The 51,625-nt window shown below is 71.7% G+C and carries 37 protein-coding genes, 1 tRNA gene, 1 rRNA gene and 2 pseudogenes; 31 read left to right on the top strand and 10 right to left on the bottom strand.

The genetic code is table 11. The annotated features are described in order from the left end of the window. A 5S ribosomal RNA gene (gene rrf / locus AB0B86_RS28270) occupies positions 1–85 on the top strand; the annotation flags it as partial. Between the two features lie 90 nt (positions 86–175). Here the strand turns inward: rrf and AB0B86_RS28265 are convergent. Continuing rightward, positions 176–1,963, bottom strand: coding sequence for a hypothetical protein (locus tag AB0B86_RS28265; protein ID WP_357420144.1), 1,788 nt, complete (start codon positions 1,961–1,963; stop codon positions 176–178). Between AB0B86_RS28265 and AB0B86_RS28260 the strand changes: the two genes are divergently transcribed. Together AB0B86_RS28260 and AB0B86_RS28255 are read left to right on the top strand one after the other, a co-directional pair. After that, positions 1,952–2,968: a hypothetical protein gene (locus AB0B86_RS28260; protein WP_357409997.1), complete on the top strand. Its 1,017-nt coding sequence runs from the start codon at positions 1,952–1,954 to the stop codon at positions 2,966–2,968. The two genes, AB0B86_RS28265 and AB0B86_RS28260, sit on opposite strands and share 12 nt — an antisense overlap. Next, positions 2,965–3,996: an HAD-IIA family hydrolase gene (locus AB0B86_RS28255; RefSeq protein ID WP_357409982.1), complete on the top strand. Its 1,032-nt coding sequence runs from the start codon at positions 2,965–2,967 to the stop codon at positions 3,994–3,996. Before AB0B86_RS28260 ends, AB0B86_RS28255 begins: the two co-directional genes overlap by 4 nt. 24 nt (positions 3,997–4,020) lie before the next feature. Here the strand turns inward: AB0B86_RS28255 and AB0B86_RS28250 are convergent, their stop codons facing one another. Next, on the bottom strand, positions 4,021–4,359 hold the full coding sequence (locus AB0B86_RS28250; RefSeq protein WP_088947517.1) for an SCP2 sterol-binding domain-containing protein: 339 nt from the start codon (positions 4,357–4,359) through the stop codon (positions 4,021–4,023). Positions 4,360–4,470: 111 nt separating this feature from the next. Here AB0B86_RS28250 and AB0B86_RS28245 point away from each other — a divergent pair, with 111 nt between their 5' ends. The 5 genes from AB0B86_RS28245 (at position 4,471) to AB0B86_RS28225 (ending at position 11,239) form a co-directional block, all read left to right on the top strand. Then, positions 4,471–5,100 (top strand): hypothetical protein, encoded by a 630-nt coding sequence (locus AB0B86_RS28245; RefSeq protein ID WP_357409980.1) that lies wholly within the window; start codon positions 4,471–4,473, stop codon positions 5,098–5,100. Positions 5,101–5,183: 83 nt separating this feature from the next. Next, a complete protein-coding gene (locus AB0B86_RS28240) occupies positions 5,184–5,486 on the top strand; it encodes a hypothetical protein (RefSeq protein WP_357420148.1) in 303 nt (100 codons plus the stop codon). A gap of 38 nt (positions 5,487–5,524) precedes the next feature. Continuing rightward, positions 5,525–6,382: a TlyA family RNA methyltransferase gene (locus AB0B86_RS28235; RefSeq protein ID WP_357409976.1), complete on the top strand. Its 858-nt coding sequence runs from the start codon at positions 5,525–5,527 to the stop codon at positions 6,380–6,382. Positions 6,383–6,473: 91 nt separating this feature from the next. After that, positions 6,474–7,358, top strand: a complete 885-nt coding sequence (locus AB0B86_RS28230; protein ID WP_357409974.1) for an NAD kinase — start codon at positions 6,474–6,476, stop codon at positions 7,356–7,358. Between the two features lie 158 nt (positions 7,359–7,516). Continuing rightward, complete coding sequence (locus AB0B86_RS28225) at positions 7,517–11,239, top strand: S8 family serine peptidase (protein WP_357420143.1); 3,723 nt, start codon at positions 7,517–7,519, stop codon at positions 11,237–11,239. 75 nt (positions 11,240–11,314) lie between these two features. On the opposite strand, the gene AB0B86_RS28220 is transcribed toward AB0B86_RS28225, so the two are convergent. Further along, positions 11,315–12,334 (bottom strand): helix-turn-helix domain-containing protein, encoded by a 1,020-nt coding sequence (locus AB0B86_RS28220; protein WP_357409970.1) that lies wholly within the window; start codon positions 12,332–12,334, stop codon positions 11,315–11,317. A gap of 89 nt (positions 12,335–12,423) precedes the next feature. On the opposite strand from AB0B86_RS28220, the gene recN reads away from it, so the two are divergent. From recN to AB0B86_RS28130, 18 genes are all read left to right on the top strand, one after another. Further along, on the top strand, positions 12,424–14,181 hold the full coding sequence (gene recN, locus AB0B86_RS28215) for a DNA repair protein RecN (protein ID WP_357420147.1): 1,758 nt from the start codon (positions 12,424–12,426) through the stop codon (positions 14,179–14,181). A gap of 119 nt (positions 14,182–14,300) precedes the next feature. After that, positions 14,301–15,479 carry a putative cytokinetic ring protein SteA gene (steA, locus tag AB0B86_RS28210; RefSeq protein ID WP_357409968.1) on the top strand — a complete coding sequence of 393 codons (1,179 nt, stop codon included), beginning with the start codon at positions 14,301–14,303 and terminating at the stop codon, positions 15,477–15,479. Positions 15,480–15,506: 27 nt separating this feature from the next. Next, on the top strand, positions 15,507–16,451 hold the full coding sequence (locus AB0B86_RS28205) for a copper transporter (protein ID WP_357409966.1): 945 nt from the start codon (positions 15,507–15,509) through the stop codon (positions 16,449–16,451). 67 nt (positions 16,452–16,518) lie between these two features. Beyond that, entirely contained in the window at positions 16,519–17,385 is an 867-nt protein-coding gene (locus AB0B86_RS28200) for a hypothetical protein (protein ID WP_357409964.1), read from the top strand. A gap of 1 nt (position 17,386) precedes the next feature. Continuing rightward, a complete protein-coding gene (locus AB0B86_RS28195) occupies positions 17,387–19,072 on the top strand; it encodes a lipid II flippase MurJ (RefSeq protein WP_357409962.1) in 1,686 nt (561 codons plus the stop codon). Continuing rightward, entirely contained in the window at positions 19,069–20,238 is a 1,170-nt protein-coding gene (locus AB0B86_RS28190) for a glycosyltransferase family 4 protein (protein ID WP_357420142.1), read from the top strand. Before AB0B86_RS28195 ends, AB0B86_RS28190 begins: the two co-directional genes overlap by 4 nt. Next, positions 20,238–22,649, top strand: coding sequence for a hypothetical protein (locus AB0B86_RS28185; protein WP_357409993.1), 2,412 nt, complete (start codon positions 20,238–20,240; stop codon positions 22,647–22,649). The genes AB0B86_RS28190 and AB0B86_RS28185 overlap by 1 nt, the downstream gene beginning before the upstream one ends. 163 nt (positions 22,650–22,812) lie before the next feature. Further along, positions 22,813–24,564, top strand: a complete 1,752-nt coding sequence (locus AB0B86_RS28180) for a CTP synthase (protein ID WP_357409958.1) — start codon at positions 22,813–22,815, stop codon at positions 24,562–24,564. Between the two features lie 55 nt (positions 24,565–24,619). Beyond that, a complete protein-coding gene (locus tag AB0B86_RS28175; protein WP_357409956.1) occupies positions 24,620–25,225 on the top strand; it encodes an NUDIX hydrolase in 606 nt (201 codons plus the stop codon). A 336-nt stretch (positions 25,226–25,561) separates the two neighbouring features. Continuing rightward, positions 25,562–26,677, top strand: coding sequence for an alanine dehydrogenase (ald, locus tag AB0B86_RS28170; protein WP_357420141.1), 1,116 nt, complete (start codon positions 25,562–25,564; stop codon positions 26,675–26,677). A 38-nt stretch (positions 26,678–26,715) separates the two neighbouring features. Then, positions 26,716–27,681 carry a site-specific tyrosine recombinase XerD gene (locus tag AB0B86_RS28165; RefSeq protein WP_357409952.1) on the top strand — a complete coding sequence of 322 codons (966 nt, stop codon included), beginning with the start codon at positions 26,716–26,718 and terminating at the stop codon, positions 27,679–27,681. 180 nt (positions 27,682–27,861) lie between these two features. Further along, positions 27,862–28,785, top strand: coding sequence for a ParA family protein (locus AB0B86_RS28160; protein ID WP_088990243.1), 924 nt, complete (start codon positions 27,862–27,864; stop codon positions 28,783–28,785). Between the two features lie 41 nt (positions 28,786–28,826). After that, positions 28,827–29,873 carry a segregation/condensation protein A gene (locus tag AB0B86_RS28155; RefSeq protein WP_357409950.1) on the top strand — a complete coding sequence of 349 codons (1,047 nt, stop codon included), beginning with the start codon at positions 28,827–28,829 and terminating at the stop codon, positions 29,871–29,873. Beyond that, a complete protein-coding gene (scpB, locus tag AB0B86_RS28150) occupies positions 29,866–30,936 on the top strand; it encodes an SMC-Scp complex subunit ScpB (protein WP_357420140.1) in 1,071 nt (356 codons plus the stop codon). Before AB0B86_RS28155 ends, scpB begins: the two co-directional genes overlap by 8 nt. Continuing rightward, positions 30,923–31,693: a pseudouridine synthase gene (locus AB0B86_RS28145; protein WP_357409946.1), complete on the top strand. Its 771-nt coding sequence runs from the start codon at positions 30,923–30,925 to the stop codon at positions 31,691–31,693. Before scpB ends, AB0B86_RS28145 begins: the two co-directional genes overlap by 14 nt. Positions 31,694–31,890: 197 nt before the next feature. Next, positions 31,891–32,571 carry a (d)CMP kinase gene (cmk, locus tag AB0B86_RS28140; protein ID WP_357409944.1) on the top strand — a complete coding sequence of 227 codons (681 nt, stop codon included), beginning with the start codon at positions 31,891–31,893 and terminating at the stop codon, positions 32,569–32,571. Between the two features lie 76 nt (positions 32,572–32,647). Next, positions 32,648–34,024: a ribosome biogenesis GTPase Der gene (gene der / locus AB0B86_RS28135; RefSeq protein ID WP_357409991.1), complete on the top strand. Its 1,377-nt coding sequence runs from the start codon at positions 32,648–32,650 to the stop codon at positions 34,022–34,024. Between the two features lie 207 nt (positions 34,025–34,231). Further along, a tRNA-Pro gene (locus AB0B86_RS28130) sits at positions 34,232–34,305 on the top strand. Positions 34,306–34,429: 124 nt separating this feature from the next. Here AB0B86_RS28130 and AB0B86_RS28125 read toward each other — a convergent pair. Beyond that, positions 34,430–34,645: pseudogene (locus tag AB0B86_RS28125) on the bottom strand (hypothetical protein); the annotation flags it as partial. Between the two features lie 458 nt (positions 34,646–35,103). On the opposite strand from AB0B86_RS28125, the gene AB0B86_RS28120 reads away from it, so the two are divergent. After that, on the top strand, positions 35,104–35,283 hold the full coding sequence (locus AB0B86_RS28120; protein ID WP_357409942.1) for a hypothetical protein: 180 nt from the start codon (positions 35,104–35,106) through the stop codon (positions 35,281–35,283). A 389-nt stretch (positions 35,284–35,672) separates the two neighbouring features. Further along, the gene (locus AB0B86_RS28115) at positions 35,673–39,368 is read left to right on the top strand and encodes a hypothetical protein (protein WP_357420139.1); all 3,696 of its coding nucleotides are present in this window, start codon (positions 35,673–35,675) and stop codon (positions 39,366–39,368) included. Positions 39,369–39,807: 439 nt separating this feature from the next. Here AB0B86_RS28115 and AB0B86_RS28110 read toward each other — a convergent pair whose 3' ends face one another. From AB0B86_RS28110 to AB0B86_RS28100, 3 genes are all read right to left on the bottom strand, one after another. Further along, a complete protein-coding gene (locus AB0B86_RS28110) occupies positions 39,808–41,163 on the bottom strand; it encodes a lipase family protein (RefSeq protein ID WP_357409938.1) in 1,356 nt (451 codons plus the stop codon). Between the two features lie 994 nt (positions 41,164–42,157). Beyond that, entirely contained in the window at positions 42,158–43,090 is a 933-nt protein-coding gene (locus tag AB0B86_RS28105; RefSeq protein ID WP_357420138.1) for an alpha/beta fold hydrolase, read from the bottom strand. Then, complete coding sequence (locus tag AB0B86_RS28100) at positions 43,087–44,442, bottom strand: NAD(P)-binding domain-containing protein (RefSeq protein ID WP_357420137.1); 1,356 nt, start codon at positions 44,440–44,442, stop codon at positions 43,087–43,089. The genes AB0B86_RS28105 and AB0B86_RS28100 overlap by 4 nt, the downstream gene beginning before the upstream one ends. 120 nt (positions 44,443–44,562) lie before the next feature. Between AB0B86_RS28100 and AB0B86_RS28095 the strand changes: the two genes are divergently transcribed. After that, positions 44,563–45,312 (top strand): alpha/beta fold hydrolase, encoded by a 750-nt coding sequence (locus tag AB0B86_RS28095; RefSeq protein ID WP_357409932.1) that lies wholly within the window; start codon positions 44,563–44,565, stop codon positions 45,310–45,312. On the opposite strand, the gene AB0B86_RS28090 is transcribed toward AB0B86_RS28095, so the two are convergent. Both AB0B86_RS28090 and AB0B86_RS28085 read right to left on the bottom strand, forming a co-directional pair. Next, on the bottom strand, positions 45,278–45,970 hold the full coding sequence (locus AB0B86_RS28090) for a TetR/AcrR family transcriptional regulator (RefSeq protein WP_357409930.1): 693 nt from the start codon (positions 45,968–45,970) through the stop codon (positions 45,278–45,280). The genes AB0B86_RS28095 and AB0B86_RS28090 overlap by 35 nt on opposite strands. A 204-nt stretch (positions 45,971–46,174) precedes the next feature. Further along, positions 46,175–47,341 carry a helix-turn-helix domain-containing protein gene (locus AB0B86_RS28085; protein ID WP_357420136.1) on the bottom strand — a complete coding sequence of 389 codons (1,167 nt, stop codon included), beginning with the start codon at positions 47,339–47,341 and terminating at the stop codon, positions 46,175–46,177. Between the two features lie 249 nt (positions 47,342–47,590). On the opposite strand from AB0B86_RS28085, the gene AB0B86_RS28080 reads away from it, so the two are divergent. Further along, a complete protein-coding gene (locus tag AB0B86_RS28080; protein WP_357420135.1) occupies positions 47,591–48,061 on the top strand; it encodes a hypothetical protein in 471 nt (156 codons plus the stop codon). Between the two features lie 31 nt (positions 48,062–48,092). Then, a pseudogene (locus tag AB0B86_RS28075) lies at positions 48,093–48,358 on the top strand (transposase); the annotation flags it as partial. Positions 48,359–49,043: 685 nt separating this feature from the next. Here the strand turns inward: AB0B86_RS28075 and AB0B86_RS28070 are convergent. Beyond that, on the bottom strand, positions 49,044–51,563 hold the full coding sequence (locus tag AB0B86_RS28070) for a S8 family serine peptidase (protein WP_357420134.1): 2,520 nt from the start codon (positions 51,561–51,563) through the stop codon (positions 49,044–49,046). Positions 51,564–51,625: the final 62 nt, after the last annotated feature.

Here is a 51,625-nt window from a genome sequence, read left to right as displayed (position 1 = left end):
TTACATTCCGAACCCGGAAGCTAAGCCCTCCAGCGCCGATGGTACTGCACTCGTGAGGGTGTGGGAGAGTAGGACGCCGCCGGACAATCTTCCAGTCGAGGGCCGCCCCATCCGGGTCGGCCCTCGACTGCGTAGCGCCATTGGTGGCGCAATCAGGAAGGATGTACCTGTGAGTTCAGGACCGCAGGGCGGAGACCGTCCCCGTCGATACGAAGACCGTACTGACGGCGCGGGCGGACGCGACCGCGGCTCGCGCCGCGATGACCGAGACCGGCCCCCGTACCGGGGAGACCGCGACAGCAGCGGCGGCACCCGCGGCGGTTACGCCGGCGGCCGCGACTCGGGGTCCCGTGGTGGTGACCGGGACAGCTCGCGTTCCAGCGCCCCGCGTGAGGGCGGTTACCGGGGTGGCGACCGGGACGGTTCGCGTTCGAGCGCCCCGCGTGAGGGTGGCTTCCGCGGTGGCGACCGCCGTGAGGGTGGCTTCCGGGGTGGCGACCGGGACGGTTCGCGTTCGAGCGCCCCGCGTGAGGGTGGCTTCCGTGGTGGCGACCGGGACGGTTCGCGTTCGAGCGCCCCGCGTGAGGGTGGCTTCCGTGGTGGCGACCGCGAGGGTGGTTTCCGCGCTGGCGACCGTCGTGAGGGCGGCTACCAGGGCGGCGATCGCAACCGTTCCGGATCTTCCCGCGAGGGTGGTTTCCGGGGCGGCGACCGCGATGGTTCGCGTTCGAGCGCCCCGCGTGAGGGTGGCTTCCGTGGCGGTGACCGCCGTGAGGGTGGTTTCCGCGGCGGTGACCGCGAGGGCGGCTTCCGCGGTGGCGACCGTGATGGTTCGCGTTCGAGCGCCCCGCGTGAGGGCGGCTTCCGCGGTGGCGACCGCGAGGGTAGTTTCCGCGGTGGTGACCGTCGTGAGGGTGGTTTCCGCAGTGGTGACCGGGACGGTGCCCGTTCCAGCGGCCCGCGTGAGGGTGGTTTCCGCGGTGGCGACCGTGAAGGTGGCTTCCGTGGTGGTGACCGCGAGGGTGGCTTCCGTGGCGGTGACCGTCGCGAGGGTGGCTTCCGCGGTGGTGACCGCGAGGGTGGCTTCCGTGGCGGTGACCGGGACGGCTCCCGGCCGAGTGGGCCGCGTGACGGCGCACCCCGCGAGGGCGGCTTCCGTGGCGGTGACCGTCGCGAGGGTGGCTTCCGCGGTGGTGACCGTCGTGAGGGTGGTTTCCGCGGTGGTGACCGGGACGGTGCCCGTTCCAGCGGCCCGCGTGAGGGTGGCTTCCGTGGCGGTGACCGCGAGGGTGGCTTCCGTGGCGGTGACCGTCGTGAGGGTGGTTTCCGTGGCGGTGACCGCGAGGGTGGCTTCCGCGGCGGTGACCGTCGTGAGGGTGGTTTCCGCGGTGGTGACCGGGACGGTGCCCGTTCCAGCGGCCCGCGCGAGGGTGGCTTCCGCGGCGGTGACCGTCGCGAAGGCGGCGCGTCTCGTGAGGGCGGCTTCCGCGGTGGTGACCGTCGTGAGGGTGGTTTCCGTGGCGGTGACCGCGAGGGTGGCTTCCGCGGTGGTGACCGGGACGGTGCCCGTTCCAGCGGCCCGCGTGAGGGTGGCTTCCGCGGCGGTGACCGTCGCGAGGGTGGCTTCCGCGGTGGTGACCGTCGCGAAGGTGGCTTCCGTGGCGGTGACCGAGACGGCTCCCGGCCGAGTGGGCCCCGTGAGGGCGGCGGCTACCGTGGTGGCGACCGCGAGGGCGGCTACCGGGGCGGTGACCGGGCGGGCGCTTCCCGGGCCGACGATCGGCCGCGTCGCGAGGGCGAGTTCCGTCGCGACGACCGTGCCGGCGGCTCCGACTCGTACGCCGGTCCGCGCAACTCTGGCCCGGCCCTGCCGGACGACATTGTCGCGACCGATCTCGACAAGGACGTTCGCGCTGAGCTGCTCTCGTTGAACAAGCCGGTCGCCGAGACGGTGGCCCGGCATCTGGTGGCGACGGGTCAGCTGATTGACGAGGACCCGGCCGAGGCGCTGGCGCACGCGCTGGCCGCCCGGCGGCTCGCGTCACGCATCTCCGCTGTCCGTGAGGCCGTGGGCCTGGCTGCGTACCACGCGGGGGAGTGGCAGTCGGCGATCGCCGAGCTGCGCACGTACCACCGGATGAGTGGTCTGCAGAGCCACCTGGCTGTGCTCGCCGACTGTGAGCGGGCGCTCGGCCGGCCGGAGCGGGCCATTGACCTGTTCCGCGGCGCGGACCGGGAGAAGTTGGACCAGGCGGTCGCGATCGAGCTGCTCATCGTCGCTGCGGGCGCCCGGGGTGACCTCGGGCAGAAGGACGCCGCGGTGGCGATGCTCCAGGTGCCGGACCTCACCAGCGAGGCCACCGTGCCGTGGACGGCTCGGCTGCGGTACGCGTACGCCGACGCGCTGCTCGCCGTGGGCCGGCGCGAGGAAGCCCGCGAGTGGTTCTCCCGTGCCGCTGACGTGGACACCGAGGGCGAGACGGACGCCGCCGAGCGGCTGCTGGAACTCGACGGCGTGGTCATCGAGGGCGACGACGAGGACGAAGCCGCCGAGGAGATCGCCGCGGGCCCGGGCACTCCGGGGGCGGTTCCGGCCGAACCGGACGCCGACCTGACCGGCGCGAACGAGGACGACCGCGACGACGAAGACGACCGCGACGACGAAGACGACCGCGATGACGAGGACGACCGCGACATCGAGGACGACGACGAAGACGACGAAGACGACGAAGACGAGGACGACGAGAACGAGGACGACGAGGACTTCGACGACGACGAGCCCGACGGTGTCGTCGGCCGGGCCGGCGGCGACGACTTCGTCGGCGAGGACGAGGACCGTCACCCGGACGAGGCCGGCAACGCCGGTGCGGGCGTCGCTGTCGATGACAGTCTGCCGTCCGGCGCCCCGGTCGACGCCGACGCAGCCGCCCCGGTCCGGGGCGACGAGTCGGAGCCGACGCAGCGGTGAACGCGGGCGCGGGGGAGCGGCTGGTCGACGGGTACACCCTTGTCGTTTTTGATCTGGACGGGGTGATCTACCTGATCGACCGGCCGATCCCCGGTGCCGTCGAGGCCGTAGCCCGGCTGCACGAGGAGGGGCGGGCGGTGGCGTACGCCACGAACAACGCGTCCCGCCGGTCCAGCGAGGTCGCCGACCTGCTTACCGGAATGGGTGTGCCGGCCAAGCCGGAGGAGGTGCTCACCTCCGCGGCGGCCTCGGCCGAACTCCTGCGGGATCGGCTGCCCGCCGGCGCGCCGGTGCTCGTGGTCGGGGCGGAGGCGCTCCGTGCCGAGCTGCGCGCGGTTGGCCTGACCCCGGTCAGCAAGGCCGACGAGAACCCGGCCGCGGTGGTGCAGGGGTACGGCCCCCAGGTCGGTTGGGCCGAACTGGCCGAAGCGTCGATCGCGGTGCGCTCCGGCGCGCTCTGGATCGCCACCAACACCGACCGGACGCTGCCCAGTGGCCGAGGTCCGCTACCCGGCAACGGGTCGCTTGTGGCGGTACTGCGGACGGCGCTGGAGCGGGACCCGGACGTGGTGGTCGGCAAACCGGAGTCGGCGCTGTTCGAGACCGCCGATCGGCGTGCCGGAGGTGGCCGGAGCCTGGTGGTGGGTGACCGGTTGGACACCGACATCGAGGGTGCCCGCCGGGCCGGGCTGGACAGCCTGCTCGTACTGACCGGCGTCAGCGGCGTACCGGATCTGCTGGCCGCCGCTCCGCAGCGGCGTCCCACGTACGTGGCGAGGGACCTGGCGGGGCTCTTCGACCCGGCGGACGCCGTGCGGGTCCCGGGTGCGGCGGACGCTGGCGGCTGGTCCGTGACCGATCGCGACGGCACGCTGGAACTGACCGGCTCCGGGCGACCACTGGACGCGCTGGCGGCGCTCTGCGCGGTGGCCTGGGCGGCACCGGAGCCGGCGTTGCCGAAGATCCGCCCGATCGGCCCGGACGCGGCGCATGCGGTGGAGAGCTTCGGCCTGGCCGCCGCTGCCTGACCCCGGGTCGGGCGACCGGGTTCGTCAGAGCAGTTTGCGCAGCTTCAGCAGGTCGAACGGGTTGGCCTTGATCGACACCCGGCGGGAGGTCACCGCGCTGGTGACGTCCAGGTCACCGCGGACCAGGGCGAGCAGGTCGTCGCTTGACGTGCTCAGCGCGATCTTGGCCTTGGGGTCGTCGCCGTCGGTCAACTCGACAAGCCGACCGCCGGTGATCCGGCCGTGGAACGCGGTGTCCAGATCGGTGATCCGGCAGGCCAGTGTCCGGTCCAGGTCGATCCGTTCGCGCACCGTCTCGGCATTGCGATCCAGCCGGGCGGCCAGCTCCTGCAAAGCCTGCCGGCACTCGTCCACGCTGGCCACATCGCCCCCTCGTTGATCGCCACGCCGTCCTCGGCACCGTACCGCACGGCACAGTCCGGGGTCCCCGGTAGCGTGACACCTGCACACCCCGCCCCGTGGAAGGACTCAGGCATGCAGGACGCGTGGCGCGCCTACCTCGAACTGGCCATGGGCCTCGCGGAAGCGCCCCGGAAAAAGGCCCAGGACGTTGCACGTCGGCTCGTCGGCTCCGGCGGCGCGACCGCCGCTCAGCTCCAGGCCCTCGGCGAGGAACTGGTCACCACAGGTGCCGCCAACCGCGAGGCGTTGACCAAGCTGGTCCGTTTCGAGGTCGACCGGGCCCTTGGCGCGGTCGGGCTGGCCACCGCCGACGAGGTGGCCGAGCTGACCCGACGGGTGCACGACCTGGAACGGCAACTCCGCGAGGCGCGCACCGCGGAGCCGGGCACCGCGGAGCCGGGCACCGTGCCACCCACCGTGCCGACCGCCGCCGCGTCGACCGCCGCCGCCGAACCGGCGCAGGTCGACCCCACGCTTGCCGCGCCTCCCGGCGCAGGGCTGGTGCCCACCGACTCCCCGGCGGGTGCCCCGGTGGCCAAGAAGGCCGTCGCGAAGAAGGCCGTGGCGAAGAAGGCAATCGCGAAGAAGGCCGTCGCCGGGAAGCCGCAAGCGGGCATCAACGCCGCCGACGAGGCCCCCACGCCCGCGGACATGCCGGCCAAGAAGGCGGTCCGCAAGCAGCCTCCGGACGACGCCGAATGAGCCAGCCCGGTGCACCGGCCGGCGGCCCGTTCCCGGCCCGTCCCGGCCCGCCGCCCGGTGGCGCGGCCCGTCCCGGCCCGCCGGTGGGTGGTGCTGCGCGGCCCGGCCCGGCGGTGGGTGGCGCGGCCCGTCCCGGCCCGCCGGTGGGTGGTGCTGCGCGGCCCGGCCCGCCGGTGGGTGGTGCTGCGCGGCCCGGCCCGGCGGTGGGTGCTCCGCCCGGCCCACCGCCCGACGGCGGCGACGACGCGGCGCGGCATCCGGCCGTGGACGCCGCGGTGCGGGCCATTGCCAACGCGGCGACGCTGGCCCCGGCCGATCAGATCGCACAGTACGAGGCGGCCTACGAGACGCTGCGCGAAACCCTCGCCACCATCGACCAGACCTGAGTGCGACGACCAGGCCTGAGCAGACCGGAGAACCACCAATGGCACGTCGTAACCGGCTGGACGCCGAACTCGTCCGCCGCGGTCTGGCCCGCTCCCGGGAGCAGGCCGGCGCGCTTGTCGAGGCCGGCCGCGTCCAGCTGCGGGGGGTCGTCGCGCGCAAGGCCGCCGCGATGGTCGACCCCGCCGACCCGCTGCTGGTGACCGGCGAGGACCCGACCGAGGAGTACGTCTCCCGCGGCGGGCACAAGCTCGCGGGCGCGCTTGCCGCGTTCGGTGCCGGCGGGCTGCGCGTCGCCGGCCGGCGCTGCCTGGACGCCGGCGCGTCGACAGGTGGCTTCACCGACGTGCTGCTGCGCGCCGACGCCGCCGAGGTGGTGGCCGTGGACGTCGGCTACGGGCAGCTCGCCTGGTCGCTGCGCACGGATGAGCGGGTCCGCGTCCTGGAGCGCACAAATGTTCGTACCCTCGATCCGGACACGATCGGCGGGCCGGTCGACCTCACGGTCGCGGACCTGTCGTTCATCTCGCTGCGGCTGGTGTTGCCGGCGCTGGCCGGCTGCACCCGGGACGACGGTGACCTGGCGCTGATGGTCAAGCCGCAGTTCGAGGTCGGCAAGGACCGGGTCGGCGCTGGTGGTGTGGTCCGCGACCCGGAGTTGCGCGCCGAAGCGGTGCTTGACGTGGCGGCGGCTGCCGCGCGGCTCGGCCTCGGGCTGGCCGACGTGGCGGCCAGCCCGCTGCCCGGGCCGAGCGGCAACGTGGAGTTCTTCGTATGGTTGCGCCGGGGCGCGCCACCGGCCGACCCGCAGCGGGTACGGACGGTGGTGGCGGCCGGGCCGGACGGCCCGACGGCCGGCGACGTGCCGGACGTGGCGGCGGAGGAGGTCGCAGGGTGAACGCGTGCAGCGAGAGCACCGCGATGGCCCACTGTGGTGGCGGGCCGACTGTGGCGCGCCGCCGCCTCGGTGCGGACGGGCGGGTGGCCCGATGAGCCGGACCGCGCTGCTGGTGACCCACACCGGCCGACGGCGTAGCACCGAGCACGCCCGGTCGGTCGCCGCCGACCTGATCGCCGCGGGTTTCGAGGTACGGGTGGTCGCCGACGAAGCCGACGACCTCGACCTGCCCGGCGTGGTGCCGGTCGCCGGCCCGCAGGCCGCCGAGGGCGCCGAGATCGTCTTCGCGCTCGGTGGGGACGGTACCTTCCTGCGCGCCGCCGAACTGGCCCGGCCGGCGAAGGCGCCGCTGCTCGGCATCAACCTCGGCAAGGTCGGTTTCCTGGCCGAGGCGGAGATCGACGACCTGGACAGCGCGGTCCGGGATGTCGTCGGTCGCAACTACACGGTCCATGAGCGGCTCACCCTGGACGTGACAGCCGAGTTCGACGGTGGGCCGACGATCGAGTCCTGGGCGCTCAACGAGATCAGCATCGAGAAGGGCGAGCGGGCGCAGATGCTCGAACTGCTCGTCGACGTGGACGGGCGGCCGCTGTCCCGCTACGGCTGCGACGGTGTCGTCTGCGCCACCCCCACCGGCTCCACCGCGTACGCGTTCTCCGGGGGCGGCCCGGTGGTCTGGCCGGAGGTGGAGGCGCTGCTCCTGGTGCCGATCAGCGCGCACGCGCTGTTCAGCCGCCCGTTGGTCACCGCCCCGACGTCCACCTTCGTGATCACCGTTGACCCGTTCACCACCCTCGCCGTGCTGTCCTGCGACGGGCGGCGGGTCTACGACCTGCCCCCCGGTGCCCGGGTGACGGTGCGTCGAGGTGCCCTGCCGGTGCGCATCGTGCGGTTGCGGGCCCGCCCGTTCACCGATCGGCTGGTCGCCAAGTTCGGCCTTCCCGTGCACGGGTGGCGCGGCAGCCGCCGGTGACGACGGCGTACACCGTCGGTGGACGACGGTTGTCCACCTGACGACATGTCGCCGCTGCGGCGGCTGGCGACTAGTGACCTGGTGACAGGCTCCGACGCAGACTCCGATCGGCCCTCATCCACGGATGGCGGGCCTGGAGGAGTAGAGGAGCACATCGCATGCACTGGTCCCCCCGCTGGCTCGCCGTCGGCGCGGTCGGCGCGTTGGTGGTCGGCCTCGCCGCACCGGCGTCCGCCGACCCGTCCGCCCGGCCCACCAACCCGAAACCGGGCACGCCCACCTCGGGCGCCGCGCCCGTTCGGATCACCCTGATCACCGGCGACCAGGTCGACCTGCTGCGGGCGGCACCCGGCCGGGTCACCGCCAGCGTCCGCCCCGGTCCCGGCCGCAACCGGGTCACCTTCCAGACGGTGCAGGTCGACGGCGGGTTGCGCGTACTGCCCAGCGACGTCATGCCGTACCTGTCCGCGGGGGTGCTCGATCCCCACCTGTTCGACGTGCAGGAGTTGGCCGCCGACGGCTATGGCGACGCCGCGCAGGGCGACCTGCCGCTCATCGTGCGGTACCAGGAGCCGGCCGCCGGCCGGGTCCGGCCGCTCGCCGGCAGCACCGACGCCCGCCCCCTGGCGAGCATCAACGGCGCGGCGCTGCGGATCGGCAAGGGTGACCTCGGCGGCCTGTGGAGCACGCTCGCCGGCTCGCCGAACACCCGACGCACGACCGCCGAGCCCCGACTGGGCAGCGGCATCGCCCGGATCTGGTTGGACGGGAAGGTCCACCCGGCGCTTGAGCACAGCGTGCCGCAGATCGGCGCCCCGGCGGCCTGGGCGGCCGGCCGGGACGGCACCGGCGTGAAGGTGGCGGTGCTCGACACCGGCGTCGACGCGACCCACCCCGACCTGGCCGGTCGGATCGCCGAGGCGCGGGACTTCTCCGGCCTGGGCAGCCCCCGCGACGGGCACGGCCACGGCACCCACGTGGCGTCGACGATCGCCGGCAGCGGCGCGGCGTCCGGTGGTCTACGCAAGGGCGTCGCTCCCGGCGCGCAGTTGCTGATCGGCAAGGTGCTCGACGACAGCGGCTCCGGCTCCGACTCGTCGATCATCGCGGGGATGGAGTGGGCCGCCCACTCCGGTGCGAAGGTGGTGAGCATGAGCCTCGGCGGATCCCCGACCGACGGCACCGACCCGATGAGCCAGGCCGTCAACGAGTTGACCGCCGAGACCGGGGCGCTGTTCGTGGTCGCGGCTGGCAACGAAGGCGCGGCGCGTACCGTCGGCGCTCCGGGCGCGGCCGCCGCGGCGCTTACCGTCGGCGCGGTGGACCGCGACGACAACCTGGCGTCGTTCTCCAGTCGGGGCCCGCGGCTCGGTGACAACGGCCTGAAGCCGGAGATCACCGCGCCGGGCGTCGGCATCGTCGCGGCGCGGGCCGCCGGCACCAGCATGGGTACGCCGGTGGGCGACTCCTACACGACCGCGAACGGCACCTCGATGGCCACCCCGCACGTGTCCGGAGCGGCGGCGATCCTGGCGCAGGAGCACCCCGACTGGACCGCCGGCATGCTCAAGGACGCGCTGGTGAGCACCACGAAGGCGAACCCGGCGCTTACCGTCTTCGAGCAGGGCGGCGGCCGGGTAGATGTGGCCCGGGCGTTCGGCCAGCGGGTGTACGCGTCGGGCACCGCCGACTTCGGTCGGCTCAGCACCGGCGGTGCGGTCGCCGAGCGGGCCGTGACGTACACGAACGGCAGCACGACGCCGCAGACCCTGCGGTTGGCAGTGGAGTTGCGCAACCTGGACACCGGCGCGGCCGAGGCCGACGGGGTCGCCCTGGGCGGCACCGAGGTGACAGTGCCGGCCGGCGGCAGCGTCGCCGTGCCGCTGCGCGCCGACCCGGCGAAGCTGGACCGTGGTCTGCACGGCGGGTGGCTGGTGGCCACCGGCGCGGACGGCGTCGCGGTGCGCACCGCTGTCGCGCTCACCCTCAGCGGCCCGCTGCACACCGTGACCGTGCGGGCGCTCGACCTGCAGGGCCAGCCGGGATTCGCGTCGGTGCTCACCCTCTTCGGCGAGCAGCCCGAATCGGACTGGCTCGGCTGGGTCGGCGGTGAGGTGCAACTGCAGGTAGAGGAGGGCCCGTACCTGCTCGAGGCGCTCATCGAGCACGGTGCCCCGCTGGACGAGCAGATCACCCTGGTCACCGACCCGGAGTTGCTTGTCGACCGGGACCTCACCGTGGTGCTCGACCCGCGCAAGGGCACCCCGGTGCGGATCGAGACGCCGAAGCCCGCCGAGCAGCAGGCGACGATCAGCTTCTACGAGCACCGGGTCTTCGGCAACGGCCGGCAGGTCGACCACGGGGTGATGACCTTCAGCACCATCCAACAGGTGAACGTCACCCCGACCCGCCCGGTGCGCGCCGGCGAGTTCGAGTTCTCGTCGCGCTGGCAGCTTGTCGCGCCGATGGTGGACGCGAAGGTCAGTGGAGTGTCCGGTCCGCTCGACATCAACCTGATGGGCTACTCACCGGCGCCGTCGGACCGGCAGCGGCTGCCGCTGGTCTGGGCCGGCACCGGCACCCCCGCCGAGCTGGCCCGGGTCCGTGGCGCCGCGGCGCTGCTCACCACCAGCCCGGACGCCTCGGAAGAGGAGCAGATCGCCGCGGCGGCAGCCGCCGGCGCGAAGGTGGCGCTCATCGTCCGCCCGGCCGACCAGAGCGCGTGGACGTCCTGGACCCCGCTGGGCGACCGGCTGCCCATCCCGGCGCTGGCCGTGGCGTACGACGACGGGCAGCAGGTGATCGCGGCGGCCCGGAAGGGCCGCACGACGCTGGACCTGACGTTGACGGTGCAGAGTCCCTACCTGTACGACGTGTGGCAGGTCTCGAAGGGACGGGTCCCGGAGCGGATCATCCACAAGGTCACCGCGCAGAACACCGCCGAGGTGACCGCCAGCTACGCGGGTGTCGGCGGCGAGTGGGCAAGCGAGCAGCGCTTCGGTTGGCGGCCGTGGCAGGAGACCTCCTGGAACGACAACCAGCGGCTGGTACGTGCCGGCAGCACCCGGCAGGAGTTCGTCAGCGCCGACGGTTCCTGGTGGCAGCACCAGGTCATGCACAAGATCACGTTCATGGGCGACGGGCGGTTGACCGGTGGTCTGGCCGAGCAGCCCCGGCGGTACTCCGCTGCCGACCGGGTGAGCGAGACCTGGCACGCCCCGGTGATCCGGCCGGCCGTGCCGGCCGGCGGCGCGGTGCCGGTGCCCACGCGTACCGGGGACACGCTGGACCTGCGGGTGCCGGAGTTCGTCGATGCCGAGGGGCACTACGGCCCGGCCGGGGGCAGTGAGGAGTCGGACACCGTCGAGGTCCGGGTCAGCCGGGACGGGAAGCCGCTCGCCGACCTGTCCGGCGGGTGGGCCCCGGTGCCCACCACCGCGGCGCGGGCCCGCTACCGGCTGGAGCTGAGCACGAAACGGTCCTCGGCCGAGTGGGCCTACGCCACCCGGACCGACACGGCCTGGGAGTTCACCTCGGCCCGACCGGCGGGCGACGCCGCCACCCCGTTGTCGCTGTTGCAGGTCGACTACCGGGTGCCGGCCGACCTGCTCGGCACGGTGCCGGGCAACCGGCCACACAAGGTGGGCGTGACGCTGCGCCAGCCGGCCGGGGTGCCCGCGCCGACCGGCACCAGCGTCCGGGTGCAGGTCTCCTTCGACGGGGGCGTCACCTGGCGGAACGCGCCGACCTCGGGGTCGGGCACCCGGTACACGGCGACCGTGCCGGCGGGGCGTGGCACGGTGTCGCTGCGGGTGCACGCCACGGACCGGGCCGGGAACAGCGTCGAGCAGACGGTGCTCCAGGCGTACGGGCTGCGCTGACCTGATCCGGGCGGGGCGGCTCAGCCGTCCCGCCCGGTGGGGGCCCGCCGTCCGTCGACGGCGGCCCCCGCCGGGTCAGAGCCAGCCGCGTCGGGCGACCTGGAACGCCAACCCGGGGCGGGTGTCCACCCCGGCGGCGGACATCAGGTCGGCGATCCGCCGTTGCACGGTCCGCCGGCTCACCCCGAGCTGGGAGGCGATGGACTTGTCCGGTACGCCGGCCACGAACAGCGACAGCAGCCGCGCCTCGTCGGCGTCCGGCTGATAACCGTCGCACTGGTGGTCGGTGGGATCCGGGCGCCGCGCGTCGGGTGTCGCGGCGGCGAGCGGATCGTCGAGCCGCAACCGGGTGGCCACCCGCCAGTGGCTCTCGAAGAGGGCGAGCAGCGCGTCGAGCAGTTGACTGCGGCCGATCACTGCGGCGCTCGGTTCGCCGCCGTCGCGGTCGGGCACCAGCGGGCAGATGGCGATGCGGGCGTCCACGATGGCCAGTCGGACCGGCAGCCGGTCCAGGACCCGGGCCTGCTCCCCGGCGGCGACACCCTTGGCCAGGTCGGCCAACGCGCCCGGTTCCAGCAGCAGGTCACGCTCGTAGATGGCCCGGTAGCTCACCCCTCGGGCGAGCGCGTCGAACTCCTCCACGTTCTCCGGGCCGGCCATGGCGAGGGGGTTGGCGCGGCAGAACCAGAGCACCTCGGTACGTGCCGCGTTCTGCAGATCGCGCAGCCGGTCCCGGAGCACCCGGGCGCCGGCGATCACCTCGACGAGGTGGTCGACGTGGTGCCTGCGCAACCCGGACCGGTACTCCTCGGCCAGCTGGGTGACCCGTCGGCGGGCCGCCTCCAGGTCCTCCTGGCGGCGCAGGAGCGTCCCGCCGAGGGCGACGTCCGGGGCGGTCGGGCGCAGCGGCGCGTCCGGGTCGTCGTCGGTGGGCTGCACCAGGCCCTTGGCGCGCAGCGCGCCGACCTGGGCGACGACCTGGTCGCGGGGTCGGTTCAACCGGCGAACCAACTCGTCGATGCGGGCCGTGGTGAGCTGCAGCAGGCAGCGGTAGAGCTCCTCCTCAGCCGTGGTCAGGCCGATCACATCCAACACGGGGCAGAACTGTACGGCGGCCGGGTGGCGGCCTCACCCGGGCCCGTCGGCTGGTCAACTGTCGGGCCTCGCGTCTACTGTCGGTGGCTGTGCTGGAAGAGCTGCGCATCACCGGACTGGGCGTCATCGAGGACACCACGCTGCCGTTGACCGGCGGCATGAACGTCATCACCGGCGAGACCGGTGCGGGCAAGACCATGGTGGTGACCGGCCTCGGCCTGCTCTTCGGAGGTCGGGCCGACGCCGGGCGGGTCCGCGCCCAACCCGGGCGGGCGGTGGTCGAGGGACGGTTGCGCCTGGACGGGCGGGTCGCCGACGCCGTGCACGCGCGGATCACCGAGGCCGGTGGCGAGCCCGACGAGGACGGCTCGGTGCTGCTGAGTCGCACTGTCACGGTGGAGGGGCGCTCCCGCGCCCACGTCGGTGGCCGGAGCATGCCGGTGTCGATGCTCGGTGAGGTCGGCGAGCAGGCGGTGGCCGTGCACGGCCAGTCCGACCAGCTGCGGCTGCTGCGCCCGGCCGAGCAGCGCGCCGCGCTGGACCGCTTCGCCGGGCCCGCGCACGAGAAGCTGCTCGACGCGCTGCGCGAGGCGTACACCGGGTGGCGTCGGGTGGTCGACGACCTGGCCGACCGGCGGCGCAACGCCCGCGAGCGCAACCAGGAGGCCGACCTGCTGCGGCTGGGCCTCGACGAGATCACCCGGGTCGACCCACAGCCGGGTGAGGACGACGAGCTGAAGACCGAGGCGCAGCGGCTGGAGCACGCCGAGGGGCTGCGCACTGCCGCGCAGATCGCCCAGCAGTGCGTCGCCGGTGGTGTGGAGGCCACCGACGAGGCCCCGGACGCGGCGGCGCTGCTCGGCACCGCCCGGCGGACCCTGGAGGCGCAGTCCGGCACCGACCCGGCGCTGGGTGAGCTGGCGGCCCGCCTGGAGGAGGCGGCCACGCTCGTCACCGACGTGTCGGCGGAGCTGTCGGCGTACCTGGCGACGCTCGACGCGGACCCGGCCCGGTTGCAGCACGTCTACGAGCGGCGGGCGGCGCTGCGCGCCCTGACCCGCAAGTACGCCGACGATGTCGACGGGGTGATCGCCTGGGCCGATCGGGCCCGCACCCGACTGTCCGACCTGGACACCTCCGACGATCTGCTCGACGAGTTGGAGCGGGACGGCCAGCGGCTCGCCGTCGAGGTGGCCGATCTGGCCGGGCGGGTGTCCACCTCCCGGCAGGAGGCGGCGATCCGCTTCGCCGACCAGGTCACCGTCGAGCTGGCCGGGTTGGCCATGCCGCACGCGCGGATCGAGGTGGCGGTGCTGCCCCGCCCGGCTGGTCGCGCCGAGCCGACGCTGTCGGTGAACGGTGTCGAGGTGGGGGTCACCGCGGACGGCGGTGACGAGGTGGAGCTGCGGTTGCTGGCCCACCCGGGCGCTCCGTCGTTGCCGTTGCAGCGGGGCGCGTCCGGCGGTGAGTTGTCCCGGGTGATGCTCGCCATCGAGGTCGTCTTCGCCGGCTCTGGCGGCCCGCCCACGCTGGTCTTCGACGAGGTGGACGCGGGCGTCGGCGGCCAGGCGGCGGTCGAGATCGGCCGCCGGTTGGCCCGGCTGGCCCGCAGCCACCAGGTGTTGGTGGTCACGCACCTGCCGCAGGTGGCCGCGTTCGCCGACCGGCACCTGGTGGTGGCGAAGGACACCGGCGGCGCGGTGACGACAAGCGGGGTGCGGGTGGTGGAGGACACCGAGCGCGCCCGGGAGTTGGCCCGGATGCTTGCCGGTTTGCCCGATTCAGATTTGGGTATCGCCCACGCCGAGGAGCTTTTGGCAGTGGCCGCCAAGGAAAGGCGGTTGTGACGCCGCGTATTGTGAGCGCAAGCACACCGGCTTGTGCCGGTGTGTGCTTCCCTGGGTAGGCGGCCCTGCTCAGGCATGTCGCGACAGAAAAGCCTGCCTCACATGCCAGGATGGTCACGATGCGTCTACCCACGTTGCGCCGGAACCGGAACTCCGAACCGGGCAGAGTCCTCGGCACCGCGCGCCTTGATCGCCGGACAAAACGCCTGGTCGGTCGGCTGCGCCCCGGCGACATCGCGGTCATCGACCACGTCGACCTGGATCGGGTGGCGGCCGATTCGCTGGTCGCGGTCGGCGTCGCCGCGGTGCTCAACGCCAAGCCCTCGGTCTCCGGCCGTTACCCGAACCTCGGCCCGGAGGTGCTTGTCGCCGCCGGCATTCCGCTCCTCGACGACCTCGGGGAGGGCGTCTTCGAGCAGATCCGCGAGGGCGACCAGGTGCGCATCGAGGGCAACACGGTCTTCGCCGGTGACGAGCCGGTGGCCCACGGCAGCCTGCAGGACGCCGAGTCGGTCGCCAAGGCGATGGCCGATGCCCGGGAGGGACTGTCGGTGCAGTTGGAGGCGTTCGCCGCCAACACCATGGACTACCTCCGTCAGGAGCGCGACCTGCTGCTCGACGGGGTGGGTGTGCCCGACATCGAGACCCAGATCCAGGGGCGGCACTGCCTGATCGTGGTGCGCGGCTACGACTACAAGGCCGACCTGGACGTGCTGCGGCCGTACATCCGGGAGTTCAAGCCGGTGCTCATCGGCGTCGACGGCGGGGCCGACGCGCTCGTCGAGGCCGGGTACACCCCGGACATGATCATCGGGGACATGGATTCGGTCACCGACGACGTGCTGCGCTGCGGTGCCGAGGTGATCGTGCACGCGTACCCGGACGGGCGGGCCCCCGGTCTGCCCCGGGTCAACGGCCTCGGCGTGCCGGCGATCACCTTCCCGGCCGCGGCGACAAGCGAAGACCTGGCCATGTTGCTCGCCGACGAGAAGGGCGCCTCGCTGCTGGTCGCGGTCGGCACCCACGCCACACTTGTCGAGTTCCTCGACAAGGGGCGCGGCGGGATGGCCTCGACCTTCCTGACCCGGCTGAAGGTCGGCGGCAAGCTTGTCGACGCCAAGGGGGTGAGCCGGCTCTACCGGCAGAGCATCTCCGGGTCCTCGCTGCTGTTGCTGGTGCTGTCGGCGATCGCGGCGATGGCGTCCGCGGTGGCTGTCTCGACAGTCGGGAAGGCGTACCTCGGCGTGGTCGCCGAGTGGTGGGACAATTTCGTGTTCCAGCTGTACCGGCTCTTCTAGTTCCCGACCGATCAAGAGGCTGCAAGCGTGATCAACTTCCGCTACCACGTGGTGTCCCTCACCGCGGTGTTCCTGGCTCTGGCGATCGGCCTGGTGGTCGGCACAGCCGCCCTCAACGGTCCGGTCGCCGACTCGCTCAAGGAGCAGGTCACCGGGCTGCGCAAGGACAACCAGCAGTTGCGTCAGCAGGTCAACAGCATGGAGAAGCAGCTCGGTCTGGAAGAGGAGTTCGCCGAGGAGATCTCCCAGGTCTTCCTGCCCGGCACCCTCACCGGGCGCCGGGTCGTGGTGCTCGGCCTGCCCAACGGGCGCAACCACACCGAGGGCGTGCTCAAGAAGCTCCAGCAGGCCGGCGCCACCATCACCGGTCAGGTCGACCTGCAGGACAAGTTCATCAACCCGGACAACAACTCCAACCTGTTGGAGCTGGCCGTCACCGCGGCCCGCCCGACCGCGCAGACCACTGGCCTGCCGGGCAACGGGCACGGCGTGGAAACCTCAAGTGCGCTGCTGGCAAGCGTCCTGCTGGACCGGTCCCAGGGCGTCGCGCCGGTGAGCGACGCCGACCGGCGGGCGGTGCTCGCCGCCTACAACAACGCTGGCTACCTGACCACCGACAGCAACAAGGTGACCGCCTCGGCGGAGGCCGTCGTCGTGGTCAGCGGCCAGCCGTACGTCGACAAGGACTCCGACAAGCGGGACGAGTCGGTCGTCAAGATCGCCGAGCAGTTCGACCGGACCGGGGCGATAGTGGTGGCCGGCAACGGCTCCGCCGGTGGCAACCTGGTTTCCGTGGTCCGCGGTGACCCGGTGCTCTCCCAGACCATCTCCACCGTCGACAACGCCAACACCGTGCAGGGCCAACTGGTCACCGCCCTCGCCCTGGTGCAGCAGCTCACCGAGAAGAAGGCCGGCCAGTACGGCGTCGGCGACAACGCCGCCTCCGGCCTGTTGCCTAGACTGCCCCAGTGAGCGAACGACGTACCCCCGTGTCCGTAACCGACGCCGGCGCGAGCCGGCGGTCCCGCAGGGCGGCGGCGTGAGCACGCTGGGCCGGCTGCTGATCGCCGGCGCCGGTGCCGCGGCGGCCCGGTACGCGCTGCGCGAGGTGCGCATCTCCCCGGCCGGGCCGGCGCTCGAGCGCACCAACTTCCGGGGCCGCACGGTGACCCTGGCCGCCGGCCCGGCGCTCGCCGCCGGGGCGACAGCCGTCGGCGCGTTCGGTGCCACAAGCGGCGCCTCCGGTGCGGCCACCCTGGTCGCCGGGCTCGGCGCTGGTGGCGTCGGCCTGTACGACGACGTGGTCGGCGCGCGGCCGGAGCAGAAGGCGGCAAAGGGCTTCGCCGGTCACCTCGCCGCACTGCGGGCGGGCCGGATCACCGCCGGGCTGGTCAAGGTCGTCGGAGTGGGCGCCGCCGGGCTGGGTGCCGCCGCGCTGCTCGCCGCCGACCCCCGGGTCGCCGCGCACCCCCGCCGGCAGCGGCACGGCGCGTTCGGCCGCGGCGTCGACGTGCTGCTCGGCGCCGGCGTGATCGCCGGCACCGCCAATCTGCTCAATCTGCTCGACCTGCGGCCGGGCCGCGCCCTCAAGTCCGGGCTGCTGCTCGCGGCGCCGCTCACCGGCGGCCCGCACGGCGGGATCGCGGCCGGCGCGGCCGGTGCCGCCGCCGGCCTGCTCCGCGACGACCTGGCCGAGGACGTGATGCTCGGCGACAGCGGCGCGAACGCGCTCGGGGCGCTGCTCGGCGTCGCGCTCGCCGCCCGCAGCGGCCCGCTCGGGCGGGCCGGTCTGCTCGCGCTGCTCGCCGGCCTCACCGCCACCAGCGAGAAGGTCAGCTTCACGGCGGTGATCCAGCGGACCCCGGGGCTGCGGGAGCTCGACGCACTGGGCCGGCGCGCCGACTGACGTGACCAGACCGGCACCTCTCGCCGGCGCCGGCCGGTTGGCCGGGGCAGCCGCGCTCATCGCCGTCCTCACCGTGGCCAGCCGGCTCGCCGGCTTCGGCCGCACCGCAGTGTTCACCTGGGTGGTCGAGCAGAGCGACCTCGGCGGCATGTACGTCATCGCCAACACGGTGCCGAACATCGTCTTCGAGATCGTCGCCGGCGGGGCGTTGGCCAGCCTGGTCGTGCCGCTGCTGGCCGGGGCGGTCGCCGCGGACGACCGGCGGGCGGTGGCGGCGACCACCGGCGCCCTGCTCACCTGGACGGTGAGCCTGCTGGTCCCGCTCGCGGTGCTCGTCGTCCTGTTCGCCGACCCGATCATCTCGGTGATCAGCGCGGGACGGTCGGCGGCGGAACTCGCCGCCGGCGCGCGGATGCTGCGGGTGTTCGCCCCACAGTTGCCGCTCTACGGGATCGGCATCGTGCTCACCGGCGTCCTGCAGGCACACCGACGCTTCGCGTGGCCCGTCATCGCACCGCTGCTGTCCAGCCTCACGGTGGTCGCCGTCTACGTGGCCTTCGGCGCTGCCCAGGGGCGGGGCGTGTCCGTCGCCCAGGTCGGCCGCGCCGGCGAACTGCTCCTTTCCGGCGGCACCACCCTGGGCGTGGTCGTGCTGTCGCTCTCCCTGCTGATCCCGCTGCGGCGGCTGCGGGTGCGGCCCCGGTTCGGGTACACCTTCACCGCCGACGCGCGGGCCCGGATCGGCGGGCTCGCCACGGCCGGCGCCGTGACGGTGGCGGCGCAGCAGGTCGCGCTCCTGGTGGTCCTCAACCGGGTCTCCGGCGGCCCCACCGGCTCCCCCCAGGTGTTCAACCTGGCCCAGGCGATCTACCTGCTGCCGTGGGCGGTCCTCGCCGTGCCACTGGCGGTCGCGTCCTATCCCACGCTTGCCACCGCCAGCGCCGCTGGCGAGGAGGACGAATACCGGCGTACCCTCTCCGGCGCGGTGCGCGGCGTGCTGCTCTTCAGCTGCCTGGGCGTCGCGGCGTTGATCGGCACCGCGCAGCCGATCGCTCACCTCTTCTATCCGGACAACCCGGCCTCCACCGCGGCGGCCATCCGTGGCTTCGCGCCGGGCCTGCTCGGCTACGGCTTGTTCGCGGTCCTGTCCCGCGCCCTGTACGCGCGCGGCGACACCCGATCGGCGACGGTGGCGATCACCCTCGGCTGGCTTGTCGTTCCGGCCGTGGCGCTGCCGTTGTCGGCGCTGCTGCCCACCGCCGACCGGGTGCTCGCGGTGGCGTCCGCCAACTCGGTGGGGATGCTGATCCTCGGGGCGCTGCTGCTGCTGGCGGTGGCGCGCGGCGCCGGCCGGCCGGCGTTGGCCGGCGCGGTCCGGGCCGGGGCGGCCGGTGGCCTCGCCGGTGGGCTCGCCGCGCTCGCCGGGCTGGGCGTCACCCGCTGGCTCGACACACCCGGCGGCAGCACCCCGACGACGGCGGCGGCACTCGGTCAGGGCATGCTGTCCGGGGTTCTGGTCGGGGCGGTGTTCCTCGCTGTGGTCTGGTTCGTCGACCGGCGGGACGTGCGACCGCTGCTCGCCGGGGTGCTGCGGCGTCTGCGTCGGCGGGGGCCACGAGGCGGGGACGGCGGATCGACGTCGATCTCTCCGCGGCGGGGCGACGGGAAGGAGACGGCAGCGCGATGACTGAGCCAGCTCTGCCGACCAGCTGGTCGGGCAGCGTCGCGTTGGTGCTCGCGTCCAGCACCGGCGGCGTCGGCCAGCACGTGCGCTCGGCGGCCCGGGGCCTCGTCGCGGGCGGCGCGACAGTCCTGGTCTGCGGACCGGCGGCCACCCAGGAACAGTTCGACTTCACCGGCGTCGGCGCGCGTTTCGCGCCGGTGGAGATCCCGGCCAGCCCGACGCCTGCCGACGCCCGGGCGGTAATCGCGCTGCGGCGGGTGCTCGCCGCCGCGCACGTCGACGTGGTGCACGCGCACGGCCTGCGGGCCGGGTTGGTCGCCGTGCTGGCCCGTCCGGCCGCCCCGCTTGTCGTCACCTGGCACAACGCGGTGCTCGCGGGGGGTCTGCGGGGCGGGGTGTCCCGACTCGTCGAACGGGTGGTGGCCCGGGGCGTCCGGGTGGCGCTCGGCGCCTCCGCGGACCTGGTACGCCGGGCCGCCGAGGTGGGCGCCGCCGACGCCCGGCTCGCCCCGGTCGCCGCCCCGACGCTGCCCCCGCCGCGTCGACGTCCGGCGGCGGTACGCGCCGAGTTCGGCGTACGCCCGGACCAACCGTTGGTCCTCTCGGTCGGCCGGTTGCACCCGCAGAAGCGCTACGACGTGCTGATCGACGCGGCGGCCCGGTGGCGCACGCGTACCCCACCGCCGGTCGTGGTGATCGCGGGCAGTGGCCCGGCCTACCTGCCGCTTGCCGCCCGGACCTCGGCGGCCCGCGCACCGGTGACCCTGCTGGGGCACCGCACCGACGTGGCCGACCTGCTCGCCGGCGCCGACCTCGCGGTGGTGACGAGCGACTGGGAGGCCCGGCAGCTGTTCGCCCAGGAGGCGCTGCGCGCCGGCGTACCACTTGTGGCCACCGCGGTCGGCGGGTTGCCGGAGCTGGTCGGCGACGCGGCCACGCTGGTCCCCGCCGGGGACGTGGACGCTGTCGACGCGGCGGTACGTGCGCTGCTTGACGACCCGGCGGCGCGGGCCGAGCTGGGCCGGCGGGGCGCCGACCGGGCGGCGACGTGGCCGACCGAGGCGGACACCGTCGCCGCGCTGGCCGACCTCTACGCCGAACTGGCCGGTCCTTCCACCGGCCCGGCGGCCACCCCGGGCTCCGACGCCCCGAGAACGGGACACCGGTGATGTTGCGCCGAATCGCCCCCGCCCTGCTGACGGTGCTCGTGGTGGCGCTCGGCGTCACCGCGCTGGCCGCCCGCCCACCACGCAGCACCCCGCACCGCAGTGCCGACTTCGTGGTGCTCGCCGGGATCGCCGGGCTGCGCTGGGACGACGTCGATCCGCAGCGCACTCCGACGTTGTGGCGGATGGCCCAGCAGGGGTCGATCGGCTCGCTGTCGGTGCGGTCCGCGCACCGACCCACCTGCCCGGTGGACGGCTGGCTGACCCTGGGCGCGGGCAGTTTCGCCGCGTGGAACGGCAGTCGGCCGCCGGAGGGCTGCCCGACGTCCGGGGTGGCAGTGGAACAACCCGACGGCATCGGCGCGAACCTGCCCGACCAGGAGAGCGTGGTGCAGTACAACCAGCAGCGCCTGTCCTGGGGTGCCATGCCCGGTTCGCTGTCGGAGTCGGTCCGCTGCTCGGTCGCCGTGGGTCCGGGTGCGGCAGTGGCGGCGGCCCGACCGTTCGGCCGCGTCGACAGGTACGCCTCGGCGCTGCCTGCCGATCCGCGGGTGTTGCTCGGTTCGTGCGTGTTGAGCATCGTCGACCTCGGCACTGTCGAGGGGATCGATCCGGCGTCGCGCGCCGCGCAGGCCCGGGCGGCGGACGCCCAGTTGGCCCGGGTGCTTGACGCGCGTCCGCCGCGGTCGTTGGTGCTGGTCGCGGGGATCTCCGACACCGCCCAGCCGTCGCGGCTGCACGTGGCGGTCGCCGACGGTCCGGGTTGGGAACGGGGGTGGCTCACCTCGGCCAGCACCGGCCGCGACGGGTACCTGCAACTCGTCGACCTCGCGCCGACCGCCCTCGCCGCGCTGGGCCGGCCGATGCCGGAACGGCTCTTCCTCGGCCGGCCGGCGCTGAGCACCGGTGGCCGTCCGGCCGACCTCGCCGAGGCGATAAGCGCCCCGGCGGACGCCGACCGGGAGGCGGCCGCCCAGCGGAGCGTCTCCGGCCGGTTCTTCACGCTGCTCGCCGGAGTGCAGGTGCTGCTGGCGCTGGCGGTCCTGCCGCTGCTGCGCCGGGCCCGCCCGCACGCCGGGCCGACCGGCCCGACGGCGGTTCCCGGGCGGGTCGCCGCGGTGGCGGAGTTGCTGCTGGTCGCCGGGGCGTTGACGGTGCCGGCGGCGTTGCTCGCCGACGCGGTGCCCTGGTGGGGTGGCGAGCACCCCGGCCTGTTGTTCGCCGGGATCACCGGGCTGCTGGTGGCCGCCGGCACCGCGGCGGTCCGGTTCCTCCCCGGCTACGCGGGCACCCTCGGCCCCCTGGGCGCGGTGGCCGGCCTGACCACGCTCGTCGTCGGGCTGGACGTGCTCACCGGGGCCAGCCTCCAACTCAACGGCGTGGTCGGCTACTCCGCGTTGCAGGGCGGCCGGTACGCCGGGCTGAGCACTGTGGGGCTGGGCGTGTTCCTCGCCGGGGCGTTGCTCACCGGGGGTTGGTTCGCCCAGCGGGTGCACCGCGGTTGGCGGCCCGCGGTGATGGTGGCCGTGGGTGGCCTCGCCGTGGTGGTGGTGGGCAGCCCGTTCCTGGGTGCCGACCCGGTCGGCGCGATCGCGCTCACCGCCGGGGTGAGCGTCGCCGCCGTGATCAGCGCCGGTGGCTGGTTGACGATCAGCCGGCTGGCCTGGGCCGCCATGGCCGCCCTGGCGGTCGGCATCGGGTTCGCAGTGGTGGACCTGCGGCGTTCGGCGGCCGAGCGGGGCAGCCTGGGCCGGTTCCTCTCCGCGCTCGGCGACGGCACCGGCGGGTTCACCGTGCACCGATCGAGCACGGAGAACTTCGAGACGTTGGTCAACAGCCCGCTGACCGTGCTGGCGTTGGTGGGCGGGTTGCTCGTGTGGTTCGCCCTGTTGCAGCCGTGGGGTGGGCTGATGCGGTTGTTCGGCATCTACCCGGCGGTGCGGGCCGCGATGGCCGGCACCGTGGTCGCCGCCGTACTCGGTGGGGTGCTCGACGGCGCGGCGCTCGACGTGCTGGGCGCGGCCGCCGCCCTGGTGGTGCCCATGGCCGCCCTCGCGTCGCTGCGGGTCCTCGGACATGCCGCCGACCGGACCCGCCCGCTGCCGGGACGCTCCCGCGCCGACGGTGCCGACGATCCGGGGTCCGGCGGGGTCGGTCCGGTCGGTGGGGGTGACGGCCCGACCCGTGGTGGCGGGCCGCTGGGCGCGGTCCACCCCCGTCCGATCAGCGCACCGCCCGCGGGCGCACCCCAGGCGCGCACGCGACCGGAGACACCCGACGTCCCCTCGGGCGTCGCCGAAGACCCCTCGGCCGACACCGACGGGCCGGTGGGGCCGACCGCGGACACCTCCGCGACCCTGCCCGTGCCACCCCGGCAGGTCGACAGGTCATCGACCGAGGTCGCCGCTTCCTGAGCGCCGGCCCTCGGCCGGACGACCCGGTGGGGTCGCAGCCGGGGTGCGGCCTGCGAGTACCCGCCCGGGAGGTGTTACCGTCGAATCCCGTGGATCGCGTGATCACTGAGCTGATCAAGCACGGCGGTCTGCATGACCGCGACAGACGACACGGGAGCAGGCCTTGGCCCCATCAGCACGGACGACCAGGCACATTTTCGTCACCGGGGGCGTCGCCTCCTCGCTGGGTAAGGGCCTCACCGCCTCCAGCCTCGGCAACCTGTTGACCGCACGCGGGTTGCGGGTGGTGATGCAGAAGCTCGACCCCTACCTGAACGTCGACCCGGGGACGATGAACCCGTTCCAACACGGTGAGGTCTTCGTCACCGAGGACGGCGCCGAGACCGACCTCGACGTCGGGCACTACGAGCGGTTCCTCGACCGGGCGTTGTCCGGCAAGGCGAACGTCACCACCGGCCAGATCTACTCCGACGTGATCGCCAAGGAGCGGCGCGGGGAATACCTCGGCGACACCGTCCAGGTCATCCCGCACATCACCAACGAGATCAAGTCGCGGATCCTGGCGATGGCCGACCCGGACGAGGACGGCCAACTCCCCGACGTGGTGATCACCGAGGTCGGTGGCACCGTCGGCGACATCGAGTCGCTGCCGTTCCTGGAGGCGATCCGCCAGGTCCGCCACGACCTGGGTCGGGACAACTGCTTCTACCTGCACGTCTCGCTGGTGCCGTACCTGGCCCCGTCGGGTGAGCTGAAGACCAAGCCGACCCAGCACTCGGTGGCGCAGCTGCGCAACATCGGTATCCAGCCGGACGCCATCGTGTTGCGCTGCGACCGGGAGATCCCGGTGAAGCTCAAGGAGAAGCTGTCGCTCTACTGCGACGTGGACGCCGAGGCGGTCGTCGCCGCACCGGACGCCCCGAGCATCTACGACATCCCGAAGGTGCTGCACCGGGAGGGGCTCGACGCGTACGTGGTACGCCGGCTCGGCCTCTCCTTCCGGGACGTGGACTGGGCCAGCTGGGACGACCTGCTGGAGCGGGTGCACCGGCCCCGGCACACGGTCACCGTGGCGGTGGTCGGCAAGTACGTCGACCTGCCCGACGCGTACCTGTCGGTGAGCGAGGCGATCCGGGCGGCCGGGTTCGGTCACCGCGCCCGGGTGCAGCTGCGCTGGGTGCCCAGTGACGAGTGCGTCACCCCGGCCGGCGCCGCCGCGGCGTTGGCCGGCGTGGACGGCATCCTCATCCCCGGTGGCTTCGGCGTCCGCGGCATCGAGGGCAAGATCGGCACCGCCCGGTACGCCCGCGAGGCCGGCATTCCGCTGCTCGGCCTCTGCCTCGGCCTGCAGTGCATGACCATCGAGGTGGCCCGGCACCTGGCCGGCCTGGACGGCGCCAACTCGCTCGAGTTCGACGAGCAGGCCGCGCACCCGGTCATCGCCACCATGGCCGACCAGGAGGACATCGTCGCCGGGCGCGGCGACCTGGGCGGCACCATGCGGCTCGGCGCCTACCCGGCGACGCTGACCGAGGGTTCGATCGTCGCCGAGGCGTACGGCAGCGTCGAGATCAGCGAGCGGCACCGGCACCGCTACGAGGTGAACAACGCCTACCGGGACGCGCTGACCAAGGCCGGCCTGCGCATCTCCGGCACCTCGCCGGACGGTCGGCTCGTCGAGTTCGTCGAGCTGGACCGCAGCCTGCACCCGTTCTTCGTGGCCACCCAGGCGCACCCGGAGCTGAAGAGCCGACCCACCCGCCCGCACCCGCTGTTCGCCTCGTTCGTCAAGGCCGCTGTGACGTACTCACAGGCCGACCAACTGCCTGTCGACCTGGACGGGGCAACCGAGGCCCCGACGACGCGCAAGTCCGCCCGCAACGGCGCCGCGACGAAGGCCGCGTCCGCGTCGTGAGCGAGCGAACCGGCACTGTGTCATCCGTCGTCGTGCGGCGCGGCGGGACGACGGCGTGAGCGGGGTCGAGCACCGCTACGAGGTGCGGTCCCGCACGGAGCGGTACCGGGGGCGGATCTTCGACGTGGTCACCGAGGAGGTGACAATGCCCGGCGGCGGCACGGGGGTGCGTGACCTCGTCCGGCACGTCGGGGCGGTGGCCGTGGTGGCGCTCGACGACGTCGGCCAGGTGGTGCTGATCCGGCAGTACCGGCACCCGGTCGGCCGACACCTGTGGGAGCTGCCGGCCGGGCTGATGGACGTCTCCGGCGAGGAGTTGCCGGCGGCCGCGCTGCGGGAGCTGGCCGAGGAGGCCGACCTCACCGCCGGGCAGGTCGACGTGCTCGTCGACCTGCACAGTTCACCCGGGTTCACCAACGAGGTCGTGCGGGTCTTCCTGGCCCGCGACCTCGCCGAGGTGCCGGCCGACGAGCGGCACGAGCGCCACGACGAGGAAGCCGACCTCCAGATCGTCCGGATCGACCTGGACGAGGCCGTCGCGATGGTCCTGGCCGGCGAGATCACCAACGCGTCCGCGGTGGCCGGGCTGCTCGCCGCGGCCCGCGCCCGGGACACCGGTTGGTCGACGTTGCGCCGGGCGGACGCGCCGCTGCCCCGCTGAGCGTCGCCGCCGGTCCCGCATCAGCGGGGAGTACGCGCGAAGGGGCCCCGCGGTCAGCCGCGGGGCCCCTTGCCGACTGTTCCCAGCGGCAGCCGGCGGCCGGGGCGATAATTGGCAAACCCGTCCGGACGGCGGCGGCGATGTCCCCGGCGAAGCGGCCCGGTGCCCTGACACACCGTCAGGACACCCGGGCACCGGATGCCACTGTGCTGGCTCGCGGCGGCACCGGACGCGCCTAGACTGCCGCCGGCGGGACCGGTGGACCGGGGTGGCAAAGGGGCCGCCGCGGCACCGAGCAGTCGGGGGAGAGCAGCCCCGAAGAGAGGTGTCTGCATCGTGAAGGTCGGAATCCCACGCGAGGTCAAGAACCACGAGTACCGCGTGGCGATCACGCCAGCGGGCGTCAACGAGTTCACCCGCAGTGGTCACCAGGTCTTCGTCGAGGCGGGTGCGGGGGTCGGCTCCAGCATCACCGACGAGGAGTTCGCCGCCGCCGGCGCGCAGATCCTCGCCACCGCCGACGAGGTGTGGGAGACCGCCGAGCTGGTGCTCAAGGTCAAGGAGCCGGTCGCCGAGGAGTACCACCGGATGCGCGAGGGTCAGGTGCTCTTCACCTACCTGCACCTGGCCGCCTCCAAGGAGTGCACCGACGCGCTCATCGACCGCAGGGTCACCGGCATCGCGTACGAGACGGTTGAGCTGCCCGACCGGTCGCTGCCGCTGCTCGCCCCGATGTCCGAGGTCGCCGGCCGGCTCGCCCCGCAGGTGGGCGCCTTCTACATGATGCGTACCGGCGGTGGGCGCGGGGTGCTGCCCGGCGGGGTCTCCGGCGTGTACGCGGCCAAGACCGTCGTCATCGGCGCCGGCGTGTCCGGCATGAACGCCGCCGCGATCGCGCTCGGCCTGCAGTCCGAGGTGCTGCTGCTGGACAAGAACGTGGCCCGACTGCGTTCGGCCGACGCCATCTACCGCGGCCACCTGCAGACCATCGCGTCCAACGCCTACGAGGTCGAGCGGGCCGTGCTCGACGCCGACCTGGTCATCGGCGCGGTCCTGGTGCCCGGCGCGAAGGCGCCGACGCTGATCTCCAACGAGCTGGTCTCCCGGATGAAGCCGGGCAGTGTGCTCGTCGACATCGCCATCGACCAGGGCGGCTGCTTCGAGGACTCGCGCCCCACCACGCACGCCGACCCGGTCTACAAGGTGCACGAGTCGATCTTCTACTGCGTGGCGAACATGCCCGGCGCGGTGCCGAACACCAGCACGTACGCCCTGACCAACGTCACCCTGCCGTACGCCCTGGAGCTGGCCAACCACGGCTGGCAGGAGGCGCTGCGCCGCGACCCGGCGTTGGGCCTGGGCCTGAACACGTACGACGGTCGGGTCACCTACGGTCCGGTCGCCGAGGCGCACGGCATGGACGTGCTCCCGTTGACCGACGTACTCGCCTGAGCGGTGGCGGTCTGACCGGCAGCGCGGACTCCGCCGGCGTGGGCGAGCAGCCCACGCCGGCGCTGCGCCGCGCCGTGCGCGGTTACCTCGACCACCTCACCGTCGAGCGTGGACTGTCGGCGAACACGCTCACCTCGTACCGCCGGGACCTGGACCGCTATCTCGCCACCCTGGTCGCGGCCGGCGTCACCGACCTCGCGTCGGTCGGCCCCGGTCTCGTCGAGTCGCACCTGGCCCGGCTGCGCGCGGGCGACGACGCCCACCCGCCGCTGGCTGTCTCCTCCGCCGCCCGCGCCGCCAGCGCGGTCCGCGGCCTGCACCGCTTCGCGCTGCGTGAAGGGCTGGCCGGCGCCGACCCCAGCCGGGACGTGCGCCCGCCCACCCCGCCGCGCCGGCTGCCCCGGGCACTGCCGGTCGACGACGTGGTCCGCCTGCTGGAGACCGCCGGCCCGATCACCGCGACCGGCGACGACGCGTCCCTCGCGCTACGCGACCGGGCGCTGCTGGAGTTCCTCTACGGCACCGGCGCGCGGATCTCCGAGGCGGTCGGCGCCGCCGTGGACGACCTGGAAACCGACGAGGGCACGGTGCTGCTGCGCGGCAAGGGTGGCCGGACGCGGCTGGTGCCGATCGGCGGGTACGCCGTCGACGCGGTACGCGCCTACCTGGTCCGGGCCCGGCCCGCCCTGGCCGCCGCAGGTCGGGGCAGCCCGATGGTCTTCCTCAACGCCCGGGGCGGCGCGCTCACCCGCCAGGGCGCCTGGGGCATCCTGCGCGCCGCCGCCGGCCGGGCCGGGCTGCCGGTCGAGGGGCCGGCCGCCGTCTCCCCGCACACCCTGCGCCACTCGTACGCCACCCATCTGCTCGACGGCGGCGCCGACGTGCGGGTGGTCCAGGAACTGCTCGGACACGCGTCGGTGACCACCACCCAGGTCTACACGTTGGTCACCGTGGAGCGGTTGCGTGAGGTGTACGCCACCACCCACCCCCGCGCCCAGGGCTGAACCGGTCGCGGTCGACGCCGACACGCCGGGCCGGTGCCGAACCCCCTGCTGGTCGGTGGCGTACAGTCGGCATCGGCGCGGACCTCCTGGAGCGATACGACCGGGGTGCGCAGCGGCGCCGCGAAGGACGTCGGACGGCTCCGACGCCGGGTGGGGTCGTCGGGAGGGGGCAACGAGCACATGGCTGGCAACGGTGACCGTGCCGAGACCTGGACGTCGGAGCTCCGCGAGCAGCAGGCCACGCTCGGTGCGGATCTGGGTCCAGCGGACCCGGCTGCCTACACGATGCGCAAGCCCATCCCTGAGCCGATGCCCACCGACCGGCACGGTCCGGCGCGCATCATCGCGATGGCCAACCAGAAGGGTGGCGTCGGCAAGACGACCACCACCATCAACCTGGGCGCGGCCCTCGCGGAGTACGGCCGCAAGGTGCTGCTCGTCGACTTCGACCCGCAGGGCGCCCTGTCGGTGGGGTTGGGGGTCAACCCACACAACCTCGACCTGTCCGTCTACAACCTGCTCATGCAGGACGACGTCACCGCCGAGGACGTCCTGATCAAGACCGACGTGGCGGGCCTGCACCTGCTGCCGGCCAACATCGACCTCTCCGCCGCCGAGATCCAGCTCGTCAACGAGGTCGCCCGGGAAATGGCACTGGCCCGGGTCCTGCGCTCGGTCCGCAAGGAGTACGACTACATCCTGATCGACTGCCAGCCGTCGCTCGGCCTGCTGGCGATCAACGCGCTGACCGTCGCGCACGGCGTGCTCATCCCGCTGGAGTGCGAGTTCTTCAGCCTGCGCGGGGTGGCGCTGCTGCTGGACACCATCGACAAGGTGCGGGAGCGGCTCAACTTTGACCTGGAGCTCGAGGGCATCCTCGCCACCATGTACGACAGCCGCACCACGCACTGCCGCCAGGTCCTCCAGCGGGTGGTCGAGGCGTTCGGCGACAAGGTCTACCAGACGGTCATCACCAAGACTGTGAAGTTCCCGGAGTCCACCGTGGCCGGTGCGCCCATCACGACGATGGACCCGGCGTCCTCCGGCGCCCGCAACTACCGTCAGCTGGCCCGCGAGGTGATCGCCGCCCAGTCGGAGCGGTAGCCGGAACGCCCGGTGCCCGCCTCGTGCACTACGGTCGTGCGGTGACCGCGCCACCCCTCGACCCGCCTGACGCCGCTGCTCCGGCCGTGGTCGACGGTGTGCCGCCCGCCGCGACCGGCTTCACGGTGCGGCTGGCCAACTTCACCGGTCCGTTCGACCTGCTGCTGCAACTGATCGGCAAGCACAAGCTCGACGTCACCGAGGTGGCCCTGCACACGGTCACCGACGAGTTCATCGCCTACATCCGGGCCATGGGCGACGACTGGGACCTCGACGAGGCCAGCGAGTTCCTGCTCATCGCCGCGACCCTGCTCGACCTGAAGGCGGCCCGGCTGCTGCCCGCCGCCGAGGTGGAGGACGAGGCCGACCTCGCCCTGCTGGAGGCCCGGGATCTGCTCTTCGCCCGGCTGCTGCAGTACAAGGCGTACAAGGAGGCGGCGGCGCACATCGCCGAGCTGGAAGCGGTCGGCGGCCGGCGCTACCCCCGCGCGGTCAGCCTGGAACCCCGCTACGCCGAGGCGCTGCCCGACCTGGTCCTCGGCATCGGCCCGCAGCGGCTGCTGAAGTTGGCAGTGAAGGCGATGACGCCGAAGCCGGTGCCGGAGGTCTCCATCGCCCACGTGCACATGGTCCGGGTCAGTGTCCGGGAACACGCGGCGATCCTCACCGCCCGGCTACGCCGGGCCGGCACCGCCACGTTCGCACTGCTCTGCGCCGACTGCGAGGCGACCCTGGAGGTGGTGGCGCGGTTCCTCGCGCTGCTGGAGCTGTACCGGGAGGGCCTGGTCTCCTTCGTCCAGGAGCAGGCCCTGGAGGAGCTGACCGTGCGCTGGACCGGCCCGGCCGACGGCGCCACCGAACTACACGTCGACGAGTACGCCGGCAGCCCGGCCGACGCGGAGCCGTCCGCGCCGCCAGCTGAGCCTCACGTGTCGGCGCTGCCCGCCGGGTCGGCGGTGGCCGGGTCGCCCGCCGGGCCGGAGCTGACCGGGCCGGAGCTGACCGGGTCGCCCGTTGGGTCGGAGCTGACCGGGGAGGCCGCCGGGACGGATGGGACGGGAGCGACGGAGGGTGAGCGCGATGAGTGACGAGGAACGCCGGGATTCGCTTGCCGACCAGGCCGCCGCCTGGGTTCCACCGTGGGAGCGCCCCCGGCCGCCCGCCCCCGAACCAGAGGGCACCGACGTCCCGTCGGACGAGTCACCCGCCGTACCCGCGGCGCCGGACGCCGACGGTAGCCGCCAGCAACCGTCCCGACCGGCACCCGAATCCGCACCCGCCGCCGAGGCCGCCCCGACCGCGTCAGATTCCGCCGCGCCGAGTTTGGCCGCGCCGGATTCCGCCGAGCCGGTCCCGGCCGAGCCAAGTCTTGCCGAGCTGGGTGCCGCCGCGCCGGAGGCCGCCGCGCCGGAGGCCGCCGCGCCGGAGGCCGCCGCGCCGGAGGCCGCTGCGCCGGTCCCAGCCGCGCTGGGCTCGGGTGGGACGGGTGTGACCGAGCCGGATCCGGGTGCGGTGGGGGAGTCGGGGACGGCTGTCGGCGTACCCCGGCGGGAGAGCGTGGGGCGGCGGCGCGTGACGGCCGCGCCGGAGCCGGCGCCGGAGCTGTCCGACGCCGAGTTGCGCGGTGCGCTGGAGGCGATCCTGCTGGTGGTCGACGAGCCGGTCAGCGAGCTGGTCCTGGCGCAGGTGTTGGAGCAGCCGGCCGAACGGGTCGGGCCGATGCTCGACGAGATCGCCGCCGGCTACACCGCCGCCGGCCACGGGTTCGAGCTGCGCCGGGCGGCCGGCGGGTGGCGGCTCTACACCCGGCCGGAATACGCTACGTACGTTGAACGGTTCGTGTTGGACGGGCAGTCCGTACGGCTGACCCAGGCGGCGTTGGAGACGCTCGCCGTGGTCGCCTACAAGCAGCCGGTGACCCGTTCGCGAATCTCAGCCATCCGGGGTGTGAACTGCGACGGGGTCATCCGTACGCTGGTCACCCGCGGTCTCGTCGAGGAGTGCGGCACCGAACAGGACAGCGGGGCGTTCCTCTACCGGACCACCACGTTGTTCCTGGAGAAGCTCGGGCTGAACACCGTTGCCGAGCTGCCGCCCCTCGCACCCTTCCTGCCCGACGACGTAGAAGAGCTTGCTGATGCGACCCGATAACCGTGCCCCCAAACCCGACGCCCCTGTCTTCGAGGGGGCTGAGCGCCTGCAGAAGGTGCTCGCCGCCGCCGGCGTGGGTTCCCGGCGTGCCTGCGAGGACCTGATCTTCCGCCGCCGGGTCACCGTGGACGGGCGGGTCGCCAAGCTCGGCGACAAGGTCGATCCGGCCACCGCCGTGATCCACGTGGACGGCGAGCGCCTCCAGGTCGACGTCCGCCTGGTCTACGTGGCGATGAACAAGCCGCGCGGGGTGGTCACCACCATGGCGGACGAAAAGGGACGCAACGAGCTGTCCGACTTCATCGGTGCCCGGCTGGAGCAGCGGGTCTACCACGTCGGGCGGCTCGACGCGGACAGCGAGGGCCTGCTGCTGCTCACCAACGACGGCACCCTCGCGCACAAGCTCATGCACCCCTCCTACCAGGTGCTCAAGACCTACCTCGCCGAGGTGGTCGGGCCGATCCCGCGCAACCTGAGCAAGCGGCTGTTGGCCGGGGTCGAGCTGGAGGACGGGCCGGTCACTGTCGACTCGTTCAAGGTGGTGGACACCCTCGGCAAATCCGCCCAGGTGGAGCTGAGCCTGCACGAAGGGCGCAAGCACATCGTCCGGCGGCTGATGGACGAGGTCGGGCACCCGGTCACCCGGTTGGTGCGTACCTCGATCGGGCCGATCCGGCTGGGCGACCTGCGCACCGGGCGGATCCGGCGGCTTACCAACGCGGAGGTCGCCGCCCTGTTCAACGCGGTGGGTGACTGACCCCCGGAGTTCGGGGTACGGCTGCCGGTAGGCTCCACCGACGGCCGGGACGCGGCCGCCCGGGTGGCGTGGGTCGCCTCCGGTGGCGTCGCGCGCGGGTCCGCCAGAGGAACCGGGCATGATTGATGACGATTGACAAACCGCTTGCGGCGCCAGCTCACCGGGCGATCCGTGAGGTACGGGCTGAGGAGGACACGGTGGAGGAAAACGTACGGGCCGGGCGATGTGTGGTCGCTGTGGATGGGCCGTCCGGTTCGGGTAAGTCCACCGTGTCGCGGCGCCTCGCCGTCGACATCGGTGCGCGTTACCTGGACACCGGGGCGATGTACCGGGCGATCACGTGGGCCGTGCTGCGCTCCGGCGTGGACCTCACCGACACCGCGTCGGTGGTCAAGGTCGCCGGCGAGGTCAACCTGCGCATCGGCACCCACCCGCAGGGGTACGCCGTGACGATCGACGGGGTCGGCGTGGACGCCGACATCCGGGGCCCGGAGGTGACCGGAGCGGTCTCCGCCGTCGCCGCGGTTCCCGCGGTCCGCGAGCTGCTTGTCGCCCGCCAACGCGAGATGATCGCCAACGCTGGTCGGATGGTCGTCGAGGGTCGGGACATCGGCTCGGTCGTCGCGCCGGACGCGGACCTGAAGGTCTTCCTGACCGCCTCCGAGGCGGCCCGTGCCGCCCGACGCAGTGCGGAGGACGCCGCCGACGTGGCGGCCACCGCCGCCGACCTGGCCCGGCGGGACCGTCTCGACTCGACCCGCAAGGTCAACCCGCTGGCGCAGGCCCCCGACGCGGTGGTGCTGGACACCACCGAGTTGGGCATCGACGAGGTCGTGGCGCGACTGCGCGACCTACTTACCGAACGAGGCGTGGCATGAGCGCCGCAGTGATGTCTCAGGTCGGTCCGGAGCGACGCGGAGGAGCGGCGTGAGCGAGGGTGCGGGATGGGTCGAGCTGCGTGAGCCCGACGTCGCCGTCGAGGAACCGACCGGCCCGCAGCCGGTCGTGGCAGTGGTCGGCCGCCCCAACGTGGGCAAGTCCACGCTTGTCAACCGGATCATCGGCCGTCGGCAGGCGGTCGTCGAGGACGTTCCCGGGGTGACCCGGGACCGGGTGCCCTACGACGCGCAGTGGAACGGCCGGGCGTTCACAGTGGTGGACACCGGCGGCTGGGAACCGGACGCGAAGGACCGGGCCGCTGCCATCGCGGCACAGGCTGAGACGGCTGTCGTCACCGCCGACGTGGTCCTCTTCGTGGTCGACGCGATGGTGGGCTCCACCGACGTGGACGAGGCCGCGGTGAAGATGCTGCGACGCAGCGCCAAACCGGTGATCCTGGTGGCCAACAAGGCGGACAACACCTCCATCGAGATGGAGGCGACCTCACTGTGGTCGCTCGGCCTCGGTGAACCGTTCCCGATCTCCGCGCTGCACGGCCGCGGCTCCGGCGACCTGCTGGACGCCATCCTCGCCGCGCTGCCGGAAGCCCCGGCGATCATCGAGAACCGGCCGCGCGGACCCCGCCGGGTGGCGCTGGTCGGGCGGCCGAACGTGGGCAAGTCCAGTCTGCTCAACCGGTTCTCCGGTGAGGATCGGGCGGTCGTCGACTCGGTGGCCGGCACCACTGTGGACCCGGTGGACAGCCTTGTCGAGATCGGCGGTCAGACCTGGCAACTGGTCGACACCGCCGGGCTGCGCAAGCGGGTCGGCAAGGCCAGCGGCACCGAGTACTACGCCAGCCTGCGCACCGCCGGGGCGATCGAGGCCGCCGAGGTGGCAGTGGTGTTGCTCGACTCCAGCGAGCCGATCAGCGAGCAGGACCAGCGGATCCTGTCGATGGTCACCGAAGCCGGCCGGGCCATGGTCATCGCGTTCAACAAGTGGGACCTGGTCGACGCCGACCGTCGGTACTACCTGGACAAGGAGATCGACCGGGAACTGCGCCGCATCCCCTGGGCGATCCGCCTGAACCTGTCCGCGATGACCGGCCGCGCCGTGGACAAGCTGGCCCCGGCCCTGAACAAGGCGCTGGCCAGCTGGGAGACCCGGGTCCCGACCGCGCACCTCAACCAGTGGCTGACCGCGCTGGTCCAGGCCACGCCCCACCCGGTTCGTGGCGGTCGCGCGCCGCGGATCCTGTTCGCGACGCAGGCTGGTGTGGCGCCGCCACGGTTCGTGCTCTTCACCACCGGCCCGCTCGACGCCGGCTACCAGCGCTTCGTCGAGCGCAAGCTCCGCGAGGAGTTCGGGTACGAGGGCAGCCCCATCGAGATCTCGGTCCGCCCGCGTAAGAAGCTCGGCCCCGGTGGCCGAGGCAAGGCGCACGGCTGACCCGGCCCAGTTCTCCCGAAATGCCGGATGGTCCGACCGGACCATCCGGCATCCCTCTACCCCACCCTCCTAGGACGCTTTAGGGGTTGTGCGTTGGTGCTCCTGCGAGGGGGTGCGGTCAGCTGGCGAGGCGGGTGGGGCCTGTGCGATGACTCGGGAGGGCTGCGCTAAGCTGTACCGGCTGCCGCGAGGGAAACCGCGCGGGGGCGGGACGTGGCGCAGCTTGGTAGCGCACTTGACTGGGGGTCAAGGGGTCGTCGGTTCGAATCCGGCCGTCCCGACCGATTGACCTGGGGAGATGAAGATCCTCCCGGGTAACGGCGGTAACATCCGGTAACGGATGATCTTTGGTGGCGGTAACCGGATGAACGGTTAGCCGCTGGCGTGCGTGCTGCAGAGCGCTCTGGCGACCATGACGAGCACGCCGGCGGCGACGAACGCCAACACGAAGACGGTCTCCACGATCCAGGCTGATCGGCCGGTGAGTGCCTGCACCTGCGGCAGCATGGTGACCTTCGGTGTGGTGAGCAGAATGCCGGTGATGAGGTCGAAGATCGCGTTCAGGCAGGCCAGGATCGCCGTGGTGAGCCAATCAAGAACCTCATTGAGGACCCATCCCACGACGATCAACCCCCGACGGGTTCAAGTTCTGGCGGATGACGGATGCGGCGAACCCGGCGCGGGTGGCCGGTTCGAGGGTGTTGGACAACCTCAGCGGGTCAACGCGTTCTACGAGTGGGCGCAGCCACGCTATGCGGTGGCCAACCCGGTCGCCCGACGGCATCTGCCCCAGCCGGCGATCGGGTACGCGGTTGGAGTCGTTCGCGGCGGCGCCGCACGTGGTCTGCCGCCGACGAACGCGGCACCCGCCACACCTCCGACATTGACGACTGCCGCCCGAACTGCACCAACATCGCCCGAACCGACCGCGACATCTACATCCTGCGCCGGCAGGCCGCGCACCTCCGCGCCGTAGTCAACGACCCTGCAGCCCCACCAGTGCGCCACGGCCGCGAACGACACGAACTCGCCCGCCTCGAACACCTCATCGCTCGACACCACCACACCGGACGAACCCGATGACCACCGACCGGCAAGCCGAACGCGACGTCATCCAAGCCGCCGCCCGCCGGCTCCTGGCCTGTACCCCCACCCGCTCCACTGGAGCGCTGACCGTCCTGCAGTTGGCGGCCGAAGCCGGCGTGAAACGGTGGGTGCTGACCCACAAGCATCCCGACCTGCGTCAGGCCTTTGAGTAACAGCGGCGGGCTACCAACGGCATCCCAACTGCATTCCAGCACCTGCACGGCAGGCTCGCAGATCTCGAAGCCGCCGACAAACGGCTCCGGGAGAGCAACACCGAGCTGACCGAACGGATCGACACCTACGCCCAGGTCATCCGCGCGTTGAGCATCGAGATCGACACCCTACGAGCACAGATGCGTCGCTGGAAGACGTCCGGTCCCTGTACCCACGACTCGGCACCCCATCGACGTGGACCGCTTGGGGAATAGCGAAACCACCCCTTCCTCTGGATCACCTCCCGAACCGAGTATCGAGATCTGAGAAGCGCCGGTGGCACCCGGCCGTCGCTACGCTGGGCTCTACTCCGATTGCGGGTGGTGGCGGATTGGGTACTCGGCGACGCGTGCTGACCTCGGCTGCGGCCCTCCTGGCGGTAGCCACCGGCGTTGCCGCCGCGATCTGGCTGTGGCCGTCCGAACGCGGGTTCGGGCTCGTCCTGGACCGCGGCGATCAGGTCGCGTCCATTGTCGGCGCGCTCGCCGCTCTCATCGTGGGCTACCTGACGTTGCGCCGCTCGGCGTCATCCAAGCCGATTGCCGAGCGCTCGGAGCCGCCGCTGGCCAAGCCGGATGTGCTGGATCGATGGCACTTCGGAGGCTTGTCGGCCGCCGGGCACTTCCTCCGCGCGGGGCAGGGACGGCGCGGGATGACGGTTGCGGCCGACCTCTTCCGCGGACGGGAGGACGTGATCGCGGCCGTGCTCGCGTGGCTGGACTCCACCGAAGAGTCAGGTCGCCCGTTCGTGATCAGCGGGCCGCCCGGAACGGGCAAGTCCGCGGTCCTCGCGCGAGTGGCGATGCGGCGCAACACAGTTCTGGCCGGTAACGGGTTGATGTTCCTGGCAGCTGGTGCTCGGGTAAGCGATCTGGATCGCGCGATGCGGGAATGGTTGGGCCTCCCCTCAGCCGCGTCCGACGAGGAGTTGCTCGAGCGGCTCGGCGACGAATCGCGGATCGTGCTGGCCGACGCCCTCGACGAGGCCGCGACGCCCCGCGACGCCGTCGCACTGGGGCAGGCGCTGAGTCGGCTGGCTACGATCCCCTCGGTACGCGTGGTAGTCGCTACTCGGCCGTGGTCGGCTGGCCCGACCGATCGGCGTCGCTACGGGTGGGACGCGCTGTTGCCCCAGCTCGGGATCACCGCGGTCGACCAGGACGGGCTTATCGACCTCGCGGTCGACTTCGCCGATCCGGAGGGCGTCCGGCAGTACGCGCTGGCGATCCTCACCCAGCCGGACCTTTCCGGCGGCGTCCGGCGGCGGTGCCGGGCCGATCCGGAGCTGGCCCAGTCGCTCGCCGCCGAGATCGCCGAGCGCGCCGCCGGGAACTTTCTGATCGCGGGCTTGGCCGCTGAACGTGTGGCCCGGTCGAACGACGTCAAGCCGCACTCTTTCGAGTTCCCGACCGACGTGGCACAGGCTCTTCTCGGCTACCTCGGCAGACGCTCCGGTGAGGAAAGCCATCGCCTGCGGATCATGATGACCACTTTGGCGCACGCGCAGGGCGCGGGCGTCGACGACGAGCTGTGGCTGCGGTTCGCCACCGCCCTGGGCCTCGGCGACGCCGGCCACCGCGACCTGAAACTGGTGCACGACTCCGCCGCAGTGGACCTCATCGTCGGCGTCGCCGAACCGGATTCGCGACCACGCCACCGGTTGTTTCACCATGCCTTGGCGGACGTGCTTTTGGCCGGCCGAGACTCCCGCGCCGACAACCGCGCGTTGTACGAGGCATGCGTCACGGTGGCGAGCCGGGACGGCTGGGACACCGACTACGTCCGACGTTTCGTGGCCGGCCACGCAGCGCGTGGCGGGAGCATGGACGATCTGCTCGACCGAGTGGACTTTCTCGTGACCGCCGATCCGCAAGATTTGCTGCCGCACCTCGACTCGGCGTGCGAGGCGACGGGCAAGCGGGTGGCGGCGGCATACAGGCTGGCGTCGGACCGGTTGGTCGCGCGGGATCGGATCGGCAACGCCGGGCACCTCGAAGTGGCTGCGGCGATCGCGCACCTCCCGGTGTTGCGAAAGCGGATCGCGAACGCCGTGCCGCGGGCACAGCATGTGCGCTGGGCGAAGATCGATCCCGCGATGAGCGCGTCAACGCTGGGCCAGCAGACGCTACGCGGCCACGACGGCGAGATCACCACGCTGGCGACCGGGGAGTCGTCCGACGGCATCCCGCTGCTGGTCAGTGGCGGCCGGGACGGGACGGCACGGCTCTGGCGCCTTGACGACGGCCGGCCGCTGATGACGCTGGCCGGACCGGGCACGGCGACGTGTGTGGCGATCGCGGCGCTCAGCGACGGGAGCAAGGTCGTCGTCGCTGGGAATGACGACCCCGGTACGGCCGAGCGACTGTCGGTCTGGCGCCTGAAGGACGGCGAACTCCTATACCGGATCAATACGCCGCAGATGCGGGCAGTCGTCGCCACGACTATGCCCGACGGCACCCCCGTCCTGGTGGGTGGCGGCTCGGACCGGACCTTGTATGTCTGGCGGGTCGACGACGGCGAACTGCTGACGCAATGGGCGACGGCCTGGCCGATCGGGTCGGTGGAGACCGTCCGGATGGCCGGCGCCGGAGACGTGGTCGTCGCCGGAGCCGGCAACGGCATCGGCGCGGCGCCGGAGTTGGCGGCATGGCGGCTGGCCGACCTGATGCCAGTCGACATCCCCGCGCCTCACTTCGGTGGATCCTCGATGGATCCACGCAATCTGTCGGCGATCTCCGCCGGGGATGGCTCGACATTGTTCGCCTGCGCCGTCAGCTGGACGCTCGCCGTGTGGCGGCACGGCTCATCGGAGGCCATCTGGTCCACCGGACGGGCCGGCCCGACGACGGCGATCGGTTCCCTGCCGGACCAGACGACAATCGTCCTAACCGGTGGCGCGATAGACGACCCAGTGGTGCACGTACGGTCGCTCGATGACGGCCGCCTACTGTACGCACTCACCGGTCCCAGCCGAGGAATTTCGGCTGTGGCAGCCGGCTCGCTCGCCCATGGCACAACCGTTGCCGTCGGCGCCTACTACGACGGCAGCATCAGGCTGTGGCGCCTCGACGACGCGGCACCCGCCGAGGAGACGACGGGTCACCTGTTCGATGCGTACGGCGCCACGATCATGAGCGCCACCCTCGGCGACGGGACCGACGTCGTTCTCAGCAGCGGTGGCAGGACGCCCGCCGTGCGAGTGTGGCGGCTGGACGACGGCGCCGAGTTACGGACCTACCCGGCCCCGTACCGGCCCAGCTTCGTGACCAGCAGCACGCTCGCCGACGGGAGGTCCGTGATTGTGCGTACGGCGAAGAAACCCGGCAACATGTTGTCGTTTCTCTGGACCGATCCGCCGCTGGTCATCACGGACGTGGACCAGGACCATGTGCTCTACCACTTCTCCCCGCCGCTTCATCCAGGATTCTCGGCGGCCGCGCTCGATGTGTGGGGCGACGTCAACGCACTCGTCACCGTGACCGCGAAAGAGGCCCGCGTATGGCGGCTCGATGAGGGCACGCCGTACGGCGAACCACTCGCGCATGGTGAGACGATCAACAAACTCACGACCGGAACCCTGGCCGACGGCACTCCGGTCGTGATGACCGCCGGCGGTGGACTGATCAAAGTCTGGCGGCTCGGCGACACGACGCCCGTCCGCGAGTTCGGCTATGACGGCTCGGTGTTCGCCATCGCGAGCCACGGCTCGAAGCTGGCCGCAGGCGGCTCGGAGAAGCGCGTCTGGGTGTGGGACATCGACACCGGGGAGTCGCTTGCCTGTCCGCTGACCCATGACGGCTGGGTGGCTTCAGTGTCCATGGCCCACCTCGCCGACGGGGCTCCGGCCGTCGTCAGCGGAGGCTATGACGGCGTCGTGCGCGTCTGGGCGACCGATGACCAGCACGGGGTGGAAACCCACGAGCTGCGAGCCGGCGTCGGCGACGCACTGCTGGTGAACAGCTCGATCCTCGTCGTCGCCACCACCTACGGCATCATCGCCCAGACAACCTCGGCCTCGCGTCACGGCCGGATCAGCGAGGACTGAACGTTCGAGGTTCCCGTAACAGTTGCGGTCCCGCCCGGTGGCCGACACCGCCGCTTTCTCAGCGGCCCGCACTATTCGCCGTCCGCTACTTCATCACCGACCGCCCGCCGTCCCTGAGCGAGGGCCGACTCGCACGCCGGTCCCGCGGCCCAGGTGGCGGGTACAGCCCCGCGGTATCAACCGGTACCAACCCAAGACTTGTCTGCGGAACAGGAGGCTAGGGTTCGAATCCATTCGGGCGCGCATGGTACCCAGTGGTCCAGATCGGACGACGCTCATGCTTCGGACGCTGAACCGGCTCTCTTTCGCCCGGGATCTTGCCTGCGGAGGCGTCAGGAGCTCTGGGCTGTTCGTTCGGTCGACCGGGGGTCCCGGGCGTCGGTCGAGACCGGGACCCCCGGATCGTTCGATGCTGCCGAGGAGTCGCTCCGCCCGGGGGTTAGGGCAGCTGCGAAACCGTTGCGCAGTTGGAGACCTCGGGCGTGCCCTTCAGGCGGTCGGTAAGCCAGGTAATGGCGGTGCCCTGGTCTTTGAGCAGGGAGTCGACGTGGTTCAGGAACGGGCTTGGGCCATTGATGCCCGAGATCGGGGCGTAGACGACGTTGCCGCCGCGCTGGCACCAGTCGAGGGCCAGCTGGCGGGCCTGCGCGTGCTGGACGAGGTTGTCGTGCACGCCGGTGGCGACACGCACGATACCGGCCGGCTTCTGCGTTCCGATGCGCTGCTGCTCGATGAACGCCCGGAGCCTGGGTTCGGCCGCGATCATCGCTGAGGCGGACTCCAGGTTCTTCGTCCAGCCGTTGGTGCGCTGGTAGGAGTAGGTGGCCATCGCGTCCCATATGCACCGGGTGGTGAGGTCCTTGAGGACCGCCTTGCCGATGAAGCTGAGGTGGTTGTCCAGCACCGCCTGCAGCGATGGGTCGGACTGCGCGAACCCGTTCAGCGACCAGCCGATGGAAGCGACCAGTTCGGTGCCGTCGATACCCGACGTGACCGCGGCGAGGTCGGCCGGTACCGCGCCGGCGTAGCTCGCGCTCACGGGGACGTCCGGGGCGTAGGTCGGCTGGAGCTCGATGGCCGCGCCGACCGCCCCGCCGCCCTGGCTGAACCCGTACAGGCCGGTCGGTGAGGCGGCGGTGACGGACACACCGGGCAGGGATCGTGCGGCCCGCGCGGCGTCGAGCACCGCGTGACCCTCGTCGAGGCGGTTGACGTAGGTGTGCAACCGATCCGTGGTTCCCAGGCCGATGTGGTCGCTGACGGCGACCGCGATGCCCTTGCCCAGCAGCTGGTAGATCGCCAGATTCTCGATCCCGATCGAGAGGGTGCTGTTACCAAAGGCGATCACGTTCTGCAGGCCCAGGGAGGTGGCACACTGATCGCCCTGACCCGAGGTTCCCGGCGCGAGGACGACCAACGGGCGCGGGCCGCTGCCCGGCCAACTCGCCGACGGCTCGATGTACGCACCGGTCGCGGCGGCGGGCTGGCCGTTCGAGTCGGTGGTCTTGTACATGATCCGGGTCGCCCGTCCCGGAATGGGCCGTCCGTCCAGGCCCGGCAGCGACAGCGACAGCGGCAGCGGTTCGCTGCGCACCAGAGCCCCGTTCTCGGCGGGCAACTGGGCGGGCGGTGAGTAGAACGCGGGAATCGTGATGCCCCGGGAGACGGTGCTGGCACTGGCTGTGGCTCCGGGGAGTGCCGCCAGACCGAGTCCGACGACGACGGCGAGTGCCGCGGCGCGGGTGAGAGCGCGTGCGGACATGCGGTGACCTCCGTTGATGCGGGTGGTGGACATGACCGCAGGGTGATTCGACGTCCGAGGCGTCGAACCCTGCGGGTGAGTCGTGACGGCGGGCAGACACGCGCTTCCTCGGCATGGCTCATTGCAACTGCACGCCAATGTTTCCGGCATGTGACCATTGGTCATATGACCAGTGGTCACATTAGCTCTCCGCGGCAGGGTCGACAAGACCTCGATCGCCTTTGTTCGATGCGTGTCAAGGACTTTGGACTGGGATTCGGGTTGCTGGTCTGGCTGCTGGCCGCCCGTTGAGAGTGTCGGTAAGGACTTTGGCCGGGCTGCGGTGGCCCAGCCGGGAGTGCAGGGTTGCCGTTTGTAGAGCACTTCGATGTACTCGGCCACGACCAACCGTGGCCGTTACCGCCAATGACACGACCGGGTAGGTCGCCTTCTGAGCCTCAATCGCCGCCAGCGCACGGCTGCAGGTGCGTCCGGGTGAAAGGCAGCGGCTTTAGCCGGCGGACCTCATCTTCCGGCTCTTGCACGGGGACACGCTCCACAGGCGACGGTGCAGACTCGTGGTCCGGGTTCTCCCGGCGCCACGCGTCGACCCCGCTGCTGAGGGTTCCGTTCATGGATACCAAGATGACGGGCGCCATCCGCGACGGGACGCCCGGCGCCCGGACGAGGGCCGCCGTCATTGGTGCTCGGCCACGGAAGGCCGTGCTTGGGAACGCGAGCTGGCCCGCCACGACGCCGGTGAAGTGGAGGTCGCGCGCGCGTGGGCGATCGCGGCGCGCCAGGACTCGTGCTCCTGGGCGATGCTCAATAGCTGGCGGGGCTGCCCGGCGCTGCCTCCTCGATCGCTCCATGCTCGGCGAGCACTTGTGGAAGCGGTGATCGACGAGCTGGTAGTGGCGGCGAGCCCAGTAGTGCTGAGGACGTAGCCGTCACGTGCGCGCCCGTTCGGCTCAGCCCGATGGCCACCGCACGGCCGATCCACGACCCGGCTCCGGGCCCAGGGCGGCGGCCATGCCGTCGAAGGCACTCATTGCCGCACGGGTACGCGGCTGTTGAGGAACGCGATCTGGTCGGCGACCACGCCCTCGAAGTGAGGGTCGACGTAAGGATCGAAGTGGCCGCACGGATAGGTCTTGAACACGGAATCCGGGATGCGCCGGGCGACCCAGCGTGACGCCTTCGTGGGGGTCAGTTCGTCTCGCTCTCCGGCCTGAATCAGGGTCGGGGCGGTGATGCGGTGTGCGCGCAGACCCGGCGAGTTGAACGGCATGTGCAGCAGGATGCGGGCGGCGACGCGGTTATGCGGTAGGAAGCTGTCGACATCCAGGCCCTCGGCCAGTCGTCGCAGGATCCCGATGCCGTCGTCGTCGAGCATGACGGCGAGGGTGCCGGTGTCTCCGATCGACGGTACGTAGTACGGCGAGCGGCCGGTGAGCTGCCGTGTCAGGTCCTTGACGGCCGCGACGCCGAGGCGGGTGACGTGGCGGGCTCCCATCGCGATCGTGGCGTGCGGTCCGGAGACGTGGGGGACCTGGGCGATGACTGCGGCGAGGTCCTGGTCGTGGGCCGCGGCGTGCAGGACGTGCCCGCCGCTCAGCGAGGAGCCCCATGCGACGACCCGTCCCGTGTCGACTCCGGGCAGCGCGCGTGCGTAGGCGATGGCTGCCTGCCAGTCTTGCCTCTGGCGGGACAGGCTCAGCAGCTCGCGGGGCTGGCCGGTGCTGTCGCCGAAGTGCCGGTAGTCGAAGACGAGGACGGCGTACCCGGCGTCGGCGAAGCGCTGGGCGTAGGCGTCGAGCCGCAGTGTCCGGATCGCGCCGAAGCCGTGCGCCATGACGATGACGGGTGGCCGTTCGACGTTCTCGGGCCGGTAGAGCCAGGCGGCGCAAGAGTCTCGGCCTACAGGGAGAGTGACATCCGAACGTCGAGCGTCGGCAGGCGCGCCGGGCTCCGGGTTCATCGGATCTCACCGACCCGCGGGAGCCCGTCCCCGGCGCCTCCGCGGGCTCGTCTTGCGCCCCGGGCTCGCTCAACTCGCAGGCTGCGCATGTAGTCGTCGAAGTCGACCTGAATGGTGTGTCGCTTGCTGCGGACGTAGCGTTTCGCGAGTGAGGCGCGGTAGCGGTTGATCTCGGTCTCCATTGCGGCGCGGCCCGGGAGGGCGTAGAGGCCTTGCAGGTGGTCGGCGATGATCTCAGACTGGCGTTCGGCGATCGGCATGATGGCGCCGAGGGGCTGGATCAGTCCGACGAAGTACAGGTGTGGCGTGGTAGTGGAGAACATCCTCTTGTAGAGGCGGATGTCGTTGCTGTCACCGGGGTCCAGGAACGCCGGATCGAAGAACGGGAAGCGCAGCTTGTACCCGGTGCAGTAAACGACCAGGTCCGCTTCGACCCGGCTGCCGTCGGTGAACACGACAGTGTCGCGGTCGAACCGCTCGATGTTGGGCTTCGGGGTGATCGCGCCGTGGGCCAGGCGGTCCAGGATCCGGCTCGACATCGTGGGGTGGGCCTGGGCGAACTTGTGGTCGGGCGCCGGCAGCCCGTACCGGTTCATGGGGCCGGTAGTCACCTTGAAGAGCAGCCGCGCCAGCGGCCAGCGGACCGCGCCGGGGATCCACTCCTTGCCGGCGATCTGGTCGTAAGGCCGGCCGAAGACGTACTTGGGGATGATGTGCACTCCACTGCGGGCCGCCAGGTAGGTCACTCGTGCGAGGTAGCTGGCGTCGACGGCGATGTCCATGGCGCTGTTGCCCATCCCGAGGACGACGACCCGTTTGCCCGCGAGTTGGGTCTCGCTGGAGTAGCTGTGCGAGTGGATCTGTTCGATGCTCGTCGTGTCGAAGCCGGGAAAGGCCGGTTCGGGCCAGCGCGGGTCCCAGTGGTGTCCGTTCGCTACGCAGACGGCGTCGTAGCGGCGACGCTCACCTGTGGTCAGGGTGACGTCGAAGCCGCCGCCGGCCAACGGCTCGACGTGGCTCACCCCCGTGCCGAAGACGATCCGGTCACGGAAGCCGAAGTGGTCGACGTAGGCGTCGAAGTAGGCCGCGACCTGGTCGTGGCGTGCGAAGTCGGGCAGATGGTCGGGCATCGGGAAGTCGCTGAACTGCATGCGTTCCCTGGAGGTGTTGATGTGCAACGACCGGTACGCGGCAGAGACACCGTTCTTGTTGCCCCACACCCAGTTCCCGCCGACGCGGTCGGAGAGCTCGTAGCAGTCGAAGGCGATGCCGCGCTCGCGCAGTACCTTCGCGGTGGCAATCCCTGAGGAACCGGCGCCGATGATGCACGTACGGATCGGAACGGACGGCATCGTCTGGCCTCCACACGATTGTGACCGGTGGTCATATGACCGGTGGTCACTGTATGGTTTGGTGCCGTGGTGCGCAACGCTCCCCCAACACCGTCCTCCGGCCGGGGTCCTGCCCTGGAGGTGATCCGACGTGCCCCGGTCGACGCCGGGAATCGCCCGCCGTTGCTGTTCGTGCACGGCCTCGGCCACGGCGCATGGTGCTGGGAGCACTGGCTCGACGCCGCCGCGGATGCCGGTTACCCCGCCGCCGCCGTGTCACTGCGGGGCCACGACGGAAGCGGCGGGTCACTGCGACGGGCGACGCTTGGCTCCTACGTCGACGACGTGGTCCGGGTCGCGGCGACGTTCCCGCGCCAGGTGGTCCTGATCGGTCATTCGATGGGAGGGCTGGTGGTCCAGCGGGCGCTCGCCCGTTACGCGGCCCGGGCAGCCGTGCTGGTCGCGCCGGTCCCGGCTCAGCCAGCCGTCGGGTCCCTCATCTGCATCGCCCGGCGCCATCCCGTCGACGCGCTTCGCCTGATGCTGGGGGCAAGCCTGCCCCTGCGCCCCGACTACCTCTTCACCAACCTTTCCGCGGCCGACGCGACGCGCCTCGCAGCGCGGTGCGGCCGGGAATCGTCGCTGGCCCAGTACCAGCTGCTGTTCCATCGACCATCGCCGCCCCCGCGCGGCAAACCGCCCGTGCTGGTCCTCGCCACCCCGAACGACCACCTCGTCCCCCTTGGCGGCATCCGGGCAACGGCCCGCCGCTACCAGGCCGAAGTGAAGGAGTTCCCCGGCATGGGCCACGACCTGATGCTCGACGCGGGCTGGGAGCGGCCTGCGGAGGCGATGCTCACCTGGCTTCAGCGAGCGCCGGCCCCGTACTGATCGGGCGCGTCTGGCCGGAGGCCCCGTAGGCCGCCTCCAAGGGCGCGAGCAACCGCTCGATGGAGGCCTGCCGTTCGGCGAGGTCTGACGAGGCGAGACCAAGGACGGGATCCAGCCCCGGGTGATGAGGGGCGAGGGCAAGATGTGGCAGCAGCAGGAGCAGCCACGCCTGGATCGCGTCCAGGTCGGCGTCGGCCCGCAGCTCGCCCCGCTCACGGCCCAACTCCAGCAACGGTGTGAGGACCTCGACATAGTGCCGGTTGGCAACTGCCCGGACTGCGGCCCGGGCGGTGCCCTCCGGTTCGAGGTTGACCGCGGCGGTGAAGGCGAGATCGAGAGGGTGGTCATCGAAGTAGGCAACCCAGACCCGGGTCAGTTCACGGACGGCCGCGAAGAAGCCCTTGTCCCACGGCAGGTGCGGGATCTGCTCCTCCATCGCAACCCGGATTCGCTGGCTCGCCAGCTCCGAGAGGTAGGCGTAGAGGTCGACTTTGTCGTGGAAGTACTGAAAAAGGCTGCCCTTCGACACGCCCGCGTTGCGGGCGACGACGTTCAGGCTGCCCGCCGAGAACCCGTGCTCGGCGAACTCCGCCTCGGCCGCCGCGAGCACTGCAGCGCGACGAGACTCGGGCAGCCGTTCCCACGTCGCCGTCGGCATCCTCGAGTCCTCCCTACGCACGGGTCACGTCCCTCAAGAGCGTCCCATCCGAGCACCAGCCACCCGTGGGACCCATGCTGAGCGCGACGGACGAGAGCCCTGAACGTTGCCGCTACGTCCAAGACTATCTAGCGCCCCGCTGGGGAGCACCACTGGATGCACACCTCATCGGTGCGGTCATTTGCCTGACCGGCGCGCGGCCATCTAGCCGGCGAGGATCCGGGCGACGGCGGTGCTCAGCACGCGTACGCCGCGGGTCGAGCCCGGCTCCAGCCCGGTCAGGTCGCGCACCCGGGTCAGCCGGTAGTCGAGCGTGCGCGGGTGGATGCACAGCGCGGCCGCCGTGTCGAGCCGGTTCATGTCGTGCTGGTAGTAGGCGTCCAGCGTGGCGACCAGGTTGGGCCCGGCGTCGAGTTGCGCCGCCACCACCTGGAGCCACTGCCCGACCTCCGCCAGCCGGGCGGCGCCCAGCTCGGCGAAGACGTCGCTGACCGTGTACGCGTGGCGTGGCACGGCCCGCACCGGTGCGACCTCGCTGACCTGCCGGGCCAGCGCCACGGCGTCGCCGACCGTGCGCACCCGCCCAGGCGCGGTGCCGGCCGCGCACGGCCGGCCGGTCATCGAGGCCACGTCGCGGGCCAGCGCGAGCCCGCGCTCGACCGCCGGCTGCCGGGCGCCCGGCGAGCTGGGGATCAGCGCGACCACCTCGTGCGGCTCCGGCCAGCTCAGCGGCATCCAGTGCGTCTTCAGCAGCGCGCCGGCGAACTCGTCCCGCGCCGCCTGGTCCGGCCCGGGCGACCCGCCGGCCACCCGGACCACCGTCGCGACGACGTGGTCGGGGACCGGCATGTGCAGGCCGCGCGCCAGCTCGGTCGCGCTGTCGTCGCCGGCCAGCAGCATTACCGTCAGCAGCCGCACCTGGGCGGCGGTCGCCAGCGCGCGCCGCTGCCCCTCGATCCAGCCCCGGGTGTACGCGCCCTGGGCGGCCAGTCCCGCAGGAGCCAGCCAGGCGAGCGTGTGCATCGTCGCGGCAATGTCGTTCGGGCCAGCCGCCTCGTACACCTCGCGCAGCGTCAGCCGGGTGTGCACGAGCAGCACCTGCCGCTGCGCGGTCAGGGTGAGTCCCTTCTCGCCGCGCTGGCGGCCCATCGCGGCCATCAGGTCCAGATCCTGCACGTGGAACGGCGCGCTGTCCGCCGCGAGGTCGACCGTGCGCTGACGGAGGAAGACCGCGAAATCGAGCATCTCCGACCGCACCCGCGGCATGGCCGCGAGGTTGCGGTATTCCAGCAGCTCCTCCTGGTAGGCGTCCACCGCCCGGCGGGCGTTGTCGGCCACTCGCTGCCGCCAGAGGCTGAACAGACCGCCCATGCCGGTCAACGGTAATCGATGCGTTCCGGCCACGCCGCCCGGTTGACGCGGACCGGACAGCCTTGCGGACATTCACAAGAACCGGGGTACGCCGGCGACCCGGTTCTCGCCTTGTCACGAAGACCCGGCCACCGGCACCCTGGAACGCTTCGCCATGGACGTCAGACGACGGCCCGGCCGGGTCGGGCGCGACCAGGTACGCGCCCCGGCATCCGCAGATCGCACAGCACTCGAGAGGTGGTTCTGGTTATGACATGGCGTAGTCGACCCTCCGCCGGAGCACGATCCGGCATTCTCCGCGCATCCAGTCTGCTGTTGGCCGCGACGGCGATGCTCGCCGCGTTCATGGCCGCACCGTCCGCGGCGGTCGCGGCACCCGCGCCGAGCGGCGACGCGGCTGTCGCCGCCATCGGAGCCGAGCGGGCATCGGCGAGCTCCGCCGGCACGTTGAGCGTCACGACGTCGACGGCGGCCGCCGCCTCACCGGGGAAGGGCGGGGGTTTCTCGGTGATGTCGGGCTCCTGCCCGTACGCCGGGCAGTACATCGACGCGTGGCTGATCGTGTTCCAGGGCTGCACCCTCACCGGCCAGCCGACTACCGCGGTCAGCGCCCGGTGCTCCAACGGGGCAACCCTGGGCCCCGTGCACGTGCCGCCCGGCGTCTACGACATCTATGTCGACTGCTACCCGGCGTTCTTCAGCTCGCTCGCGTTCATCTGATCGGCCCACCCGGCACGGATCCCGTTGCGGGATCCGTGCCGGCGGTGCCGCTCCCAAAGCAGCGCGTGCCGCCGCCGATCTGGTGCGGGCCGCGAAGGAGCAGGGTCTGTCACTGGCGGGCCCGGGTGGGCTGTTGAAGCAGTTGACCAAGACGGTCGTGGATACCGCGTCGAGCGACGCGATGACCGAGCATCCCGGCTATGCCAAACACGAAGCGACGGTGCCGGTTCGGACAACGTCCACAAAGGGGTCCGGTCGAAGACGGTGCTGACCGACGCCACCGGTCCGGTGCAGATCGCGGCGATGACGTGGTCCTCGGGCGATGCCGGTCGGGTCACCGACGCTAGGGCAGAGCTGAGTACGTCCCTGGTCTACTTGCTCCCGTTCGGACCCGGCGGAGGTAGCAAGGCGGGGGTTCGAGTTGCCGCGGACAGCGGCAATGCCTTCACCGTCGGAGAGTTGTTCCGCAAGGCCCAGACCGTCCAGGCCCGGCACCTCGGTGATGTTCTGCCACGCGCGGGAGTCCGGATCTATCGGTTCGGGCTACAGCGAGGGTCCCCCGCCTACTACCTGTGGGGAGCGGTGAGTCGACTTCATGAGCGCCTCGCAACACATCGGCCGTAACGTTGCACGCATCTGCCGCGAAGCACGCTGCGCCTGACGTCACTGGTCTTGGGGAAAGGGCCGGATTACGAGCTCTGAATCTTGTCTATAGGTCGTTCCGGAGCCTTCGATCTCGGGCGGAACGGCACCGTATCGGGATTCCAGTACCCCTCTGCTGCCCCGGAACGGGGCCAAGGCAACCCATCCGCTTGCCGGGCGTAGGGGCGGAACTTGGCGTGTTCGTGGTGCCGGCGTCGGTGGATCAACCAGGCGAGGATGTCGGCGAGCGCATCCACCAGGGTCGTGATTTCTGCTCGGGCGAGGGCCTGGTCAGCCCGGCTCAGGCGAACCTGAGCCGGGCTGACCAGGGCACGTGTGGCTAGGCGTTGCCGGACCGTGCCCCCGGCAGCGTCCGCTCGGCGGTCAGCGTCATGGCGCCGCCCTTGTAGGACACCCGGAACATGTGGCCGCCCACGTTCAGGACCCGCCGTTCCGGCATGGAGTGGAAGTTGCCCTTGATCGAGGCCCCGCTCATGATCGTTAGTACCGTGCCCGGGGTGATGGGCGCGCGGACGTCCAGGGTGAGTTCGCCGTCCAGCATCAGGGCACCCGTGGCCCGCACGCTCGTGTAGTCGCGGTCGCCGGAAATGGTGATGGCGAGGCGACCCGCTCGGCTGATGGTCACGTCGCCGCCGACCTTCAGGACGTTGCCCTGCGGAACGTCGGTGAGACTGACGGACAATGCGGACGCCGCTTCCGCGGCCGACAGGCCGGGCTGCAACACGCCGCTGTTGACGCGGATGCTGCCTCCCACGAGACCGCTGCCGCCGAGCGTGCCGCCCTTAACGGCGACCGAGCTTGCGTGCGAGCCGGCGATCGAAAGCTTGCCGCTTTCCACCGTCGTGCCGCCCTCGTAGGTGGCATGGCCCGACATGATCAGCATCCCGGAGCCCTGCTTGGTCAAAGACGCCGTGTAGAGGTTGTTGTCGATGTTGTTCTGAATGAAGGCCGCGCGCGCGTCCATCCATTCCTTACGCCACTTGGTGGCGTCCTCATAGCTGATCTTGTCGTACAGTTCCGGGTGGCCGTTGGTGATGGCTTGGACGTAAGGATCAGCCAGAATGCCCTGAAGCATGAAGGCGTTTTCGCTGAGCTTGCCGTCCGGGCTCAGTACGTTGGGGCTGAATTCGCCGGCGAAGGCGATGCCCTTTCTCTTGTAGGCCGCCAGCCACTCCCGATCCTCCCGCTCCCTTTCCTTGATCGCGATCTGGCTGATGTCGTTCGACCAGACGTCCAGGGGCGCCTTGTCCATGTTGTAGGTCATGGGGCCCAGGAACTGGCCGGGGCCATACATGCCCTTGTCCAGATCGGGGATGCCCCAGCCCCAGCGCGCGTCCGGAGCCCCGTCGAGAGCGGTCCAGGCGATGGACGCCCCGGAGGGGGAGGTCTGACCCGTGCCGAGGAAGCTCACACCGTCGGACATCTTGTTGTTCGCCGTGGTGAACATCAGGTCACGGACCTGCTTGGCGTCCATGTTCGGATAGCGGGAGAGCAGAACCCCCATCACCGCTGTCGCAACGGGCGTCGCCGGAGACGTTCCGCTCGAGTTCGAATAGTTGGTGTCGCCGCCGCTGTTCGTGGTCCGGACGCTGTTCGACGGAGTGGACACGGTCCACCATTTGGCGAGGCCCGCCTCGTTGTACCCGAATTGCTTCGTGTATTCGGGGTTGGCATCAGTGGGAGGCTGCACCCCGCCGACGCATACCCACTGCGCCTCCGCCGCGGGATTGAAGAAGGGGTACGCCGGGCGGAAGTACGGGTTGCTCCAGTCGTTGTTGCCGGCCGACCTCACGTTGACGGTACCGCTATCCCTGATAGCGTCCCAGATGGCATCCATGAAGGAGCGTCCGGGGTGGTTCGGATTGTATTGAATACCGTCTTCCGAATAGCTCTTCTTGAAGAGGAAGTACTGGTACTCCAGGTCCTTCAGATGCTCGTTGGGGATGATGATCGCCATCGCCGTGGCGCTGGCGCTGTCCTTGCCGCGGAGTTGGTAAGCGTTGGCGAGGTTGCCATCGATCCCAAGGTCGTTACCCAGGCCGTCGAAACGGCTCCTGTCAAGAGTCTGGACATAGGAGCCCCAACTGCTGTTGATGACCTGGGCGCCTGCGTCAACCAGAGCCTTGTTGGCCGTACGCCAGTACACGTAATCGTGGAAGGGGCCGTGGGACTGGGTATCGGAACCGCCGGTCATGGCGACATACATCGTCGAGCCAAAGGCGATGCCGTGCTGCTCTTTGCCGTCGCGAATGCCGGAGGTGACGCCAAGCATGCCGGTCCCGTGACTGTAGTCACTCGTTCGCGCCTGGTCGCCGGCCACGGTGAACCGCTGGCCCGCGGTAAACGGGTTCGACGGGGTTACTGAGTTCCGGTACCCGAAGCCGGACGTCCCGTAGAAGCCCTCCGCTCTCACCGGAACGATCAGCCCGGTCTGGAATCCTTCGTGGGTAGGCCGGTAGCCCGAATCCATCATGCCCAGCGCGACGCCCTGCCCGCGGTACCCAAGGGCGTAGGCGGTGGACGCGTTTACCGCGACGAGCTGCCAGGGGGAGTCGATCGCTGTGCCAGGGTTGGCAGGGTTGTGGCCGGTGTAGTAGCCATACTCCGGCGTTTCCCAACTGGCTTTAGCGGCACCCAATTCCCCCGGCGTCCTGGCGACAAAACCGGGGTCTCCCGGATACGCCGGCCCGCCGGCCGTGCTGCCGGGGGTTGTTGTCAGGCCGGTCTGGGTCGATGCCGAGGCGAACCCGGCCGGAAACAAGGCGATGCCTGCGCCGGCGATGAAGGTGCCTCCCACTCGGCGCAGTAAATCCCGCCGACTCAAGGAACTCATACTCATTCCCGACTCCTTCCGAAGGGTCGATCTCCAGCGGGCGGGGGCGCAGTCCTGCCGCCTTTATC

Source organism: Micromonospora sp. NPDC049047, assembly GCF_040649135.1.
Classification (GTDB): Bacteria; Actinomycetota; Actinomycetes; order Mycobacteriales; family Micromonosporaceae; genus Micromonospora.
Note: the sequence above shows the minus strand (reverse complement) of the source record. Positions and strands in the feature narration are given on the sequence as shown.

Bases quoted from the DNA above. Each gene is read 5' to 3' on its own strand.
- AB0B86_RS28265 (WP_357420144.1), bottom strand. From the start codon at position 1,963: ATGCCGGGCCACCGTCTCGGCGACCGGCTTGTTCAACGAGAGCAGCTC.
- AB0B86_RS28245 (WP_357409980.1), top strand. From the start codon at position 4,471: ATGCAGGACGCGTGGCGCGCCTACCTCGAACTGGCCATGGGCCTCGCG.
- AB0B86_RS28235 (WP_357409976.1), top strand. From the start codon at position 5,525: ATGGCACGTCGTAACCGGCTGGACGCCGAACTCGTCCGCCGCGGTCTG.
- AB0B86_RS28230 (WP_357409974.1), top strand. From the start codon at position 6,474: ATGAGCCGGACCGCGCTGCTGGTGACCCACACCGGCCGACGGCGTAGC.
- AB0B86_RS28225 (WP_357420143.1), top strand. From the start codon at position 7,517: ATGCACTGGTCCCCCCGCTGGCTCGCCGTCGGCGCGGTCGGCGCGTTG.
- steA (WP_357409968.1), top strand. From the start codon at position 14,301: ATGCGTCTACCCACGTTGCGCCGGAACCGGAACTCCGAACCGGGCAGA.
- AB0B86_RS28190 (WP_357420142.1), top strand. From the start codon at position 19,069: ATGACTGAGCCAGCTCTGCCGACCAGCTGGTCGGGCAGCGTCGCGTTG.
- AB0B86_RS28185 (WP_357409993.1), top strand. From the start codon at position 20,238: ATGTTGCGCCGAATCGCCCCCGCCCTGCTGACGGTGCTCGTGGTGGCG.
- AB0B86_RS28160 (WP_088990243.1), top strand. From the start codon at position 27,862: ATGGCTGGCAACGGTGACCGTGCCGAGACCTGGACGTCGGAGCTCCGC.
- scpB (WP_357420140.1), top strand. From the start codon at position 29,866: ATGAGTGACGAGGAACGCCGGGATTCGCTTGCCGACCAGGCCGCCGCC.
- AB0B86_RS28145 (WP_357409946.1), top strand. From the start codon at position 30,923: ATGCGACCCGATAACCGTGCCCCCAAACCCGACGCCCCTGTCTTCGAG.
- AB0B86_RS28120 (WP_357409942.1), top strand. From the start codon at position 35,104: ATGACCACCGACCGGCAAGCCGAACGCGACGTCATCCAAGCCGCCGCC.
- AB0B86_RS28110 (WP_357409938.1), bottom strand. From the start codon at position 41,163: ATGTCCACCACCCGCATCAACGGAGGTCACCGCATGTCCGCACGCGCT.
- AB0B86_RS28105 (WP_357420138.1), bottom strand. From the start codon at position 43,090: ATGAACCCGGAGCCCGGCGCGCCTGCCGACGCTCGACGTTCGGATGTC.
- AB0B86_RS28100 (WP_357420137.1), bottom strand. From the start codon at position 44,442: ATGCCGTCCGTTCCGATCCGTACGTGCATCATCGGCGCCGGTTCCTCA.
- AB0B86_RS28090 (WP_357409930.1), bottom strand. From the start codon at position 45,970: ATGCCGACGGCGACGTGGGAACGGCTGCCCGAGTCTCGTCGCGCTGCA.
- AB0B86_RS28085 (WP_357420136.1), bottom strand. From the start codon at position 47,341: ATGGGCGGTCTGTTCAGCCTCTGGCGGCAGCGAGTGGCCGACAACGCC.
- AB0B86_RS28080 (WP_357420135.1), top strand. From the start codon at position 47,591: ATGACATGGCGTAGTCGACCCTCCGCCGGAGCACGATCCGGCATTCTC.
- AB0B86_RS28070 (WP_357420134.1), bottom strand. From the start codon at position 51,563: ATGAGTATGAGTTCCTTGAGTCGGCGGGATTTACTGCGCCGAGTGGGA.